This is a genomic window from Pseudorhizobium marinum (assembly GCF_000705355.1).
GTDB lineage: Bacteria > Pseudomonadota > Alphaproteobacteria > Rhizobiales > Rhizobiaceae > Neorhizobium > Neorhizobium pelagicum.
Window position 1 is genome coordinate 57,672 of the sequence record NZ_JMQK01000004.1, and the last position, 57,671, is coordinate 115,342.

Genomic DNA, 57,671 nt, shown 5'->3' on the forward strand with positions numbered 1-57,671 from the left:
GAGATTTGGGGGACGGAGGGGGACGATCGCCTGCTCGGGACGCCCTTCGAAGACGTCGTGAGCGGTGGCGGCGGCGACGACTTCATCTACGGGCGCGAGAGTGACGACATCGTTTACGGCGGCGAGGGGAACGACACCCTGCTCGGCGGCGATGGCGACGACGTTCTCTACGGAGACGCAGGTCGCGATATTCTCTTTGGCGGCGCGGGCGACGACATCCTGTTCGGTGGTGCCGGTCATGACGATCTCTACGGGGAGGATGGAAACGACAGCCTCATGGGCGGCGCCGGCGAGGATCTGTTGGCTGGCGGAGCGGGGGATGACCGCCTGTTCGGCGAAGAAGGCGACGACCTGCTGCTTGGTGAAGCGGGCAACGACCTGCTCGAAGGCGGCGCCGGCAATGACGATCTCTCCGGCGGCGGCGGCAATGACGCAGTGATCGGCGGCGCCGGCAACGATATCGCCCGCATGGGAATCGCCGGCGAGGAAGAGCGTCATGACGATCAGCCGGAGACGGATGGCAATGACAACTATTCCGGTGGCGACGGTGTGGACACCCTCGACGCTAGCGCGGTCGGTTCCGGGGTCGTGATCGACCTTAAGGCCGGGACGGCAACGGGGGAGGACATCGGCACCGATCAGATGGAGGGCTTCGAAAACATCATCGGAAGCGAGTGCGCTGACCTGCTCACAGGCGACAGCCACGCGAACGAGCTTCACGGTGGGGCCGGCAACGACGAGCTTGTCGGCGGTGACGGCAACGACCTGGTCTGCGCCGGCGAGGGCGACGACGTGGTGATTGTCTTTGCCCGAACGGCGGCGGCTTCCGACGGGAATGACGATCACAACGATTCCGATCTCACCGACGGTGGTGAAGGCAATGATGGGGACGATGTCTATGACGGCGGACACGGCACGGACACGCTGGATCTCAGTGCCCTGATCGAAGCCGTGGTCGCCGACCTCAAGGAGGAATATGTCGAGGGAGCCGAAATCGGCCATGACACCATTCACAGCTTCGAGATCATCCGCGGTGGCGCCGGCAACGACCAGTTGCGGGGCAGTGAAGATGGCGACATCCTGCATGGCGGTGCCGGCAACGACCGCCTGAGGGGACGGGACGGCGACGACATTCTCGTCGGGGGCGACGGCCAGGACGACGTTGAGGGGGAAGATGGCGACGACACGTTCCTCGTCATCGCCCGCCTGTCGGGCAGGAATTCCTCCGACGGCGACGATTCCTTCGACGGAAATGACGGCCTTGATCTTTATGACGCCTCCGCGACCACGCTCGGCGTCTCAATCAACCTCCAGACCGGCGTTGCCACCGGCAGCGAGATCGGCGTCGATCATCTGACCAGCGTCGAGGCCGCGATGGGCGGCAGCGGCGACGACCGGCTGACGGATGGGGTGAGCGTCACCATCATGACCGGGGGCGAAGGCAACGACATCTTCGTGTTCGGGCTTCAGTCGGTTGCAGGAAATTCTCCCGACGAGATCCGCGACTTCGCCACCGGCGATCGCATCGACCTCTCCGCTTTCGGACACCAGATGCTGTTCGGTGGCATGGGCCTTGGGGAGAACCTGCAAGCGGGGCAGGTGACCTTCTATTATCAGCAGTTCGAGGACGTCGAAAAGACCATCGTCAGGGCGATCGTCGACCTCGAGCATGACGATGACATCGAGATCCTTCTGCATGGCCGCTACCAGCTGACGGATCAGGACTTCATCTTCGCCGCTCTGGAACTGGCCGCCCAGGAGGGTGCGCAGACATGAGCCGGCTCGAGACGCCAAACAGGGGGATCTGCCATGGGTAAGGTTGACGGCGCAGCTGAGGCCAGCGCCAAGGGAACTGACAAGCAGTTCGGGATATCGTCGCGGGTGGTCGTCTCGGCAGCACTTGCCGGGCTGCTGGTCGTCGGCGTCGGAGGCTGGGCCGCCCAGGCGAAGCTTGCCGGAGCCGTCATAGCCTCCGGCAATGTGGTGGTTCCGGATCAGGTGAAGATCATCCAGCATCGCGACGGCGGCATCGTTTCGGAGATACCCGTCACCAATGGTGATGAGGTGAAGAAGGGGGATGTCCTGCTGCGGCTGGATGACACCCAGACAAGAGTAGAGCTTGCGATCATCCAGACACAGCTGCAGCAACTCTCGGCCATGCAGGCACGGCTGATCGCGGAGCGGGACGACAGTCCGTCGATCGTGTTTCCCGAGCTGGATCTGGCCGCGGCCGTGACGGCCGGGGAAACGAAGCTCTTTGAGGAAAACCGACGCATGCTGGCCAGCCAGAAGGAGCAGCTGCGCCTCCAGGCGGCGCAATTCGACGAACAGATGCGTGGCTTTGCAGCCCAGAGCGAGTCCAACGAGCGGGAGGGGGCCATTATCGATCAGGAGATCGAAAAGATGGACCGTCTCCTCTCCAAGGGGCTGGTACCGATCGCGCAAAAACGCGACCTGCTGCGCCAGAAGGCGCGGATCGAAGGGGCGCGCGGCGAACTTGCGGCCAAGAGTGCGGAGGCGATGGGGCGGATCAGCGAGGTGAACGTGAAGCTGCTGTCCATCGATCAGGCCGCGCGCAAGGAGGCCCAGAGCGCCATCCTGGAGCTTGACGCCAAGCTTGCCGAACTGCGGGAGCGAGCCGTTGCGGCGAGCGACCGCCTGAAGAGGATGGACGTGCGGGCGCCCGTCGATGGCCTCGTGTACGACCAGCAGATACATACGCTCGGAGGCATCATCGCGCCCGGTGCAACAGTCATGTCGATTGTTCCCGACAGCGACGAGATGAAGGTGGAAGTGCGCATTCCACCGATCGATATCGACCGGGTCGCTGTCGGTCAGCCGGCGCGCCTGCGCTTTACCGCCTTCAACCAGCGGACCACTCCGGAACTCAGCGGCGAGGTTGAAGTCGTCGCAGCCGCCACGATCACAGATCGTACGACCGGACAGCCGTATTATCTCGCCTCGATCTCGCTCGTCGATGTGAAGCAGCTCGGTGACAACAAGCTCATGCCGGGAATGCCCGTCGAGGTCTTCGTGCAGACGGACGAGCGTACCGCACTCTCCTATCTCACCAAGCCCTTTACCGACCAGATGATGAAAGCGTTCCGGGAAGACTAGAAACAGCAAGATGTGGAGGAAGTCGCATGAAGAAGATCAGGATCGTCATGGCGGTCGTTCTGGGTTGCGGTGTCGCAACAGCAGTTCTCGCGCAGCAGGAACCGCAGGCCGTACGGCAGAACCTCATGAAGGGGATCGGCCAGTCGGTCGGAACACTGGGCGGCATCGCAAAGGGTGAAAAGCCCTATGACGCAGAGGCCGTACGGACCGCGTTGACGACCATCAACACCAATATCCAGGCATTCCCGGATCACTTCCCCGAAGGATCGGAAAGCGGGATGGAAACGGAGGCCAAGCCGGAGATCTGGAGCAACAAGGATGATTTTCACGCAAAGGCGCAAAAGCTGGAAGATGTTTCATCGTCGCTGTTGGCCGAGCTGCCTGCAGATCAGCAAGGTGTTCAGCAAGCTGTCCAGGCCATTGGACCAGTCTGCGGTGACTGCCATGAAAGCTATCGCGTGAAGAAGTAGGCGGCTGGTTCAGTAGGCGGCTTCAAGCCTGCCTGCCGTCCACAGAGGGCTGCGCAGTTCTGGATCCGACGTCCGGGACAAAGCTGCGCCACCGACTTTGAGCAGAACGGGTACGATGTCATGACCACGGCGTCCTTTGGGAGCGATGAGGGAACCCATGCAGCGGATCGAAGCGGTAGATGCGAGCAACGCGCAATGGCAGGTGGTGGCGGCTTACGTTCTGGCGCTTGCGCAGAAAGAGGGCCGCTCCCCCACCTATAGCTATCTCAAGGTACCAGAGGACCTCCTTCAGCCGACCAGAAAGCTGATCGCCGACATGAACTGCGATGACTGCTTCTCCGTCATTCCGTCAACGGAAGATTTCCCAGGATCGGCCCCGCCGCCGCAGACGCTGTCAGCGAAACGAGGCCCACGTTCTGTCCGGATGGCAACACGCGCCATCCTTGCCGTACTGGGGCTGCGAAGACTGCCGCCCAGGAATGGATAGCCCACCACGTTCGATGGATATCAAAGTTCCTGATGCCTTGCGCCGCAAGTGAAGCATGCTGAGCAGCGAACGAGATTGCCTCCACGAGATCTTGTCCCGGGAGGTGGCGTGGCTTCGGCGTACGCCGTGCCTTCCCGACAGAGCCGGGGTGCACGGGGACGCAGGTTAACCGGATCGCGCCGACGCCGTGGCCATACGCTGGCCCGCCTGCTCGGCGCTGTAGTCACGCGCGATCTCGATCAGCGCCGCCATCTCGGGCCGGATGAGGGTGCGTTTGCGAAAGACGAGGTGCTCGTGGACGACGATCATCAGCCCGGGCTCGTGGATAGGGACGTAGGCGAGGCGGGGATCGGGCGGGCACTCCGATGCGGTAAAGACGGTGACCCCGATCTCCAACGCCACCGCTTCACGCAAGACTTCGCGGCTGCCTATCTCGATCGCTTCGCGGGGCGTCACATCGCGCTGGTTCATGGCTTGCTGCAACAGGTTGCGGGTGCGCGAACCGGGCTCACGCAGGAGGAGCACCTCTGGCGCGAGGTCCATGAGTTCGACGCGCCGCTTGCGGGCGAGCGGATGGCCCCGCCACACGCACAGGGACAGCCCGTCGCTGCGCAGCGGGATGGCCGTGTAGTCGACGCCGACCGTCGGGTCCACCGTGATCCCGAAGTCGGCCTCGCCATCGGCGATCTCGGCCATGATCTGCGCCTTGGAGGCGAGCGCGGTGGAGATCGTCACAGCCTGGTGACGGTCGCGAAAGCGCTTCAGGAGCTGGACGACGACCGGCGGCGAGTCCGACACGATCCGCAGGCGCCCGCGTTCGAGCTCGCCGGGGGTGGCGAGCGAATCCTCCACCGCGGCAACGGCGCGCATCAGGTGCTCGGCTGCCGCAAAGAGCCTTGCGCCCTCCGGGGTGAGAGCGAGGCCGCGGCCCCGCCGCTCGAACAGTGGCACGGCGGCCGTCTCCTCCAGCGCCCGTAGATGCTGCGAAACCGTCGGCTGCGAGACGTTGAGGAACTTGGCCGCGGGGCCCACCCCGCCCTCTCGCACCACCGAATAGAACGCTCTGATCTGCGCGTAATTCATAGGGACTACCTATATTATGACGGATTCTAATCAATTTGACCTAATAATTAATTTTGCGTCAATAGCGCTCGACGACAAGTCCAGCGAGAGGCAAACTCATGACACAGGTATTCGATGGCGTGGTGCTAGGCACGACGACCGAACTGTCGGTCCCGGCGATCAACGGGGTCAACGGCAACATCCTTCTCACCGATGGTCTCACCTCCGACCAGTCGCTGCGGATCCGGCTCGCAGGGCAGACCGGCCCCATCACCACGTGGGCGCTCGCGTTCGACATCTATGTCCCGTCGCCGGCAAACAGCTATGTCGGCCTTGCCCAGCTCGGCAAGGACACCGGCGACGGCGACCTGTTCCTGCACGAGAACGGCGACGGCACCATGGGCCTCGGGATCTCGGGCCAATATGACGGCAAGGTCGCCTATGACAGCTGGGTGCGCATCGTCGTCACCGTCACCGAGGACGGCAATGGCAACATGACCCTGACAAAATACGCCGACGGCACGCTCATCGGCACGCAGAACGCCGGCAATACCGACCGGTTCGACATCCAGCCCGAGCTCGGCCTGACCCTCTTCACCGACGACGACGGCGAAACCTCGCCGGTCGCGGTGTCCAGCGTGTTCTTCTCGACAGAGATCGCCGACGTCGCCCCGCTCCTCGTGACGGGCGCGAAAGCCGATGCCGGCGGCTTCTTTGCCGCCGCCCCGTCCGCTGCAGCCGTCGAGATCGACTTCGCGAATGCAGATGTGACGCCGCGCTACGGCGATGCAGCCGTCGATCTGGAAGGCCTGACGCCGGAAGGCGAGCCGGCTGCGCGCGGAGACAGCGCCTTCGGCCTTGCCTCGCAGTTCGGCATCGAGCTTCCCGGCGGCCAGGACATTTCGATCCTCTCCTTCAACGGATACGAGGCGGGCGAGGGTCTCGCGGTGACCTTCCCGGTCGAAGCAAAGACGCTGACGAGCTACACTGCGGTGTGGGACATCTACCTCAACGCGTCAGACGAAGGTTCGACGGCGCTGCTGCGCGCCCAGGGCAGCTACACGGGCGCTGCGGATTTCCTGGTCGGCGCCGACCATGGCCTGGGCACCGACGGCCAGTATGACGGCAAGGTCCCGACCGACGCGTGGACGCGTATCGCGCTCACCGTCGAGGACCTGGGGAACGGCACCTCGCTGCTGTCGAAATATATCGACGGCACGCTGGTCGGCACCCAGACGGTGGACACCGAGCGCTTCTCCATCGATACAAACAAGCCGCTGATGCTGCTGGCGGACGAATTCGGCAATACCGGCAGCGGCTACATCGCACATTTCGGTCTCGACCCGTCCGCGCTCTCGGCTGCCGACATCGCCGCTTTGGGCACCGTCGATGCCGACGGTCCGTTCGACGCGCCGGTGCCCGGCAGTGAGCCGGTGATCAAGCCGGTCCAACTGGTTGCGGAAGAGAGCGATCGCAAGGGTGGCTTCTTCACGGTCGACACGGTCGACACCCAAGGGCTGACCTTCGATGCGGCCTTCTCGTTCCGGATCACCAACCAGAAGAACAGTCCGGCCGACGGCTTCGCGTTCCGTATCGACAGCGCCGATCTCGAGCAGCATCTCGGCAATGGTGGTGGTGACATGGGTGTTCCGGGCGCTGCGGGCCAGGTTGTTCCCATCGTATCGGTCGTGTTCGATATCTGGCAGAACGATAGCGAGCAGTCCGCGAATTCGGTCCGTCTCGTCGTCGGTGGTGGCCCACAGGCCCCAGCGGTCGTGGCCCAATGGAACCTGCCGTTCAAACTCGTGGGCGGCGAGAACCTCTATTCCTGGGTGGAGTATGAGGGAGGCCGGCTGAAAGTCTACCTCTCCGACACCGACCAGAAGCCGTCCGAGCCGCTGATCAGCCAGGCCGTCGACATTGCTGCCGTGGTCGGCAGTTCAGCCAAGTTCGGCTTCTCCGGCGCCACCGGCGGCGAAAATGCCGAGATGAAGATCCTCAACTTCGACATCTCCACCAATGACCCGGACGGCCCCTCCGGTGAACTGCTGCTGGAAGGCCGCAACGACATCGACTTTGTCGGCGATGCCGTGCAAACCGCCCCGGACAGCTTCGACCCCAAGGCGCCGCTGCAGGTCGGCTTCGACGACAACAAGCCGACCCCGGACTTCGGTTTCACCGACGGCAAGGTGATCGACGACGTGAATGTCGCCAAGCCCATCAAGGACATGTTGGTCAAGGCGCATGACGATCCGATTTCCTACAACCTCGCCGACGTATTCGGCCACGGTGCGCACGACTTCGCCGTGAAGAACTCCAACGGCGACGTGGTTCAGGCGACCATCAAGGACGGCGTTCTCACCCTCGCCTTCGGCGACACCCTGGACTACTCCGACCTCGTCATCACCGCCGTGAGCGACCGCGGCGAGACGCTGACCGACAACGTGCGCATCCGCGTCGCTGGCGAGAACGCCTACACCTTCGCGATCATCCCCGACACGCAGGATTACCCGTCGGGCCGCAATACCGATTCGCAAGTCATGATCGACATGATGAAGTGGATCGCAGACAACGCCGACGGCAAAAACATCGGCTTCGTCTCGAACGTCGGCGACATCACCAACAACAACACGGAAGCCGAATGGAAGGTTGCCAACGCGGCCTACGACATCCTGCGCAAGGCAGGTATCCCGTTCTCCGTTGCCGCGGGCAACCATGACGTCGGCGACAACGGGCAGTCCAACGTCCGCGACACTGCGCTGTTCAACAAGTACTTCTCGACCACCTATATGGCGCAGGACCCGACCTATGGCGGCGCATACGATCAGGAACCCGGCCGGATCGACAACAGCTATCACCTCTACGACGCGCCTGATGGCACCGGCTGGCTCATCTTGAGCCTCGAGTTCGGCCAGCGTGACGACGTCATGCGCTGGGCAGACGACGTCCTGACGAAATATGCCGACCGCAAGGTGATGATCCTCGAGCACACCGTGAACAATTTCGACGGTCGCCTCGACTCGATCGGCGACAAGCTTGTGGGAGAGCCGTCCGGCTACGACTATGGCCTCAAGAACAGCGACGAAGGTGCCTGGGACGGCGAGATGCTGTGGCGCCAGGTGGTGGAGCGCCATTCCAACGTGGTGTTCACCGTCGGCGGCCACGTCTTCGGCGATGGCGCCGAGACGACGATCGACCAGAACGCGTTCGGCTACAACGTCTACCAGTTCGTGGTGAACTACCAGGGTGGCGTTTCGAACGAGATCCTCGGCGCCGGCAACGAAGCGCTCGGGCCGAACGGCGGCAACGGCGCGATCCGTCTGGTGACGATCGACCCAGATAACGGCAAGATCTACACCGAGACCTACTTCAGCGCTCTTGACCTGTATTTCAACGGCTCGCGCGAAACGCCAGAGAAGAGCCGCGACGGCCTGACCGGCGAATATGTCGGACATGAGGAGACACTCGACGACGCCAACCTCGGCCACCGTGCACCCGAAACTGTGGCAGAGGCCGGCGACGACCAGCTTGTCGACGCCAAGCCGGGTGCGGACAAGGCCACGGTAACGCTGTCGGCGGCCGATACGGTCGACCAGCGGAAGGATGTCACCGCCTATATCTGGCGCGACGCCGACGGCCACGTGATCGCCGAAGGGCGCGAGGCGACGGTCGAGCTTGGCGCCGGCCGGCACGACATCACGCTCACGGTGGAGACGGCGCATGGCGTCAGCAGCACCGATGAGGTGAAGGTGATCGTCGAGACGGACAAGACCTACTTCAGCGACAACTTCAATGACGGCAATGCCGACGGTTGGTATCAGGTCGGCGAGATCGACCCCGCCACCACCGTCGAACTCGGCACCGATATCGGGTTCAACCTGCCGCCTATCGCCGAAGGCGTCGCAACCGGCGTGCTGCACGTCGACGCGCTGCCGGGCGACCGTGCGGTGAAGGTGATGCCGACAGGCCTGCACGGCGACGTCAAGGAGTTCACGCTGATCTACGATCTGTTCGTCGAGGAGGGCCACAACGCCTTCACTTCGCTGTTCCAGACCGACAGCACCAACAAGAGCGACGCCGAACTCTTCGTCCGCGATCTGGGTAACGGCAAAGCCGGCATCGGCATCGCCGGTGCCTACGAGGGTGCGCTCGACTACGGCACCTGGAACCGCCTTGCCTTCACCTTCAAGATCGAAGGCAAGCAGCAGATCCTCAACAAGTACATCAATGGTGAACTGGTCGGCACGCAGGTGGTCGATACCGACGTGACGGACGGCACGCGCTGGGGTTTCAACAGCGCACACGGCTTCTACATCATGAGTGACGACGACAAGGAGACATCAGGCGCTTCGCTGTCGGCCTTCACCTTCGTGAAGGGTGCCATGTCCGGCGAGGCGATCGCGGCCCTCGGCGGGGTCGACGCAAACGGTCCGCTTGCATCGGGTGCTGCCGGTGACGTCCAGTTGAACTTCAACGGCAGCCTCAACTCGACCGATTTCGGCGGCGCCAAGGTCTCCGTCGTGGTTCCAGGCGCACCGGACCAGTCCTTCGTGGTCAAGGGATCGGCCAACAGCCGCGATGCCGACGACGCCCTCGGCGGTGTCGGAGGCACGCTTTACGATCTCTCCGGCGGGACCGACAACACCTTCGTCAAGAAGGGCGCGATGATCGGCGACATGCTTCTTGAGACGAGCATGCTGTCGCTCGAAGAGGGGACCATGGGGGTCGTCATTCGTTACGACGAGGCAACCGGCGACTGCTACCGCTTCGAGGTCTCCAATGCCGACAATGTGCGCCGGCTTGTCCGCATCGAGAACGGGGTCAAGACAGTGCTGGCCGAGGAGGCCGGTGGCTACACCTTCTATCATGATGTCGACGTGAAGGTGGTCGTGCGTGGCAGCACCATTGGCGTCTCGCTCGACGGTGTCCTCCTGTTCGGCGGCCTCGTGACCGACACCGCGCCGCTCGGCGCCGGCACCGTCGGCTTCTATTCGAGCAAGAACCAGGGCTCGCTGTTCGACGATATTACCGTACGCGCGCCAACCAATGAGGCCGATGCCGGAGCCGATCTGCGCATCATCGACTTCGACGGCGACGGGAAGGCCACCGCCACGATCAATGCCAGCCTGTCGACCGGCGCCAATCCGGTGATCACGGCAGGTGGCGAGACCGTCAACGGCAATACCTTGACCAAGGAGTTCGGCCCCGGCCGCACAACGGTCGTGGTCACCGTCGGCGATGACACCGACGCCATGGTGGTCGACGTCGTCACCGGCGATCGCATCATCACTGCAGAGACCTTCAATGACGGCTCGATGGACGGCTGGACCATCATCGACACCACCGAGTTCAACGGGGCAGGCGTCCGCGTCGATGGCTCCGCAAACTGGGCGGTGGTCGATGGCGCGCTGGTGGAGCGCGAAGGAGCCTACAGCCGTGAGCTGACCTGGACCCCATCCGGCGCCAGCGTTCCCGATCTGTGGCAGCGCGGCTGGTCGCCGCTCGGCGACGGCTCATACGCCCTCCACAAGGGGACCTACGCACTGTACGCCGGCAACAAGGCACTGAAGAACTACGCGATCGAGGCTGATATCACCGTCCCGACCGCCGCCGGCGGTGTCGGCTTCATGCTGAACTACGTCGATGCCGACAATTACACCAAGCTTGAGATCGACGCCCACGCCCGCCTCGCGACGGTCGTTCAGGTGGTCAAGGGCTACGAGGAGATTATCGGCCGCGTGCGCACCACGTTCACGCCCGGCGACACCTTCCACCTTGCAGCCGACGTGCTCAACGGCAAGCTGCAGGTGACCGTCGACGGACACAGCCTGTTCTCCTACCCGGTTGTCCTCGACGACGTCAGGGTAGGGTCTGCCGGCGTCTACAGCTGGAAGGCTGCCGGGGTGAAGTTCGACAACGTGGCGATCATCGAACTCTCCAACACCCAGCCGCCGGCCAGCGACCTTGTTCTGGTCGGTAACGACAAGGATGATGTGCTCCTGGGCGATATCGGAAACGACGTGATCCAGGGGCTTGGCGGCGACGACAAGCTCTATGGCGACGGCGGCGACGACACGCTGATCGGCGCTGAGGGCAATGACTATGTGAGCGGTGGAGCCGGCAGTGATGCGCTGATCGGCAACGAGGGCGCCGATTACCTGATCGGCGGGGCCGGCGACGACGTGCTGGACGGCGGTGAAGGAGACGACCAGCTGCAGGGTGGTACGGGGTCGGACACTTACGTCTATCGTTCCGGCGATGGCTCCGACGTGATCTTCGAGACGGCGGCGTCCGACGACCAGGATCGGCTGTTCCTCGACGATGCGACGCGGGCCGATGTCGTCATCCACCGCCATGGCCGTGATGTCGAGATCGAGATCGCCGGCAAGACGATCACGCTGAAGGACCAGCTCGCCGGCAATGGCGCCGGTGTCGAGGTGGTGGCCTTTGCCGATGGCTCCGTACTTTCGGCGGACGAGCTCGCCGCCGCCATCGTCAACCGCGGCCCTGTCGTCGACCAGCCGGCCGCGGCCACGGGTGATGAGGAGGCCGCCATAACCGGGCAGATCGTCGCCAGGGATGCCGACGGCGACACCCTTGTCTATGGCATCAAGGACGGCTTCGGTCCGAAGAACGGCACGGTGTCGGTCAACCCCTCGACCGGTGCCTGGAGCTATCATCCCGCCGCCGATTACAACGGCGCCGACAGCTTCACCGTCACCGTGACCGATGGCCATGGCGGCAAGGTGGAGACGGTGGTGACGCTGGCGGTCAGGCCGGTCAACGATGCGCCGGTGGCGGTCGCAGATACCGGCAGCGTGAAGGAAAGCGAGACCAAGACCTTCGATCTCATCGCCAACGACCTTGATGTCGACGGCGATATCCTGAGCCTTTCGGGCTTTGCGGTGGTGGGCGTCGAGGGCATTGCGCTCGACAAGGATGCAGCCAAGGCGGCATTCTCGATCGACGCAAGCGGCAAGCTTGCCTTTGACGGCAAGGGGCTGTTCGACGGGCTCAACGAAGGCGAGACGGCGAAGCTCACGCTGTCCTATACGGTCTCGGACGGCCATGGCGGCACGGCAACCGGTCAGTTCACGCTGACGGTGGATGGTGAAGGCAAGGCGCTCGAGGTGGTCAGCGGCACGGCGGGATCCGACACGCTGTTTGCCGGGGTCACGGGTTCGGCAATCGATGCGGGCGCTGGCCACGACTATGTGTTCGGTGGCAAGGCCGGCGATGTGGTCGAGGCGGGCGAAGGCAACGACTACGTGTTCGGCAATGGCGGCAAAGACGTGCTTCATGGCGGCTACGGCCATGACACGCTGTTCGGCGGCGACGGCGACGACATCCTGGCGGGCGGTGCCGGCAACGACCGGATGAACGGCGGCGCGGGCAAGGACAGCTTCGTGTTCCGCGCCGGCTTCGGCCACGACACGGTGATGGACTTCGAAGCCGGTGACGTCATCGATCTGGCCTCGAGCGAGATCCACGACTTCGCGGGCCTTGCCGAACACCTGAGCGAAACCGCGCTCGGGACCGTCATCACGCTGGACGACGGCGCCACGCTGACGATTGCCAATATCACGAAGGACCAGCTGACCGCCGATCAGTTCTACTTCGCGGCGTAAGCAGGCGAAAAAGGACGGAGCGTGCAGACGCAGACGACAGGGCCGGGATCTTGACGATCCCGGCCCTGTCGTATTCGCGAGGCGGGGACCAAACGCGCTTTCTGGCAATTATTTCCGCCTGGTCCGGACGTCATGGTGCCACCTGCAATCAGCGACCGCTTTCCGGTTTCAAGAGTTGGTGCGCGAAGCGCCGCTGTAACGTCGGGTCTCCCCCCTGCGTAACAGACTCGTGGTTTGACAGTTCTTTGCGTGACTGCCCAATGGGCCACGTATATCCAAGGAGCCCGCATGGCATCGACCGATCAGAGGCCCGCACCCGCCGATCGGCGCTGGATGCGGCCGAGGCGGTTCGACCGCAATCTCATCGTGATCGGTGCGGGCTCGGCAGGGCTCGTGTCTGCCTATATCGCAGCGAGTGCCAAGGCGAAGGTGACGCTGGTCGAGGCGCACAAGATGGGTGGCGACTGTCTGAACTTCGGCTGCGTGCCTTCCAAGGCGCTCATCAAGAGCGCCAGCGTGGCGCAGCAGATGCGGCATGCCGATCGTTACGGCCTGCAATCCGTCGAGCCGAGGATTTCCTTCTCCGCGGTGATGGAGCGGATACACAAGGTCATCGCCGAGATCGAACCGCACGACAGCGTCGAGCGCTATACGTCGCTGGGTGTCGAGGTGCTGCAGGGCTATGCCAGATTTATCGATCCCTGGACGGTCGAAATCGCCGGGAATGACGGCGAAACCCTGCGGCTGACGAGCCGCGCGATCATCATTGCCACCGGCGCCCAACCCGTCGTGCCGCCGATTCCCGGCATGGAAGAGGTCGGTTATCTTACCTCGGACACGCTGTGGGACCGCCTGCGCCATCGGCCCGAGGCACCGAAACGGCTGGTGGTGCTGGGCGGCGGTCCGATCGGCTGCGAACTGGCGCAGAGTTTCGCACGGCTCGGCTCCGAGGTCACGCAGATCGAAATGGCACCGCGCCTGATGATGCGCGAGGACGAGGATGCTTCGTCGCTGGTTGAGGCATCGCTGACGGCGGACGGTGTTGCGGTGCGGACCGATCACAAGGCCATCGCCTGCGGGGTTGGGGCAGACGGGAGGTGGATCGAGATCGAGAGTGCGGGCCAGAAGCGCCGGATTTCGTTCGACGAGATCATTGCTGCGGTTGGCCGAACGCCGCGCCTGAAGGGTTTCGGTCTGGAGGAACTCGGCATCGAGGTCGATCGCACCGTCCAGACCAACGCCTATCTGCAGACGCTGCATCCCCACATCCTCGCCGCCGGCGACGTTGCAGGACCCTACCAGCTCACGCATGTGGCCGGGCATCAGGCCTGGTTCGCCGCGATCAATGCGCTTTTCGGCGACCTCAAGCGGTTCAAGGTAGATTACACCATCATTCCCTGGGCGACCTTCACGGATCCGGAAGTCGCGCGCGTCGGGCTGTCGGAGACGGAGGCGAGGGAGAGGAACATCCCCTACGAGGTTACCCGTTTCGGAATCGACGATCTCGACCGCGCTATCGCGGATGGCTCCGCGCGGGGCTTCGTCAAGGTACTGACCGTACCGGGGAAGGACAAGATCCTCGGTGCGACCATTGTCGGCGCGCATGCCGGCGACCTGCTTGCCGAATTCGTCTTCGCCATGAAGCACAAGCACGGCCTCGGCAAGATCCTCGGCACGATCCATATCTATCCGACGCTGGCGGAAGCCAACAAGATGGTGGCAGGCCAGTGGCGCCGCAACCACATCAACGGCTTCCTTCTCTCGCTGCTTGAGCGTTTCCAGACCTGGAGGCGCGGATGATCGATGCCCGCATCCTGCCCCTGCAGCGCGCCGCCCTTCAGCCGGGCGCGGAGTTCCTTGCGCGTTATGGAGTGCGTGCGGACGTCATTAGCATGGTGGGCTTTCTCGCCGGTCTCGGCGCCTTTGCCGCCTTGTGCTTTGGCATCTGGCTGCTGGCGCTGGCGCTGATCCTCGCCAACCGCCTTCTCGACGGATTGGATGGAGCCGTGGCGCGCATCCAGGGGCCGACGGCCCGCGGCGCCTTCCTCGACATCGCGCTCGACATGGTGTTTTACGCGCTCATCCCGCTCGGCTTTGCCGTATCGGCTCCCGACGCGAATGCGCTGCCAGCTGCCGTCCTGATCGTTTCCTTCGTCGGGACGGGCTCCTCCTTCCTCGCCTTCTCCGCCGTCGCGGCAAAGCTCGGCAGAAACGCCCCGGAGTTTCCCACGAAGGGGATCTACTATGCCGGAGGACTGGCGGAGGGAGTCGAGACCATCGCCGTCTTCATCGCGATGTGCCTTTTTCCGGGCGCCTTCCCGATCATCGCCTATGGGTTTGCGGCAATTTGCGCTCTGACCACGCTTGTCCGCTGGCGGCAGGCTTGGCTCGCCTTTTCCGGGAATGATCTCAAACATGATTGACGAGCAAACCGAACCGCATGGCCAAGGCACGGGCGGCTCCGTCAGGAAGCAAATGACGCGGTTTGTACCCGTCGGCGTCGTGCTGCTGGGCCTTGCGCTCGGCTATGCGTTCGGCCTGCAGGACTATCTGAGCCTCGGTTTCCTGGCCGAACAGCGTCAGGCGCTCAGGAGCTATGTCGACGCCCATTCGCTCTGGTCGGCTGTCCTGTTCGTCTGCGTCTACATCGTCGCCGTCGCCTTCTCTTTTCCGGCAGCGTCGATCCTGACGATCTTCGGTGGCTTCCTGTTCGGCTGGCTGCTCGGAGGCGCGCTCGTCGCCGTCGCCGCCACGATCGGCGCGTCGATCCTCTTCCTCGCGACGCGCTCGGCCTTCGGCAGCTTCCTGCGACACCGGGTGGATGGCGTGGTGAAGACGCTCGCCGAGGGGTTCCGCGAGAATGCCTTCGGCTATCTCTTCGTCATCCGGCTGGCGCCGGTCTTCCCCTTCTTCGTGGTGAACATCGCAGCCGCTCTCTTCGATATCAGCCTCGGGCGCTTCGTCGCAGCGACCTTTCTCGGCATCCTGCCCGGCACCTTCGCCTATGCCTATCTGGGCCAGGGCGTCGACAGCGTGCTCGTCGCGGCGCAGCAAGCCGGTCGCGAGGCTGAGATCTCCGATCTCGTGACGGGCGAGATCACTCTGGCTTTCCTGGCGCTGGCCGCGATCGCGCTCACCCCGACGATCGTCCGACAGTTGCGTCGGCGCGGGAGCGGCTGATGATGTCTGCCGCTAGCCGGACATGATCCATGGGGCTCTCGGCAGAGTAAATCATGGAAAGGCGGGGCTTCAGGCGAAGCACCGACAGCAAGACAAGGGAGAACGGCACGCGATGCGCATCATCACCAGACTTTTGATAGCTTCTGTGATTGCCGGGATCGGCAGCTTGAACGTCCTGGCGGCCGAAGCCGACGTGAAGGACTGGCCGGCGATCGAGAAGGCCGCGGTCGGCCAGACGGTCTATTTCAATGCCTGGGGTGGCTCCGAAAACATCAACGCCTATCTGGAATGGGTGGCAGCGGAGATGCGGGAGCGGCACGACGTCACGGTAACCCAGGTTAAGCTGGATGACACCGGAAGCGCCGTTGCCAAGGTGGTGGCGGAGAAGGCCGCAGGCAGGAACGAAGGCGGGTCGGTCGACCTGATCTGGATCAACGGCGAGAACTTCGTCTCCATGAAGCAGCAGGGCCTGCTTCTCTCGCCCGGATGGGCGACATCGCTTCCCAACTGGCAATATGTGGATGTCGAGAACCAGCCGACCATCCTCGCCGATTTCACCGAGCCTACCGAGGGTCTGGAAAGCCCCTGGGGCGGCGCGAAAATGGTTTTCTTCTACGATAGCGCCCGGACCGACCAAAACGACCTGCCGGACGATACGGCACAACTGCTAGACTGGGCGAAGCGCAATCCCGGTCGCTTCTCCTATCCCGCGCCGCCGGACTTCATCGGCTCCTCCTTCCTGAAGCAGGTGTTGCACGAGGTGACCGCTGATCCAGCCAAACTTGCCGGGCCGGTGGACGAGTCGACTTTCGACGCCGACGTCGAGCCGCTCTTCGCCTACCTCGACGAACTGCATGAGGTCTCATGGCGTTCGGGCAAGGCCTTTCCGCAGAACTATCCCGACATGAAGCAGAAGCTGGCGGACGGCGAACTGGACATCATCTTCGCCTTCAATCCGGCAGAGGCCTCGGGGAGCGTGCGCGCCGGTGAATTACCCGAGACCATCCGCTCCTTCACCTTTCCCGGCGGAACACTGGGGAATACCCATTTCGTTGCCATTCCCTACAATGCCAATGCCAAGGCAGGGGCATTGCTCACCGCCAACTTCCTGATCTCTCCGGAGGCGCAATTGCGCAAGCAGGACCCGACGTACTGGGGCGATCCGACGGTCCTTTCCATGGAGAAGCTGCCGGAGGCCGATCGCGCCGCTTTCCAGTCGCTTGTCCTCGGCGTTGCGACGCTCCCACCCGGCGAGCTCGGTCCGGTCATCGCCGAACCGCATGCCAGCTGGATGGATCGCATCGAGACCGAATGGCGCCGGCGCTATGCCAGCGGCAACTGATCCGTGTCTGACCGCAGCCCGGCCCAGAAACGGACGACAGGCAGTGGCACCGCGCTCTTTGCCCGGAGCGCGGTTCTCACCACTGTCGCGCTGCTGGTGCTGCCGATAACTTTCGGCCTCCTCGGAACCCTGCTTCCTGCCTTCGGCTATCTGCCGGTGCTTGGCGGGAATGCCTTGGGTCTCGAAACCTTCCGAAGCCTGTTTGCCACACCGGGCCTCGCTCACGCGGCCGTGCTCAGTTTTGCGACGGGCCTGGCTGCGACGGCAATCTCGCTCGTCGTCACGATGCTCTTCATGGCAAGCTTTGCCGGAACGCCCGTCATGACCCGGCTGCAGCATCTGATCTCCCCACTCCTTGCCGTTCCGCATGCGGCGGCGGCCTTTGGGCTGGCCTTTCTGATCGCGCCGTCGGGCTATCTGATCCGTCTCGTCGCGCCCCTGGCCGGCATCGACCGGCCGCCCGACATCCTGATCCCGCACGATCCTCTTGGCCTTGCGATGATCGCCGGACTGGTCGCCAAGGAAACGCCGTTCCTGTTTCTGGTGACGCTTGCGGCGCTTCCGCAGGTCGACCTGATCGCCTCCCGGCGGCTGACCGCGTCCTTTGGCTATGGGCGTATCGCGGGTTTCCTCTACCTCCTCTGGCCGGCGCTCTACCGGCAGATCCGTTTTGCCGTCTATGCCGTCATAGCCTACTCGAGTTCCGTCGTGGACGTGGCGGTGATCCTCGGGCCGAACCTGCCGGGCACGCTCGCCACCCGCCTGGTGCAATGGATGAACGACCCCGATCTCTCCGCCCGCTTCCTGGCCTCTGCAGGCGCGCTGGTGCAGCTAACGGTGACGGTTGGGGCGATCCTTGTCTGGTATGGCCTCGAGCATCTCGGCAGCAAACTGCTGCGCTTCGCACGAGATCACGGATACCGTTTGGCGACAGATGCCTTGCTGCGGCGACTTTCGGCCCTCATGATCGGCATTATCGGTGTCACTGTCTTTGCGGGCCTCGGCATCCTGGCGATTTGGTCCGTTGCCGGCCTCTGGCAATTTCCCGATCTCCTTCCTGAAAGCCTCACGCTGCGAAGCTGGCAGAATGCCCTGCCGCGGGTCCTGGATCCGCTGAAGACCACGCTTGTCACCGGTCTCGGATCCACGCTTGCGGCGATCGTCTTGACGATCGGCTGCCTGGAACGGGAAACGCAGACGGGGCGAGCGGGCGGCGAGAGAGGACTGCTCATTCTGTACATGCCGCTGATCGTGCCGCAGATCACCTTCGTCTTCGGCCTGCAACTGTTCTTCATCGGCAGCGGCAGCCCGTATCGGTACGCCGCTCTGATCCTCGTTCATCTCGTCTTTGTTCTGCCCTACGTATTTCTGTCGCTGGCCGACCCTTGGCGCGCGCTTGACCGGCGTTACGAGATTGTCGCAACGGCGCTCGGGCGTTCTCGACTTTCCGTGCTTCTTTCCATCCGGTTGCCGATGCTGATCCGGCCGATCCTGACGGCCTGCGCCGTTGGTTTCGCAGTCTCGGTCGGGCAATATCTGCCGACACTGCTGATCGGCGAGGGACGGTTGCAGACAGTCACCACCGAAGCGGTGGCGCTTGCCTCGGGCAACAATCGACGCGTCATTGGAGTCTACGCCCTGCTGCAGACCTTGTTGCCGTTCATTGCCTTTTCGTTGGCAGCCTTTCTGCCCGCAATGCTTCACCGCAAGCGCCGAGAGATGAGGGTCTGACGGATGATGAAAGCCAACGATAGACCCGGCCTCTCGCTATCGAGCATCGTCATCCGGCTCGACGGAAAGCGGTTGATCGATCTGTCTGCGACTGTTTTGCCAGGCGAGGTGCTGACGGTGATGGGGCCGTCAGGATCGGGAAAATCCACGCTGCTCTCCTTCATCGGCGGTTTTCTCGACCCTGCATTCCAGGCGGAGGGCGAGGTCTCCATCGACGGGACGAACCTTCTAGACCTGCCGCCGGAAGCGAGACGGGCAGGCATCCTGTTCCAGGATCCGCTTCTCTTCCCGCATATGTCGGTGGGGGCGAATGTGGCCTTTGCCATCCCTCCCGATGTGTCGGGGCGGAAGCAGCGGCGCCGGATCGGTTCCGCCATCCTGGCGGAAATGGATCTTCAGGGCTTCGAGGCCCGTGATCCCGCAACGCTTTCGGGCGGCCAGAAAGTGCGCGTCGCCCTGGCGCGTGTGCTGATCTCGCGTCCGAGGCTGCTTCTGCTGGACGAGCCCTTTTCCAAACTCGACACGGACCTGCGCGCGCAAATGCGCGATCTCGTCTTTGCCAAGGCGCGCGATGCCGGACTGCCGATCATCCTGGTGACGCATGACGAGGCCGATGCAGAGGCCGCCGGTGGTCTCGTGCACCGCATCAGTGCTGAAGGGAAAAGCCATGCGTGAGACCGGCACGAAAAATCCCGTTGTTCTGCTCGGCGGCGGTCACGCCCATGTGGAGGTGGTACGACAACTGGGGCGCCTGAACCTTGGTCGAGAGATCATTCTCGTCTCGCCATCGCGCCATGCACCGTATTCCGGAATGTTGCCGGGCTACATCGCAGGACGATATCAGTTCGAGGATTTTCATATCGATCTGGCAGCGCTTTGCAGGCGTAGCGGCGTCTCGTTTGTCGAGGGGGCTGCCGTGGGAATTGACGCCAAGCGACGGCATGTCCTGCTTTCTGACGGAAGGGTTCTAACGTACCGCCTTCTGTCGCTCGATATCGGTTCCACGCCAAGCCTGCCCCAGGGCGTCTCGGGCGGCGTCTCGGTGAAACCGATCGCGAGCTTCACCGAACGGCTGGCGCGGCTGGATGCCCTGGCTGCCGGGCATCAGGGGCCGCTCCATCTTGCCGTTGTCGGCCAAGGAGTGGCAGGCGTCGAAGTCGCCTTCGCCTTAAAGAAGCGTCTGCTTGGCAAACGGGTGCAGATCGCACTCGTGGGCCGCGCAGGCCGTCCAGTTCCGGCGCGCAGCAATCGGGCGCAGCGAATGGTGGAGGACGAGTTGCAGCAGGCCGGAATCGCGCACCATCCCGGCTTCGATGTCGTGGCTTTCGACAACGGCACGCTGATTGCGCGCGACGGCCGGCGGATCGATACAGACGATGCCGTCTGGACGACATCAAGCGGCGCGCCAGACTGGCTGCGAGAAACGGCCTTGGACCTCGACGGGGCCGGTTTCATCTGCGTGGACGAGACGCTGCGCGCCCTTTCACATCCCGACATCTTCGCCGCCGGCGATGTCGCGTCCCTTCCCGATCCTCGACCCAAGGCCGGTGTCTTTGCCGTCCGGCAGGGGCCGGTGCTGGCGCAGAACATCTGCCGTTCTCTGTCTCGCGAGCCTTTGCTGCCCTTCAGGCCGCAGCGTGCCTGGCTGGCACTGATCTCGCTTTCCGACGGTCGCACGATTGCCGACAAATGGGGTGTGGCATTCAGCGGACGCTGGGTGTCCGAATGGAAGCACCGCAACGACACCCGATTTGTCCGGCGCTATTCGTGAACAATCGCCACCGTATCGCCCGTGTTTCGTCCAGCGCAGGGCTTGCTTCTTGCAGCCCGGAGACTACCGCTGAAGAAGCCATTGACGATACTGCGTTGCGATCAGATTAGGCGACTGTGGCGGCCCGCGTGTCCGCGACCCTGGCCGCGATATCGACGACGAGCTCCACTGCCAGCGTGTCGGGGGACTCGAGCCAGCTTGCGCAGAACGACAGCTGCGGCATCCTCGCCTCCGATTGAATGAGCACCAGCCGCCCGGCCTGCAACTCGTCCTGCACCAGTTGATAGGGGATGACGGCGATGCCGATGCCCTCGAGCGCAAGATGGACCACCGTTGCCATCGACGCGCTGGCGTGCAGCTTGATGGCGGGCAGATCCGGCCTGTTGAACAGGGACTTCACCAATTCATAGGGCTGTGTCTTGCGCGCAAACGTGATGATCGGAAATTCTGCAAGCTGATGAACGTTCGCCGGGTTCGGAACCTCCAGGGCAGGGCTCGCCACGAAGCCCACCGCATATTCGCAGAGCAGGCGGTTGCGCAGGAGTGGCGCCGTCAGCGGGCCGAGCAGGAAGGCGATGTCGATTTCCTGCGCGAGCAGGCGTGTGCGCAGCGACGGAGAGATATCGACCTCGATCTCGATGGACAGATGCGGGTAGCAGCGGTTCACTTCCTTGATGAAGTCGGGCAGCCAGGTGTGAACGATCGTCTCGGCCACGCCCAGCCGGATGATGCCGCGGATCGCCGAGACATCGCGCAGCGCCGCCAGCATCTCGGCGCGCATGCCGATCATCTTCTCGGCGTAGGCCAGCACCTGGCGGCCGCGCGCCGTGGGGGTGATGTTGCGGGTCTCCCGCGTCAGCAGCTTGAAGCCGAGCTCGATCTCGAGCTGGGCGATGCGGTGCGAGATGGCCGGCTGGGTGGTGTTGAGTTTCTGTGCTGCGCCTTTGAAGCTGCCGAGGGAAACCACCCAGAGGAAGGTTTCCAGCCCCTTGAAATCAACCATCTCGCCATGCCCCGTCACGATGCCAGTACCGCACAATGCTCATCGGCAGCCCTTCAAAGCAAGCGGCTCTCTGTACGGCCGCTTTGCGCCCTCGCGGTCAAGATAGCGGTTACGGCGACGGAGGCGAGAAGCGCGGCACCAAAGGCCGGCCATGGGGCGATGAGCCGGCTGGCGACGGCCAGGACAAGGCAGAAGCCTGCAAGACCGATGACGCCGACAAGACCCGCATGGGCGGTCTGGCTGGCCATCTCTGGCCCCTGGTCGAGCCGAAGCGACAGGAGGATGACACAGAAGCCGATCGGGAATGCCAGAAGGGTGCCCGAAAGCGAGGCACCGAGACGGGACGCCGCAAAGGTCACGCATCCCACCAGCACCCCCGCCGCAAGGCCGCGCAGGATCAGCAGGCTCCAGCGCGTCGGTGAGGGTGGCAGTTTGCTGGTATGGACAAAGCGGCGGCCGATCATGCGCGCTAATACCGTGGCCAGAGCAAACAGGCCGGCTCCGACCAGTGGATCGTGGGGCAGGAAGGCGAAAGGGAAAGCCAGTGCGCTCCACGCCAGAATGGCACAGCCCATGGCCGTAATGGCACCCATGCGTGTGGACGCCACGACGAAGGCTGCGAGGAAGATCTGTGTCGCGGCGAGAGAATAGATCGCGCCCGACGCACTGGAGCCAACGAAATCCAGGGGGTGATCGCGCAGCATGAAGAAGAAGCCGGGCGCCAGCACGATCGGCAGGCCGATCAGGACCCCGCCGATTTTCGGACCGAGCCGCGCTGCAACCCAGGTGATCAAGACGACGACGATGGCCGTGGACGACATTCGCACCAGAAAGTCCGTCCACGGGCCGACATCACTCATGCCTCCAGTATGGCCTGTGCCCGCCCGGCGAGTTCCAGCACGTGCCAATCCGCACCACCCGGTCCAAACAGCATCAGCCCCGTCGAAAGCGGCTGCTTGCCATGCATGGGAAGCGTCGCCGCACAGCCGTCAAGGAAGTTGACGGTGGAGGGATTGCGCAGCATCAAGGCATTGAGCCTGTCGAAGTCGGCCTCGACGTCGGCAATCAGAGGCGCAACGGTCGGAACAGTCGGCGTGACGAAAGCATCGAAGTCACGGCTCATCGCCCCGAACGCTTCGATGGCGCTTTTGCGTTGAACAACGGCATCGGAAACCTCGGATGGGCCAAATCCTTCGGCCGCACGAATGCGCTTCAGGACGCGCGGATCGCCGACGGTTTCCAAGGCATCGAGCCGGGCCTCGTGGATCGCATGCGCTTCGGTCGCGACGAGAATGCGATTGACGTTGCCAAAGCCTTCCAGCATCGGCAGATCCACATCGACGAGATCGAACCCGCCGGCCGAAAGGCGTTGCAGTGCGGCTTCGAAGTCGCGGGCGACCTGCTCATCAAGCCCATCGGTCAGAAAGCCGCGCACGACGCCGATCCGCGGCTTGTCGCCAGCAACGGAGGAAGGACGCTCGGTTTGCGACAGCACGGCGTAGACGGCCGCGCATTGCGCGATCCTGCGCGCCAGCGGCCCGATGCTGTCAAAGCTCTGGGAGAGCGGGAAGGCGCCGTCCAGAGGCACCGATGCCTGGGTGGGCTTGAAGCCGGACAGGCCATTCAGGGCGGCGGGAATGCGGACCGAGCCGCCGGTATCGGAACCGAGCGCCACGTCGGCTAGCCCGAGCGCCACCGTCACGGCGCCACCCGAGGTCGATCCGCCGGTGATGCGAAGGGGACCGAGACCATTCTGCGGATTGCCGAAATGCGGGTTCAGCCCGACGCCCGAATAGGCAAATTCAGACATGGTCGTGCGTCCGAAGGCGATGGCGCCGGCAGCCTTCAGCCGTCGGACAGCCTCTGCGTCCTGACGCGCGACCGGCGCGCCGGAAAGGATCGCCGATCCCGCGGTCGTCGTGAGGCCGGCCTCGTCGAACAGATCCTTGATCGAGACGAGAAGCCCGGCGAGAGGCTGCTTCCAGAGCGCTGCATCGGCATCGAGCGCGGCGGCTTCGTCCATGATCCGCGCGGCGTCGAAGCGGGTGAAGATCGAGGCCAGCACCTGGGGCGGAAGTGCCATCACGCGATCGACGGCATGGCGCGTGCGATCCTCTGCGCGAAAGCTGATGCGTCCGGAAGCGGCGCGAAGCGGCGAAATATCTGTCATGATTGGCCTCAGGAAATGACGGGCAGGGCGCTCATCTCGTAGCAGTGATTGATCGTCCGGCCCAGTCTGTCGTCGACCATTTCCATCCGAAAATAACGGGACGGGCGCACGCCGCCCGACAGGACGGCGAACGTGCCGCACATCATGGCCGTCCCGGCGTTCAGGCGCAGCGCACCGGATGCCGCCGGCGAGGAGGCGACCAGTTCGCCCAGCGGGCGGATCGAGGCGAGCTTGCCGTCTTGGTAGGGTACCCATTCGGCGCTTGCGTCGTCCCGGATGAAGGAGCGGATGTGGATCTCGTCGAGATGGCCCGCCACCTCGTCGAACGGCCACAGGACGGGCGCCACCGGCTTGGCGCAGATCTGCTTGGACAGGGCGACGGAATGCGTTTCCAGGGAGCGGTCCGTGTGGTCGGAGCCGAGCCCCAGATAAAGCCGTGTCCCATCATCGACCAGAACCGGCTCGGCTTCACCCGATGACGTCGCGTCCACGGTCTCGATCATCTCGTCGGTGGTGAACAGGCTTGCGGAGACGCGGTAGAAGAGGGGCACAGTGCTTGGCGGCGGGACGCCGATCTCCTGCAGTTCTGCGATGTGGTGGTTGACGGCGTCAGCATTGCGCCCCGTCCAGCCCGCAATGATGCCGCGGTGGATGTCGATCGATGCCTTGCCGTGGCCCGCGATGTCGAATTCGATTTCATGTGTCATGTGGGATTCCGTGAGATTGAGAAAACGCGGTCAGGCCGGGGCAAAGAACAGGGCGATGCGCGGGAAGGCGACGAGCAGCGCCACCATCAGCAGCATGACGAACACGAAGGGGATGACGCCGATCATCACCTCGCTCAGCCTGCCGTTCTTGCGCGCGCCCTGCACGACGTAGAGGTTCAGGCCGACCGGCGGGGTGATCAGCGCCATCTCGATCAGGACGATCATCAGGATGCCGAACCAGACCTTGTCGAAGCCGAGGTCGGTGATGATCGGAACGACGATGGGGATGGTCGCGATCATCAGCGCCAGCGTCTCGATGAAGAAGCCGAGGGCGATGTACATCAGAATGATCACGAGTAGCATTCCGTAAGGTCCGAGCCCGAGATCGTTGAGGAAGGCCGTCAGCTGGCGTCCGAGACCGGTGGCGCCGAGCGCATAGTTGAGGAAATAGGCCCCCACGATAACGAACATCACCATGGATGTGGTGCGGATGGTGCCGAGCAGGGCCGCGCGCATGTTGGCGACGGTGACCGCACCATGGAAGGCAGCAATCACCAGGGCCATGGCAACGCCGATAGCGGCCGCTTCGGTCGGCGTGGCCCAGCCGCGGTAAATCGATCCGATGATCACGGCAAAGACGAGGAAGACCGGCAGGAGATGCGGCAGGCCGGCGAGCCGTTCACGCCATGTGAAGGAACGGCTCGGTCCCCCCAGGCTCGGCTTGATTTTGCAGATGATGGCGGTGATCAGCATGAACCCGACGGCCATCATCAGGCCGGGGATGATGCCCGCCATGAACAGCTGCGGCACCGACGTTTGCGTCAGGAAGCCGTAGACGATCAGATTGATCGACGGTGGCAGCATGATCCCGAGCGTGCCACCGGCGGCGATGGCGCCGGCAAACAGCTTGTGATCATAGCCCTGCCGTTCGGCCTGCGGCATGGCGACCGTTGCCACCGTGGCTGCGGTGGCGACGGATGAGCCGGAGGTGGCCGAAAACATGGTGGCCGTGCCGATGTTGGCGTGGACCAGCCCGCCCGGAAGCCACGAGAACCAGGTGTCGAGCGTGGCGTAGGTCCGCTCGGCGATGCCGGCCCGCACCAGGATCTCGCCCAGGAGAACGAAGAGGGGAATGGCGATCAGCAGAAAGCTGTCGGAGGACGAATAGACCATCTGGCCGAGGCCCCGCATCAGCGGCAGCGGCGAGAAGAATATGTCGAGGCCAAAGCCGAGAATGAAGAGCGCGGCGCCGACGGGAATGGAGAGCGCCAGGAGCACGGCAAGGCCGATTGCGACATAGGTGATCATGCCGTCTCTCCTGTTTCGGAGGGAATGCCGGTCAGGTCGGTGACGAGGTTCCACTGCCGGGCCAGGGCCAGAGTGACCGAGCAACCGAGCATGACGGCTGACGTCAGCGCCATCCACGCCCATCCGCCGAACCAGATCACCTGCGGGATCCAGAGCTGGATCGACATCGGTGTGTTCGAACGAGAGCCGCGGGCAACCGACTTTGCCAGGACGTCGTAGGCGTAGTAGCTGACGAGCAGGGCGACGCAGAGCACGCTTGCCAGCGCGATCACGTCGAACAGGGCGCGACCCGGTGCCGGCAGCTTGGCATGCACGAGGTCGATGCGCACATGCGCGCGTTCGACCAGGGCATAGGAGAAACCCCAGGTGGCGATGCCGGCCATTACGTATCCGGCAATCTCGTCGGCGCCGCCGATCCGGAAGAAGGAAATGCGGCGACCGAGCACTTCGGAGAGGATGAGGGCGACGGTGATCATCAGGACCACGCCGCAGATGAGTGCGACCCATCGGTTGAGTGTTTTCACGAGGGCGGCGAGTTGCATCGCCGACCCCGCCAGTGACCTTGGTTCAGACATCACGTCGCCCTCGATTTCCGGGTTACTGCGCGATGGTGACGTCGAAAGCCGCGCCGATGCTCTCGTTCCAGCGCTTGGCCCAGTCGCCGCCGGCACGCTTGGCCCAATCGGGAAGGATGGTCTCTTCCAGAACGGTGACGGCACGCGCCTTGTCCTCGTCGGACAGCTCGACCAGGGTCATGGATGCGGCCGCACCGGCTGCGCATTCGCCGCCCGTCAGGCAGGCAATGTCACGTTCCAGCGCGCCGCCCGCATCCGCCCATGCCTTGGCTTCAAACTCCGTCGCCACCTGTTCCGTGAGGAAGGTCTGGACGGCAGGGTCGAGGCCTTCCCAGACGTCGAGGTTGACGGCGGTGATGACCGGATCCCAGCCGCCCAGCGGCAGGTTCACGAGATGCGTCGAGGATTCAAACCAGCCCGAGGCATAGCCCGAGCCGGCGCCCGTGACGGCGCAATCGATGACGCCGCGCTCGAGTGCGCCCGGCACTTCGGAAAACGCCATCGTCACGCCTTCGGCGCCGAGAGCTTCAAGAAAAAGAGATGTCATGCGACCCGAGCCACGGATCTTCTTGCCCTCGAGATCGGCAAGGCTGCTGACCTCGGCGTTGCAGAAGACGATCTGCGGCGGATAGGGGGCAATGGCGAGCGCATGGGCGTTGAAGCGGTCGCGCATGATGTCGCGGACCATCGGCTTGGCGGCTTCCGTCATCCGCTGGGCAGATGCGGCGTCGGTGGCGATCAGCGGCACGTCGAGGCCTTCGAGTTCCGGCGCATCGCCGACGGTGTAATCGGCCACGGTCATGCCGATGTCGAACACGCCGTCACCGAGCATCCGGAAGACGTCGCCGCCGGTGACGCCCATCTGGTCGAAGGTGGTCATGTTAACGGTGATCTTGCCGTTGGAGGCGGCCGGAATCGTCTCCTCCCAGAAGCTGCGCTCGAACTTCTGGTAGAGGGGCAGGTTGCTCCAGCTGCCCACCACGTTGAGGGTTGTCTCCGGCAGTTCCTGAGCGGAGGCGGCAAAGGCGAGCGGAACCATGGCGGCGCCTGCGAGAAGTGTGCGTAGGATGGTTTTCATTTTAGATCCCCTTGTTCTTGTTGATAGTGATCATCGACCGGCGCGTTGCGCCGGCATGCGGTCATGCAATTTCCGTACGGAGGTCCGTGACCAGCATATGGCCTGGAGCATGCGTGATCGCGATTTCCGGCCTGGCGTGCCGGATGGCGGTTTGCGGTGTGACACCGCAGGCCCAGAAGACGGTAACATCGCCTGGGTGAATGACGGGCGCATCTCCGAAATCCGGCTTTGCCAGATCGGAAATGCCGATCTGCGAAGGATCGCCGATATGGACCGGCGCACCATGCGCCTGAGGCAGATGCGACGACAGGATGATAGCACGGATCGCGTCCTGCGGCGTGAAGGAGCGCATCGAGACGACCATGGGACCGGAAAACGGTCCCGATGGCGCCGTCTGGATATTGGTCTCGTACATCGCGACATTGCGGCCGGCCTCGATGTGGCGCACCGGAATGTCGGCGCGCAGCAATGCCGTCTCGAACGAGAACGAGCAGCCGAGGACGAAGGTGACGAAGTCGTCGCGCCAAAGTTCACCGATGTCGGTGACGGTGTCGACGGCTTCGCCGTTTCGGAAGACCCGGTAACGCGGCGCGTCGAAGCGGATGTCGAGGTCGGCGCCCAGCGACGGCAGTCGCGGATCGCCGACTTCCGAGATGCCCAGGATGGGCGCCGGCTTCGGATTGCGAACGCAGTAGCGCAGGAAGTCGTCGGCAAGGGCAGACGGAAGAATGACGATATTGCCCTGCTGGTATCCTTCGGCAAGGCCGCTGGTCGGTGCGCTGAACTGCCCCCGGCGGCAGGCGAGCCGCAGCTGTTCGGCCGTCTCGAAGTGCAGGGTGTCCATCGTGCCTGGATGTCGCATCTGGCCTCACCATTCCTCTGCCCGTGCCGCAAGAAACACTGCGACCGCTACCCTTTCTCAATTAAGGCGAGAGAATGGAGATAAGTCGAATTTTTAGTTTTCATCGACTCTGATCAATTTCATTCATGGCTTTAGCGCGAGCCTCTCTGCGCCCGCAGAGCTTACGCCCGTGCATGTCGATTGGCGGATGGAGGTGGAAATGCGCTTTGCAGGCGGGGAAAACACGGACTTTGGGTCGCCGGCCTCGGTTGCCTATCGCCGCGCGCTGACGTCCCATAGCGCCACGAGCCTGTCAGCCCGGACACAGTGATAGTGACCATAGAGTGCGACGGTGGGATCGTTGTGGGAGACGATGCATTCGATGACGTCGGCGATCACCGGACGAACAGCATCATTCTTCAAGTGCAGCCGCCCGTGTTCGTCGCCGGCGTAGCTGTAGGTGGCAGTCTCCAACCCGGCGCTGATCACGCGCGGTGGCGGGCCGTTCAGCGCGAAGGCCTTTGTCCCGGCATCGGTGGTCACGAAGCCGGCGACATTCGTGCTGATCACCGCCGTCTGGACGAACAGCGCGTTTTCGAACGGCCAGGCCTTGCCTCTTTCACAGATCACCGTCTCATATTCGGCATCCATGAAGGCATACGAGCCGGCCTGGATCTCGGTGAAGGGACCTTCCCTTGCGTCGATCGCGTGACTTCCGGTACCTCCGCCGGTGACGATGCCAGGCTTCATGTCGATGGCCGACAGTGCCAGGATCACCGCATCGATCTTGAGGTGCGCCTGCCGGCACAGCGCCAAGCGCTCGTCCGGGTCGATGGTGTGCTGGATGTGTCCGCCATAGGCCTGGAGGCCTCGATAGGCCAGGGACGGCAGGGATTTGATGGTTTGACCCAGCGCGACGGCGGCCTCCGGCGAGGTTACGCCCGTCCGTCCGAAGCCGAGCTCGACATCGATGATCACATTCAGCCTGACGCCGGCGGCAGCGGCCCTTGCCGCAAGCGCCTCGGCATTGGCCGGATTGTCCACGACGATCATCGTGTCTGGGGCTTTGCCGGCCAGCGCGATCAGGCGGTCGAGCTTGAGAGCGGTCGTCACCGGCGAGGTGATGAGAATGCCCGCTATTCCGGCTGCCGCCATGACCTCGGCTTCGTCCAGCGTCGCGCAGCAGCAGCCGACCGCACCGGCCGCGATCTGGGCCTTGGCGATCGTCGGCGACTTGTGGGACTTCGCATGTGGCCGCAGGTTCTTGCCGTGGGCATGCATGATGTCGGCCATCCTCGCGACGTTCCGCTCGAAGGCGTCAAGGTCGAGGACAAGTGCGGGCGTGTTCAGCGCATACCGGGAGCCGGGTGCATCCAGGTCATACTGCACGAAGGATTGGACAGTCATGGCACGGCGTTTCCCTTAGCAGGTGAAGACGAGCGGCACGCAGGTCACCCTGCATGCCGCAGCAGGCCTCAGCGACCGGCGCGTCGCATGAGCTTGCGGTCCAGATGGCGGTACCATGCCATGACGCCCGGCATGAACCAGGGCTTGCCGGTGTAGAAGGGCACGGCCGAGGGTGGGCGGAAGTCGAAGGCCGACGGCTCCACGTCCTTGTCGCCCATCAGCTTTCTTGCGGCCTGCGTCCCGATCCAGGGGGCCCAGACGACGCCGGAGCCACAGAAGCCCGTTGCGTAGACGACGCCGTCCCGTTCGAAGATGCGCGGGATCATGTCGCGGTGCATGGCCACGTGTCCGAACCAGCTGTGGGTAAGGGTGACGTCCTTCAGCTCGGGAAAAATCTCGATCAGGTTGCGCTTGAGATGCAAGGTGGGCTCGATCGGCTCGCCGGACGTGGAGCCGTCGCGACCGCCGAACAGGATGCGCTTGTTGTCCGGTGACGGACGGTAGTAGAATCCGAGGTTGCGGGTCTCGCTGCACATCATCAGCTTCGGCATCAAGGTCGCCATCAGGCCTTCCGGCAGTTCCTCCGTTGCAATGATACGGCTGCGGATCGGCACCATGCGCCGGCGCAGCCAGCGGTCGGAATTGTCGGTGTAACCATTGGTGCAGGCGAGGACCTGACGCGCTGAGATCCGGCCGGCCTCGGTGGTGACCTGGAAACCGCTGCCAGTGTTCTCGACCGCCGTCACGGCGGCGCCCGAACGGACCTCCACGCCGGCTTCGAGCGCGACACGCAGCAGTTCCGCATGGAATTTGGCAGGCTGCAGGCCGCCGATATCCATGCGCACGGATCCGCCCCGATAGAAGTCTGTGCCGAGATAGTTGCGTTGCTCCGACTGCGGCACCGCATAGGCTTCGATGCCGAGCGTCTTCTGGAGCTTTTCCGCCGTGCGGGCGAGGCTCTCGTAATCGTCGGGTCCAAGTGCGCCGCTGAACCGGCCGGAGAGGCTGAAGTCGCAGGCGATGTTTTCCGTTGCCAGGAGGTGGTAGAGGAATTCTCGGGCCTTCTTGCCCTCCGCCTCGATCGCCATGGTGCGGGGCTCTCCGAAGCGGCGAACCAGCGTTGCATGGTCGAGACGGATATTGCCGCTCGTGATGCCGCCGTTGCGCGAGGATGCGCCTTCTCCTGGGTTCATCTTGTCGAGGCAGACGACCGAGCGGCCCGCGCGCGCAAGGTGCAATCCGGCGCTCAGGCCGGCGTAGCCCGCGCCGATGATCGCGACATCGACGGTGGCCGGAAGGGGTTTTTCCGGCAGCGGCCGAAGGGGCGCTGCCTCCCACCAGAAGGGTGTGGTCTTGTGTGCCGGCGCTGGATTGGTCTCGGGCATGTCGGTCTCGATGCTCCCCTTGTTGTGTTGAGCTTGTTAGAGATGACGGTCGAACTGCACCGCGCCGATGATCCAGAGGATCTCCGCAGTGGATTGCGAAACGTTCTTGAAACTGTGTGGCAGCGAGCTGTCGAAGACGAAACTGTCGCCAGTGCGCAGAGTGCTTGCCTGCTCGCCGACCGTCAGCGTGAGCTCGCCGGAAAGAACCAGGCCGCCCTTTTCCGCCGGATAGCTCAAGGCCGTGTTGCCGGAGACGCCGCCGGGCTCGACCCGCAAGATCATGATCTGCAGGTGATGGTGGCCGCTGGCGGTCAACAGTTCCTTCTTGAGCAGGCCGAGATCGATCTGGGGCCGATCCTTCAGGCGGCGCACGAAGGGCGGATCGCCCTGTTCCGGCGCCTCGTCCGGCTGCTCGCCGAACATTTCCTGGATGGACACGTTCAGTGCCCGCCGGATCGCGGTCAGCACGCGCATCGACGGATTGGCAAGATCCCGCTCGATCTGGCTGATCATGCCGACCGACACGCCGGAGATGTCCGCCAGCTGCTGAAGGGACATGCCCTTGGCGTTGCGCAACTGCCTGACGGTAGCCCCGATCAAAGATTGCGTTCCCTTGGACATTCCTAACTCACCCCTCTGGCCACCCTGCAAGAAAGTGAAATATCTCGCGCGGATTTTCAATATGTTTGTTCAGTAGTATGCGATGAAAATGCGACGAGAAAATAATAACAGAAATTACATTGTTAAAATCAGATATTTATCTTCTCTTTCGCCCGTGCGGCGATTTCCTGGTGCAATTGCCCTTTGATCGGCCCTTGTCAAAATTTTCATTATAAGCCTATCATCCATGAAAATGAGAACAAGAGGGGTTGGAGTTCGGCCATGGCCAATCATGATCCTATAGCTGCGCCTGTCAGCGCGCTCACGGTCCGCAATCTGACGATCGACTTGCCGAAGGGCATGGAGCGAAAGCACGCGGTCAGCGACATTTCCTTTGATCTGAAGACCGGTCAAATCCTCTGCATCATCGGTGAATCCGGTTCCGGCAAATCGGTCACCGCCAATGCCGTCATGGGCCTGCTTCCGAGCGCGATCAGCATTTCGGGCGGCAGCATCCGATGCGGTGACGTCGACCTCACGGATGCATCACCCGAGGTGCTCCGCGATCTCCGCGGGCGTGTCGTCTCGATGATCTTCCAGGATCCGCTCTCGGCGCTCAATCCGCTGATGACGGTCGGAGACCAGATCGACGAGGTGATGTTTGCGCATGGCGAGGGCACGCGGGAAGACCGGCGCGCAAGGTCGCTCGCGCTGCTGACGGAGGTCGGCCTGCCGGATCCGGAACTGATGTACCACCAGTATCCCTTCCGCCTCTCGGGCGGCCAGCGTCAGCGGGTGATGATCGCCATGGCGCTTGCCCTCGAGCCGGCCATTCTCATCGCCGACGAACCGACGACTGCTCTGGACGTCACCACCCAGGCGCAGATCCTCGACCTCATCCGCGATATCCAGCGCCGCAAGGGTATGAGCGTGATGTTCATCACCCATGACTTCGGCGTCGTGGCCGAGATTGCCGACAGCGTCATCGTCATGGAGCAGGGGGTCATCGTGGAGCAGGGGAGTGCCGAGCAGGTGCTCCGCAACGCCCAGCATCCCTACACGAAACGCCTGATCGCTGCCGTTCCGCATCTTTCCGACAATGATCGCACCCATGAAGAGGTGGCTGGCAGCGCGCCGGTCATCGAGGTCGACGATCTTCGCAAGGAATACCGCAGCGGCAGCATCTTCTTCGGCAAGGAGCGGGTGGTGAAGGCCGTGCAGGGAGCCTCCTTCGCGCTCCAGCCCGGGCGGACTCTCGGGATCGTCGGGGAAAGCGGCTCCGGCAAGTCCTCCCTCGGACGGCTTCTGGTGAAGCTCATGGACAGCGATGGCGGACGGATCCTGTTCGACGGGCAGGATATTGCGCCGATGAAGGAAGCCCAGTTCCGCTCGATCCGCCCGAAGATCCAGATGATCTTCCAGGACCCTTTCGCCTCGCTCAATCCGAGGTCGACGATCGGCCGCATCCTGACTGCCGGACCGGTCGCGCATGGCATGGCGCCGGCGAAGGCGAGCCAGCAGGCGAGGGCGCTGCTCGAGCATGTCGGCCTCGACGGCGGTGCCTTCGACCGGTATCCGCACGAGTTCTCCGGCGGCCAGCGCCAGCGCATCGGCATTGCGCGCGCCCTGATGTTCAAGCCGAAGCTTCTCGTGGCCGACGAGGCCGTCTCTGCGCTCGACGTCTCGATCCAGGCGCAGATCCTGGAACTGCTCAACGACATCCAGCGCGAGACGGGCGTGGCGATGATCTTCATCACCCATGACCTGCGGGTCGCGAGCCAGATCTGCGACGAGATCCTCGTCATGCAGCGCGGGGTGATCGTGGAACATGGCCCGCCATCGCAGATCTTCCGCAATCCGCAGTCCGACTACACACGCGAGCTGGTTGCCGCGATTCCGGGAGAGAGAATCGCGGCCTAGCACCACCTCGACAATCGACGGTTCATAACTTCAACAAGCAGGGGAACATGCGCATGACCGATCAGAAACAGAAATTCGCCGCGACACGTCGCCAAGCCCTAAAGATGCTGGGCATCACCACCGCCGCAGGCGTGTTCCTGCCGAACCTTCTCGGCAGGCCGGCCTTCGGCGCAACGCCTCCCGAAACGCCGACCGGCCGCATCGTGGTCGGCTTCTCGCAGGAGCCGACGGTCTTCAACCCGCTGATGCCGCGCATCGAGGTAGACGACGGCGTCCACTTCTCGCTCTTCGACACGCTGTTCCGCATTGCTCCGGACGGCTCGTTCACGCCCGGTCTCGCAACGGAAGTTCCCTCCATCGAGAATGGCGGGATTTCCGAGGATGGCCTCGAATGGCGCGTCAAGCTGCGCGACGACGTGAAGTGGCATGACGGCGAAGCCTTCACGGCCGAGGACGTGAAGTACACGCTGGAGCTTATCGTCAATCCCAATTTCCGCAGCTGGCGGACCACGGGTCACACGCTCGTTCGCGACATCACGGTTGTCTCTCCCACGGAGATCACCTGGAAAATGGAGAGCGCGTTTGCACCCTACCTCTCGTTCCTGGCCGACACCTTCATCGTGCCGGAGCATATCCTGGGGGCCGCCGAGGATCCCAATACCGCACCGTTCAACAACGCGCCGATCGGCACCGGTCCGTTCAAGTGGGGCAGCCGCACCGCGGGGGACCATCTGGAGCTCGTCGCCAATCCGGACTATTTCGGTGAAGGCCCCTATATCGAGCGCCTGATCTACAAGTATATTCCCGATCTCACCGTGCTCTACACGCAGTTCAAGAGCGGCGACATCGACATCATCGGCTCGCAGTACATCACGCCGGACAACTACGAAGAGGCCAAGACGCTTCCCGGCAAGGTGGTTACCACCGTGTCCACTGCGACCGTCGAATCCATCTACCTCAACATGGAGCGCCCGCAGTTCAAGGACCTCGCGGTTCGTCAGGCGATCTATGCCGCGATCGACAAGCAGACCATCATCGACGCGCTCTACTACGGCCTGCCGACGCCGACCGAGACCTACATGCCGCAGGAGTCCGCCTACTTCAATCCGGACCTGCCGAAGCAGAGCTACGATGTCGAGAAGGCCAACCAGCTGCTGGACGAGGCCGGCTGGGTTGCTGGCGCCGGCGGCATTCGCGAAAAGGATGGTGTGCGGCTGTCCTTCACCAACTCCACGACCTCAGGCAACCATCTTCGTGAGCAGGCCCAGCAGTTCATTCAGCAGTCGCTTGCCGAGGTCGGGATCGAGATGAAGATCTCGAACCTGCCACCCGCCGTCATGTGGGGCGAGTTCTGGACGCAGTCGCAGTTCGACACCGCCATGGTTGGCGTGATCTTCATGATCGGCGCGGATCCGGACGTCACCTATCGCTTCTACTCCCAGGCCATCCCGGCGCAGGGCGGACGCGGTGCCAACACCGGGCAGTACAAGAATCCGGAGGTGGATGCGCTTCTGGAAGAAGGCGGAAAAACCTTCGACCAGGAGAAACGCAAGGCGATCTACCGCGAGGTGCAGGAGAAGATCCGTGCCGACCTTCCGTTCCTGCCGCTGTTCCAGAACATGACGGTGCGCGGGCGTGATGAAGGTATCGAAGGCGTGCAACCCAACATCAACACGCGCATCGATACCTGGAATGCCGGCTCCTACTACTGGGCGAGCTAAACCCGGCGATCGGTGGCGGCGGGTGCAAAACACTGCCGCCACCTGGAATGTCTCAACACAAGCAGGAAGCAGACCATGGCGGGATATCTTCTCAATCGCCTGTGGCAGAGCGTCGTCCTTCTGGTGATCGTCTCGATCATCGGTTTTGCCGTGCTCAACCTCACCCCGGGTGGCCCATTGTCCCAGTTCGCCCTGACGCCCGGCATGACGCAGGAAGCAATGGACCGCATCGCCGAGCAGATGGGCCTGAACCGGCCCCTGCCGGTGCAGTATCTCGACTGGGGCTGGCGCCTCCTGCAGGGTGATTGGGGGACGTCTTACCGGGACGGTCAGCCGGTGCTGGACGTCATCGGCCGTCACATCACCGCGACGCTTCTGCTGATGGGCACATCGACGGCCTTTTCCATCGCGATCGGAACCTGGATCGGCATCCACGGCGCGACGCGGCCCTATTCGATCTTCGACTATTCGGTAACGATCGGCGCCATGGTGGCGCTTTCGATCCCGACCTTCTGGTTCGGACTCGTCGGCATCTACATCTTCACCCTGGAGCTCGGATGGCTGCCGGCGGGCAATATGTACACCATCGGCGACGGGTCGTTCCTGAACTACCTGCACCACCTCATCATGCCGAGCCTGGTGCTGTCTCTGGTCAACGTCGCCGTCTGGAGCCGCTACATGCGCACGGCCACGCTCGACGTGATCAACCAGGAATTCGTCAAGACGGCACGCGCCAAGGGGCTGACGGAACGGCGTGTGCTGATGAAGCATGTTGTCGGCAACGCCATGGTGCCGATGATCACGCTCGCCGGCATGCAGTTGCCAAGCATTCTGGGCGGAGCGCTCGTCACCGAAACCGTCTTCACCTGGCCGGGAATGGGCCGCCTCTTCCTCGACAGTCTCGGGTACAGCGACTATCCGGTGGTGATGGGACTGCTCATGGTCTCGGCCATTCTCGTGCTGCTCGGCAGCCTCATTGCCGATCTTCTGGTGGCCATCGTCGATCCGCGCATCCGGGTCGGCTGATGTCGATCGATTTGCCCGAAGCAGGAACAATACCCATGAGCGCTCTCGCTATCCCCGTCCATACGCCCTGGTGGCGCAGCCGTGGCGTCCGTCGATTTGCACGCCATCGCCTGGCTATCATCGGCCTGGTGATGATCACCTTGCTGACCTTTGCCTGCATCGTGGGGCCGTATCTTCTGCCGTACGACTCGCTCTACATCGATCTGCGGGCTCGCTTTGCGCCGCCGCTGACCGGGTACCATTTTCTCGGGACCGATCCGCTGGGGCGTGACGTTGCCGCGCGTCTCCTGGAAGCGGGGCGGATATCGCTGCTCGTCGGCTTTTTCGCTATGCTGCTGTCGACGATGATCGGGACGCTCATCGGCGTCGTCGCGGGGTACTATCGCGGCGCAGTCGGCGCAGGCCTCATGCGCGTCGTCGACGCCTTCCTGTCCTTCCCGTCGATCTTCCTGCTGTTGGCGCTGGCCGCCCTCTTGCAGCCCACCCCGATCATGATCACCATCATCATCGCGCTCACGAGCTGGATGGAGGTTGCGCGTATCGTCGAGGCGGAAGTGCGCTCGTTGCGCGAGCGCGATTTCGTGCAGGCAAGCCGGATGATGGGCCTGAGCAGCGCGCACATCATGTTCCGGGAAATCCTGCCCAATGCCATCGGGCCGATCATCGTGGCCGCAACCTTGACGGTGGCGCGTGCGATCCTGCTGGAGGCCTACGTCAGCTTCCTCGGCTACGGCATCCAGCCGCCGCTGCCGAGCTGGGGCAACATGCTGAACGGCGCGCAGCAATATCTATCGACCGCGCCGTGGCTCGCGATCATCCCCGGCATCACGATCACCATCGCCGTGACGAGTTTCAACTTCATCGGCGACGGCCTGCGCGATGCGCTCGATGTCCGCAGCGATCACATGTGAGACGGCCATGGTTCTCCTTGCCAATATCGACGCCGAACGCGGTCAGAGACTGAAGCAGCGCTTCCGCGAGGTGGCTCCGGACCAGGTCCTCGTCCTGCCGGACGACAGTTTCGAGAAGCAGGATGTCCGCCATCTCCTCACCTGGAAGATCCCCGAAAACCTGGCCGAGTTTGTCAACCTCGAGATCATCTTCTCGGTGGGTGCGGGCGTCGATCAGTTCGTGGCCACCGGCGTTCCGCAGGGCGTGACGCTGGTGCGGCTGATCGATCCGGGCCTCACGGCGATGATGCAGGAATATGTGGCCATGGCGGTCTTGAGCCTTCATCGCGATCTGCCGGCCTATGTTACCCAGCAGGAACAGGCCGTCTGGAAGCAGGTCTCCCTTCCGCCGCCGGCAGCCGAGCGCCGGGTCGGCGTGATGGGACTGGGCGAACTCGGCAAGGGAGCGCTCGCTGCCCTCGGAAACTTCGGTTTCCAGCTTTCCGGTTGGGCCCGCAGTCCACACCAGATCTCAGGCGTCGACTGCTTCCACGGCGAGGACGGGTTGCAGCGCTTCCTGCCGTCGGTGGATATCCTGGTCTGCCTCCTGCCGCTCACCAACGAGACCCGCGGCATTCTGAACAAGGACCTGTTCGACCGCCTGCCCACCGGAGCGTCGCTGGTCCACACCGGGCGCGGCCAGCATCTGCAGCACGATGATCTCCTGTCGGCCCTCGAGACCGGGCAGCTCCGCTCTGCTTTCCTCGATGTTGTCGATCCGGAACCTCTGCCCGATATGCATCCCTTCTGGCGGCATCCCCAGATCATCCTCACCCCGCACGTTGCCTGCATGACGCGCGTCGAGATGCTAGCAACGGCGATCGCCGGCAATCTGGTCCGTCACCGGGCGGGAAAACCGATGGCAGGCGTCGTGGCCGTGGAGCGCGGCTACTGACGGCACTCTGCCGCTACGGCCAGGCCGCATAGCTGGTCTCGCCGGGTATCCGCGCGATGGCTGCATCCTCGCGGTGAGACTTGGGAGAAACCCCGGCCTGCCGTTTGAAGAAGCGGCTGAAGTAGGCGGCATCCTTGAAGCCGAGCGCTTCGGCGATCTCTCCGATCTGCATCGTCGTGCCTCCCAGCAGCATTGCCGCCTGCGAAAGGATGCGGGCGTGGATGAGTTCGGTCGGCGTCTGCCCCGTTGCGCGCCGGACAGCCGTGTTGAGACGGTCGGGCGTGATGCCAAGTGCGGCAGCGTATCGAGGGATCGTCCAGTGCTCCGTGGCATGCAGTTCAACAAGATGAACGAAGCTGCGGACGATCACCCGCGGTGAAGGCTGGACGTGTCGTGCCGCCGGCTCGGAAAGCCGCCAGATCGCCAGCAGCAGAAGTGCCAGGTGATGACGAACCGCCTCTTCGGCCCCTGGGAGATCCGCCCGGAGTTCCTGTTCGATGGTGGCGACAGTCGCCAGATGGCGCTTTGCATCGCCAAGTGGAAGGCGTGCGCCGACGATCGGTCTCGTGACGGCCTCGCGCACCTGAGAAAAGACGGCTCCAGAGGGCATGGCCGAACCGAGAAAAACGTCCGGTATGGCCAGCCATCCACCCTCGCTCCCGGCGTCGAATCCGATCGAACCGGCTTCTCCGGCCGGGACCCATACCAGCAGCGGCCCCAGAAGCGGTGCCTCCCGATCCCGGAGGCGGAGAAGGCCGCTGCCCGAGCCGAGCAGAAAGATGCGGTTGCGGCGGCCGCTAAAGGTCCACTCGACCCGCTGCAGGCCGCCCTGCAAGATACGGGCTTCCATCGTTGTCCCCGGCCATCGGCATAACGAGGCAGCAGCGGCCTCCTGCATCGCTGCCTGCGATACCCGTGAAAAGTACAAGCTTCTCCTCGGAAAGTCTATTTTGTTCGATGGGGGGGCTGCTAATGTAATCTCCTCGGATCCGAAGAAAGCGATGGGAGCGTGTTTCGGTGACGATCAGAACGGCCTGTGGGAGCAGGCCCAAAGGGAGGATCATCCATGAACATGATGTCACGCAGGCGTGTCCTGCGAACGATGGCGTTTGCGGCGTCGACGCTTGCCGTTGGTTGCGTCGGACACGCAGCTGCGCAGGACACGTTCCTCCTCGGCAGAATCGGTGCAAGCCTGCAGGGCGCCGCCGGCAACAGCTGAACACCATGTCGGGTGGCGAATAGCAGATGGCGGCAGTTGACCGTGCGCTGATGTCGAACCCGATCTCATGAACGACAACGCTGTGCAGCGTGCCTTTCCGGGCGGTGCAGCATGACGATTCCCTCAAACCAATGACAATGGAGAACCGCATGAAAATCCTGGGCCTGAAGATCAACAACGTCGAAATGGAAGCCGCCGACGGACGGACGTTCGAACGCATGAACCCCATTACCGGGGAAGTGGCGTCGAAGGTTGCCGCCGCCTCGGTGGAGGAAGCGCGCCAGGCAGCCAATGCGGCGGCCAAGGCATTTCCGGCCTGGGCTGCCATGGGGCCGGGGCAACGCCGCAAACTGCTGATGGCGGCTGCCGATCGCCTGCAGGAGAAGGCACAGGATTTCGTCGCCGCCATGGCGGAGGAAACCGGCGCGACGGCAGGCTGGGCCATGTTCAACGTCGGCCTGGCTGCCGACATGCTGCGCGAGGCGGCGGCGATGACGACGCAGATCGCCGGCGAGGTGATCCCCTCCAACCGTCCCGGGAGTCTTGCCATGGCGGTGCGCCAGCCAGCGGGCGTCGTTCTTTCCATCGCCCCTTGGAATGCACCGGTCATCCTCGGTGTCCGATCGATCGCCATGCCGCTTGCCTGCGGCAATACCGTGGTCATGAAGACGTCCGAAATCTGCCCGCGCACCCACCGGCTGATCGTGGACGCCCTGCATGAGGCAGGCCTGCCGGAAGGGGTCCTCAACGCCATCTCGAATGCTCCGGACGATGCCGGGGTAATTGTGGCAGAACTGATCGCCCATCCGGCCGTGCGTCGCATCAACTTCACCGGATCGACGCGCGTCGGGCGCGTGATCGCGGAAACGGCCGCTCGCCATCTGAAGCCGGTTCTGCTTGAGCTCGGCGGCAAGGCGCCCCTGATCGTGCTCGATGACGCAGACATCGACGAGGCCGTCGCAGCCGCCGCGTTCGGCGCCTACATGAACCAGGGGCAGATCTGCATGTCCACAGAACGCCTGGTGGTGGACGAGCGCATCGCGGACGATTTCGTCGACGCCATGAGTGCCAAGGTGCGGACGCTGAAGGCGGGCGATCCTCGCCGCAGCGACTCGCCGCTCGGTTCCCTCGTGGATCTGAAGGCGGCCCAGCGGGTGGAGGGCCTGATCAAGGACGCAGTCTCCAAGGGAGCCGTGCTGGCAGCCGGCGGCGGCGTCGAGGGTACGCTGATGGATGCGACACTTCTGGACAAGGTCACGCCCGCCATGCGCATCTACGGTGAAGAAAGCTTCGGCCCGGTCGCTTCCATCGTGCGCGTGGGTTCGATCGACGAGGCGGTGCGCGTCGCCAACGACACGGAATACGGCTTGTCGGCTGCCGTCTTCGGCCGCGACGTCAACCGCGCGATGAGCGTCGCGCGCAGAATCGAATCCGGTATCTGCCATGTCAACGGGCCAACAGTGCACGATGAGGCGCAGATGCCGTTCGGAGGGGTCAAAGACTCCGGATACGGCCGCTTTGGTGGCAAGGCCGCTATTGCCGAATTCACGGAACTGCGTTGGATCACAGTCCAGGACGGGCATATCCACTACCCGATCTAAAACCCTCGCGGCTTCTTCTCCTTCTCTCGAGGAGCGGCCTGCATGCCACAACGCTGTCTCGGCTCCTATGCATCAGTCCGATGCGTAGGAGCTCAGATCGCCGCCTCCCTGTCGATCCCGCCCGACTCCATCCTCTCCGTCAGCTCGTTCGAGCCGCTTCTCATGCGCGTCTGCCTGCTCGGACGGGTGCGAGAGTACCGGTGGAAGCAGCTTGTTCAGCCGCGTTCCGTATTGTCGAGCTCGGTTTTCTGAAACACCTGCGATCACGCGGTTTTCCCGATTGGCCAGCATCGTGGTGTCGAAGACGGTCCAGGTCCCGTCTTCTTCCTGTCGCATCTGATATCGCTCGATTGTCTCGGTCTCCATTGTTCCTCCACTTTCAGTCTCTGCCATCAAGATCGGGATTTCCGTCTGCCTGGCGGCGGGCTCCAACGTCGTTGTGTCGCCTTAGTTCGTCGCTGCCGCTGCATTGGGCTTCAACGCTGCGCTTCGGGTGCTTTTGAACCCCTGTTTCGACGAAAAGTTCCTCCGGTTCCGACCTGTCTTCGGTAGGTGCTCAGCCGGATGATGGTGCTGATGTGGCTCGCGCCGCGCGCAGCGGGACTGCAATAGAACCGAGAGCGCGGGAACTATTCCCGGCACCTGAGGTTCTTCTGCCGCACCGCTATCTTCCGGCTCCCAGGAAAGGCCTCACGTGAGCGAACTTCAAAATGAGCTTCTCCCACCCAATGCACGGGGTCAACTTTGGACACGGGAGCGTTGGAAGGGCTGGAAAGAGCCTCAAGCAGCGTCCGTGCAGATGTCATCCAGACGTGCAGTCAGAGACCGGGAGCAACGACCGCTGGTTGTCGACCTTGACGGGACACTCATCCGGTCCGACCTCCTGATAGAATGCGCGTTTTCCGAGCTGAGCCGACGCCCGCATTCGATCGTGGACATGTTCTCTGCGCTGGGGCAGGGCAAGGCAAGCCTCAAGCACCGGCTCTCGGAGCCTGAAGATTTCGATCCCGCGGTGCTCCCCTATGATGCGGAGGTGCTGAAGATCATTCATCAGGCGCGTGAGCAGGGCCGTCCTGTCTATCTGGCCTCGGCGAGCCACGAGCGGCTGGTTTCGGCCGTCGCAGACCATCTTGGCCTGTTCTCGGGCTGGTTTGCGACAGATGCGAGCAGAAATTGTGCAGGCGAGATCAAGGCTGGTCTCCTGGTGGCCGCCTTCGGCGAAGGCGAGTTCGACTACATCGGCAATGATGCGGCCGATCTGCCTGTATGGCGTCACGCTGCAAAGGCTTACGCCATTCGAACGCCCGCCAAGGTGGCGCGGCAGCTGTCAGCCCAGTGCGACGACGTCGAACATCTTTCGCATGAAGGACCGACCTGGCGCACCTGGGCGCGGCTCCTGCGCGTCCACCAGTACGCCAAGAACGGGCTTGTCTTCGTGCCCCTGCTGGCCAACCACCTGTTCGACTGGACGAGTGTGGTCCTGGCGCTGCTGGCGGTCGTCGCCTTCTCCCTCTGCGCGTCGAGCGTCTATCTGTTGAACGACCTTGTCGACCTTCAGGACGACCGCACCCATCGCACGAAATGCCGCCGACCGCTGGCCTGTGGCGATATCCCTCTGTCTCACGCGCTGCTGGCGATCCCGGTCCTGCTGCTTCTTTCGTTTGCGGTGGCAACCCAGATATCGTGGCCATTCCTGGGAGTTCTGGCCGGATATTTCGCCCTGACCACCGCCTATTCCTTCCTGCTGAAGCGCAAGATGATCCTGGATGTGGTGGCACTGGCCGGTCTCTATACCACCCGCGTGATCGGCGGCGCCGTCGCACTGTCGGTGGCCGTGTCGCCTTGGCTGCTTGCCTTCATGATGAGCTGGTTCCTGTCTCTGGCGCTTGTGAAACGATATGTGGAACTGCTGGCACGACGCGAGGCGAACCTCCCGGATTCCAGGAGCCGGGGCTATCGCAACACGGATGTCGGCATGGTCGGCGCCTTGGCCGCGGCCGCAGGCGTCAATGCACTGACCTTGTTCTCTCTCTACATCGCCGATGCCGACGTTCAGTCCCTCTACACGCGGCCGGAAATCCTCTGGCTGGTCGCCCCGATCCTGACCTACTGGATCGCGAGAGTGCTGATGCTGGCGCACCGGGGACAGGTCCACGACGACCCGGTCGTCTTTGCGCTGAAAGACAGGGTCAGCCTGGCGACCCTCGGCGCAGTCGGTCTCTTCGTCATCGGCGCCCTGTGAGGCACCGATGACGAGATCCACCCATGCGACTTCACCATCGAGGCGGCACCGGATGAACCTTGTCGTTCGCTACGCTGCCTTTGCCGTCATTTCGACCCTGATCAACTTTTCCGCCCAGGAAGCCACGGTGCAGATCCTGCCGGGTCACCCGTTGATGCTGTCGATCTTCGTCGGCACCATCGCCGGCTTCGTCGTCAAATACGTGCTCGACAAGAAGTGGATTTTCTTCGACGACTACACCTCGCACCGGAGCGAGGCGAGAAAGGTGTCGCTCTACGGCCTGTTCAGCGTGCTGACGACGGTGATCTTCTGGAGCTTCGAGGTGGCCTTCTGGACCCTCTGGGGCACGACTTTCGCAAAATACGCCGGCGGTGCACTTGGCTTAGCCATTGGATATGTGTCCAAATACGCCCTCGACCGCAGGTTCGTGTTCCGCTCGGAAAGGGCATGAAATGATATTGGAAGGTTGGGGCCGATATCCCCGGCTTGTGAGCGAGGTGCATGACTGCGCAACGCCTGCGGCGGTGACCGAGGCGACGCGCCACCTGTCCGGTGTGATCGCACGCGGAAACGGTCGGTCCTACGGCGACGCCGCCCTGGGTGATGCTGCGACCCTCATGTGCCGCGGGCTGGGCCGGATGAAGAGCTTCGATCCCGAGACGCGGCTGCTGACGGTCGAGGGCGGCGCGATGCTCTCCGACATCCTCGATGCCTTCGTTCCCCGCGGCTATTTCCCGCCGGTGGTGCCGGGCACCAAGTTTGTCACGGTCGGCGGGATGATCGCGTCCGACGTGCATGGCAAGAACCATCATCGGGACGGCGGGTTCGGCGCGCATGTCGCCAATTTCAAGCTTGTCCTGCCGGATGGGGGCGTGCTCACCTGCAGCCGCGACGAAAACTCCGAGCTTTTCTTCGCCACGATCGGCGGGATGGGCCTGACCGGTGTCATCATCGAGGCGTCCTTTCACCTGAACCGGATTGAGACGGGTTGGATCAGCCAGGAAACGGTCGTGGCGCGCGATCTCGGCGAAGCGCTGCTCGCATTGCAGGCCATGAACGACACCTCCTATTCCGTCGCCTGGATCGACTGCCTCTCCCGTGGCGCGTCCCTCGGACGCTCGCTGATCTTTGCCGGCGAACATGCGACCCGCGAGCAGCTGACTGCACGCCTGCCAGCTGCAGATGCCTTCCCGCCGCAGAAAAAGGCGAAGCTCGCGCTTCCGCTCGACTTCCCCGCCTGGGCGCTCAACCGCGCCAGCGTTTCTCTCTTCAACGAAGCCTATTTCCGGGCCGGAGCGCGCAAGTCGGCGGCACCGTCGCTGGTGCACTGGAACCCCTACTTCTTCCCGCTGGATGGCATCGGGCAATGGAACCGCCTCTACGGCAAGAGCGGTTTCCTTCAGCACCAGTGCGTGGTGCCCGACAACAACGCGCTGTCGGTGCTCGGAGAAATCCTTCAGCGGTTTGCCGCCTCCGGCAAGGGATCGTTTCTTGCGGTGTTGAAAAAGCTGGGCTCCGGGACCGGTCTCCTCTCCTTTCCCACCCCCGGCTACACGCTTGCGCTCGATCTTCCGGTCACCGACGGTGTGTTTCCTCTGCTGGAAGAAATCGACCGGACCGTTGTCGACGCGGGGGGACGGCTCTATCTGGCTAAGGATGCGCGACAGTCGCGCCAGACATTCGAGGCCGGCTACCCGCAATTACCCGAATTCAGAGACCTTCGGCGTGCGATCGGTGCAGACCACCGCTTCGGATCCCGTCTCGCAACAAGGCTTGGCATATGACCAGAACTGGCAAGAGCGTTCTATTGTTGGGTGCGACCTCCGACATCGGTCGGGCCACCGCTCTCACCTATGCGCAGGCAGGCTGGGACGTGCAGCTCGCCGGGCGCAACCTGGAAGCTGTGCAGCGGGAGGCCGACGACATCGGCACGCAGAGTGGCGCGACCGTCAGCGTCCATCGTCTCGACATCCTCGACAGCGAGCAGTTCGAGGGATTTCTTGCAGGATTGCCGGCCCTGCCTGACACGGTGGTCTGCGCAGTCGGCGAACTTGGCGAGCAGCCGCGCGCGGAGAAGGACGTCGAGCACGCCAGGATCGTGATGCGAACCAACTTCGAAGGTCCCGCCTTGCTTCTCGGCCTGCTCGCCGAACGTTTCGCTGCGCGCGGATCGGGGGCCATCGTCGGCATCAGCTCGGTGGCGGGAGATCGTGGCAGGGCCTCGAACTACGTCTATGGCGCGGCAAAGGCCGGCTTCACCGCCTTCCTCTCCGGTCTGAGGAACAGGCTTGCCAGCGCAGGCGTGCGGGTCGTCACGATCAAGCCCGGCTTTGTCCGCACCCGCATGACAGCCGGAATGAAGCTTCCCGGACCACTGACGGCGGAGCCGAAGGAAGTCTCTGCCGCGATCTTCGCCGCAGCCGAAGCGAAGACGAGGCGCGACGTGATCTATGTGCGCGGCATCTGGTGGCCGCTGATGACGGTTATCCGGTCCATCCCGGAACCGCTGTTCAAGAAGTTGCGGCTGTAATGATGGGGTCCGCCCAAAGCATGGCGACGGAGGGACGCAGGCGCCTTTCGCTGTCTCCGGCGGCGGTCGTCCTGCTGATCGGTGTCATCTGTGCTCTGGTTCTGGCTCTGCCGGGCGTGACCGTCACGACCAAATCCCTCGACGAACTGTTTCTGCTCCTCGACGGTATCCATCGCATTGTGACGGGACAGGTCCCCAGCCGCGACTTCAGCACGGCGCTCGGTCCTCTTGCCTTTTACGGTCCCGCTGCCGGTTTCGGTCTGACCGGCAGCCTGGGCGCCGCCATGCCCGTTGCGATGGCCCTTTTCACGGCGATCCTGGCGCTGATCGCCAGCCATGTGTTGGTCTCGCGCCTGCACCCGTTTCTGGCGATCGCCTTCGCGGCGTTTCTGCTGCTCATTCTCGCCGCGCCGATGAACCTCGGCGACGCCGTCACCACCCTGTCGTTTGCCATGTTCTACAACAGGATCGGCTGGGTGGCACTTGCCCTCCTGCTCGTTCTCTATCTTTCTCCCCATCGCATCGCTCATGGCTCCACCCTGAAGGATGCGGTCGCCGCCGCGGCACTCACCCTCCTCATGGTCTATCTGCGCGTCTCCTACGGGCTCGTCGCGCTGGGTTTTCTCCTGTTCATGACAACCGACCGCGGGCAGCGGCGCTGGGCCGCTCTCGCCATTGTTCTGACCGCGCTGGTGCTGCTGTTCGTCGAACTCCTTTGGGGGGGCACCTCGACCTATCTGCGGGATTCGTGGCAGGCGATGCGTGAGACGAACGCGGACTATCTGCAGCTGGGTGTCGCCCATCTGGCCGATTTCCTGCTGCTTTCGCTTCTCGCCGGCTTGGGCTTGTGGCGTCGCTGGAGCGTCAGGGATTTCGTCTTCTTCATCTTCTGCGGTGCCGCCGGGCTCTGGCTCCTGAGCCAGAACGTCCAGGGTTGGGGGATCATCTCCATTCACGCCGCCGCTGCCGTGGCCGCCCAGCGGCTCTTGCAGCAGATGGACGAAGGGTCCGAAGCCTACGAAGGGGCCTTCGTCAACCGGAGTGGCGTCAAGCTCTTCTTCCTTGCCTTCGTGCTGCCGACGGCGCTTCATTGCGCAATGGCGCTTGCCCTGCATGCCGGCGCCGCGACGGTTCGGGCGGGGCAGGCACTGGAGCTTCCCCGTCTGTCCGGTATCCGTCTCGCCGATCTCTGGACGGGCGGCGACTTCGGCGGCGGCCGGTGGTATCTTTCGACCGTGGACGACGGGCTGTCCCTTCTTGCCCGGCAGGACATGCCGATCGGGCGCCTGGCGGTGGTGGGAGCCGTTGATGCCTTCAGCCCCGTGCTGGACCTGCCTCCTGGTGATGGCGGTGTCGTGGACTTGCGCTGGAGCGGCATGGAGGCCGGTTCTCCGCAGCGGGCCTTGGCCGGGGCCGATACCATCCTGTTCCGAAATCCCGGAGACACGCCCGTCGGTGCCGCTGCCCAATACCTCGATTTCGCGGGCCGGAATTTTTCCAGGGTCGGCGAGAGCCAACACTGGATCCTGTTCCGGCGAAACCAGCCGACCGCCGTTCTGCAATGAGCGCGGCCGCTCCCAGTTGGGCCCGACGCCATGCACCAGGCCTCTGCATTGCGGCGATGACGATCGTCTGCGCCGCCATGCTGGCATTGCCCGGTCGCACGGTCACCGCAGCCTTCACCAACGATGTCCTGATCTTCCTCGACGGCGCCCACCGGATCGCCTCCGGTCAGCTTCCCAACCGCGACTTTCACACCGCTCTCGGCCCGCTGGTATTCTTCATTCCTGCGGCGGGGTACTGGCTGACCGGCAATCTCGGGGCTGCCATGCCGGTTGGAATGGCCGTTCTTCTACTTGCCGTCATGCCGGCATTGATCGGGATCCTGACCTCCCGCCTGCACCCGCCGATCGCTCTCGCGCTGGGCGGCTTCCTGATCCTGATCCTCGCCGCGCCGATCAACCTCGGAGGCCCCGTCTCGCTTCTCTCCTTTGCCATGTTCTACAACCGCATCGGCTGGGTGGCCCTGAGTCTGCTCCTCGTGATGTACCTGCGTCCGCGTGAGCGTGGCGTGACGGGCGAGGTTGCGGATGCCATGGCCGCTGCCCTGCTGTTGCTGCTGCAGTTCTATACCAAAGCCACCTATGGGCTCGTCAGCCTGGGGTTCATCCTGTTCATGCTGACCGACGCGCGGCAGCGCCGCTGGGCTGCGGCGAGCCTGCTGCTCACGCTGGTCGCGGCAGCTCTCATTGAAATTGGCTGGGGCGGCACCCGGCAGCATGTCGAGGATCTGATGGCTGCGGCGCAGGTCAGCGGCGGTCGCGATCTGGCCAGCCTCGTCCGGTCCGGCTTGAACAATCTCGCGGATCTTGCCGTCTTCGCCATCGCCGCCGGCGTCGCCCTGTGGCGAACAGGCAGTCTTCGCGACCTTCTCTTCTACGGCTTCTGCGTAACGGCCGGCCTGCTCATCCTGAACCAGAACGCTCATGGCTGGGGCATCATCACGCTCTATTCGGGTACGGCGGTTGCAACGGAATTGCTCGTCCGCCTCCAGTACCGAAGAGACCGAGGTGCCGCCGCAGGACGCCCTTCGCTGGCCGACGGGCTGCCCCTGCTTCTCGCCTTTCTTCTGCTGCCGCCGATCGTGCATCATGGGGCGGTCCTCGCACGGCATGCCGTGCTTGCCGCCGCAGACGCCGGCACCTCCCTTGGTCTGCCGAAGCTGCGGGATCTGCGGATCCCCGATCCGGCTGACTCTCCCGATTTCATGACCCGCTACCACGAGAGCATCGAGAGCGGCGGCAAGCTGCTGCTGTCGCTGTCGCCGACCCCGGAGCGGGTGGTGGTGCTGGATTTCGTCAATCCCTTCTCCGCCGGGCTCGGGCTGCGCCCCCCCGCCGGTGACAGTTCCTGGCTGCACTGGGGGAGGAACATCGATGCCAACACCCATCCCGCGCCTGAGGTCATGTTCGCCGATGCCAAGTTCGTCATGATCCCCAAGGTCGGCATCAACAGCCTGCCCTTGCAGCAGCTCTACGGTCCGTTCATATCCAGAACCTTCCAACTCGTGCAGGAGACCGACGCTTGGATCGTCTACGAGAAACGGCAGCCGCGGGAGACGATGCGGTGACGGTGACGGCGGCAGCGGACGCCCGACGACCTGCCTCCGCACCTCGTCTGCCTACGTGGCTGCGGGCGATCGGCCTGCGTGGTGCGATCCTGTGGCTCGGCCTCGTCCTCGCGGCGCTTCTGGCCGTACCCGGCAGGACGGTGACGACGAAATATGTCAACGACCTGTTCATTTTCCTCGATGGAGCGCATCGGATCTGGTCGGGGCAGGTGCCGAACATCGACTTCCACACCTCGCTCGGCCCTCTGGCCTTCTACATCCCGGCTGCCGGCTACGGTCTCTCCGGCGCCATGAGCGCCGCCATGCCGGTGGGGATGGCGCTGGTCGTCCTCGTGCTCGCGCTCATCGCCTCGGAGGTGATCGCAAGCCGGATGCGCGTGCTGATCGGCCTGCCGCTGGCGGTTTTCCTGCTCCTGATCGCCGCCGTTCCCGCCAATCCTGGCGAGTGGATCGGCGAGCTCACCTTTGCCATGTTCTACAATCGCATCGGCTGGGCCTGCCTCGGCCTGCTTCTGGTCATGTATCTGCCCCGCCAGCCGCACCAGCCCAGGCGCGACGTGCTGGACGCCCTGTGCGCGACAGGCCTCACGCTGCTGATGCTGTATACCAAGATCACCTATGGCCTGATGGCCGTGGCGTTCCTCAGCTTCATGCTCCTCGACCGCCGGCAGCGTGCCTGGGCCGCCATCGCGCTGGGGGCGATCGTCGCCTCCGTCGCCGTCATCGGCCTCGTCTGGCAGGGCAGCCTCAACCATATCGCCGACCTTCGGCTGGCGAGCAGCGTCAGCGGCGAGCTGCCGGGTCTGCGGGTGATGGTCGACATCGTCCTCAAGAACCTTGCAGACATCGCTGTCTACGCGATCTTCGCGGTGGCGCTGCTGCTTCTGCATAGGCGCCTTCGCGATTTCCTGTTCGTCGGCTTCTGTGCCGCCAGCGGGCTGATGATCATCGAGCAGAACTTTCAGATCGTCGGTATCCTGACGCTTGGCGCCAGCGCTGCGGTCATCACCGAACTGCTGCTGCGGGCGGAGCTTCCGTCACGGCGGCGAACCTGGACCAAGGGGCTTCCGCTGCTGCTGCCGATGCTGCTGGTGCCCGCCTCCGCCAGTCATGCCGTCAGCCTGGCGATGCACGCTGTCTACGCGGTCTCCGGCAAGGGTGAGCAAATGGCGCTTCCCGGCTTCGAGGGGATCAGGCTCGTCCCGATGTGGAGCCAGGGGCAGTACGACTTCTTCCGCCGCTACAACACATCGATCGCCGATGGCTCTGCTGCGCTCGCTAGGCTGGACGGGCCAGTGGAACGCGTGGCGGTGCTGGATTTCGTCAATCCCTTCTCGGCCGGGATGGCGCTCCTGCCGCCGGTCGGCGACAGCCCCTGGTATCACTGGGGTCGAACCCTAGACCGGGAGCATTACCCGCTGCCGGAAGATATCTTCGCGGACGTCGCGTTGATCATGGACCCGAAGTCACCCATCGAAGTCTGGACCGCCAACGGCATGCGAGAGATCTACGCGGATTACATGGCCTCGCGGTACCGACTGGTCGCGGAAACGAGCGACTGGCGGATCTATCGCAGAACGCCCTGACGAGGCGGATATGACGTCTGTCGATCATTGGCGATGAGGCCCAGGAGAAGCAGGACGAGCGACCAGCCGTAGACCGAGCCGACCGTCAGCTGCAGCCAGGCAGAGGCGCCGAACTGCGCCAGGACGAGCGGCACCGGGATGGTCAGCGCCACCGCGACCGGCCAGGTCCAGGGTCTTTGCCAGTGATGCAGGAGGACCGGCAGCAGAAACAGGGTATAGTGGATCCAGCCGAGCGGCGAGGCCAGAAGCGCCGCCACCAGCGCAAAGCTGCTGACGTCCATGGTCCCGGGCCGTCGCCAGACGGCCCATGCGGCGAGCGACAGGAGCAGGAGGGCGCTGAGGACGGTCCCGAGCAAGGGCAGCCCCGCCCGTGCCGCAAGACCGGCGAAGGAGGCGTTGGTGAGGAAGACGGCGCGGTCGCCGTCAGCGGCCACCAGGCTCAGCCAGTCGAGATAGATCTGGGGCCCGAAGACGGCCAGCGGAATTGCGGCGATGGCGGCAGCCGTGGCGGCAGCGACAAGAGGCGGTCGCCAGCAACCGGCCAGGAACAGGAGCACCGGCCAGACGAGGAAGTTCGGCTTCATCGACACCAGCAGGCCAATGAGGATGCCGGCCTGAACCAGTTTTCCCCGCTCCAGCAACAGCCAGGCGACGACTGTCGCCAGCACCAGCGGCGTATAGATTTGCCCCAGAAACAGCGTGTCCCAAAAACCCGCCAAGGCAAAGGCCCATATCCCGAGGAGGATAGCCTCGGCGCCTTCGCTGTAGCGGCGCAGCAGCAGCACGACGGCGGCCAGATAGCAGACGAGCGAGATCACCCACCAGACCCGCAGCGATGTCGCCAGATCCGTGATGTCGAAGAGCTGGAAGAGGAGCGCGGAGATGGGTGGATTCAGGTTCGGGTTCCACGCCTCGAAGCCCGGAAAGACGACGTGTGGTGTGAGTGGAGGGTAGATGCCGTAGGGATCCAGGCCAGCCGCGGCGGCACGCCCGGAGGCGACGAAGGCGCCGAAATCCCACCAGCCGTGATCCGACACGACGCGCGGAAACTCGAAATTGATAACCCAGAGCGAGAGCACCGCGAGCCCGATGGGAAACAGCAGCCGAAAACCATGCTGCTGCGGGCGCGACGCGGAAAATTGTCTCGCATCCATCTGTCTCTGTCTCCTGCGTCCACTATCGGCAACTGTGTGCTCCGCAGCAGCGAACGTGTGACGCCTGCGAAAGTTGCAGGGAAGGATCAGGCGCCCGGATGTCGCTCTCGCTGCCCATTCCGGTTTGCCATCAGCTTCTTGAGCTATTGAAGGTCTTCCTGCCGAGAAGCCTTCTCTCGAACGCCGAGGTCATGGCGCAGCGATATGACTTCGGCCCGCAGGGCTCGCATTTCGGCCAGCACCGCTGCCGAATCGTCGTGCAGCGTCTGTCGGTCGGCCGTGGCGGAGGCCTCGGAATCCTGCTGCATTGCAGATACGATCACACCGATGAACAGGTTCAGAACCGCGTAGGTGGACAGCAGGATGAAGGGCACGAAGAAGGCCCAGGCCTGGGGATGGACCTCCATGACGGGCCGCACGATGCCCATGGACCAGCTTTCGAGCGTCATGACCTGGAAGAGTGTGTAGAGCGAGGCCGTCAAGGTGCCGAACCAATCAGGAAAGTTCTGGCCGAAGAGATTGGTGGCCATGACCGCGGCGACGTAGAAGAGCATGGCCATCAGCACCAGGATGGACGTCATGCCCGGCAAGGCCGAGATGAGGCCGCCCACCACACGGCGCAGCGCCGGCATTGTCGAGATTAGCCGCAACACCCGCAGGATCCGCAAGGCACGCAGCACCTGGAACGGACCCGTGGCCGGAATGACGGCGATGGCGACGACCGAGAAGTCGAACAGGTTCCAGGGATCGCGAAAGAAGCGGGGGGCGAAGGCGTAGATGCGGGTCACGAGCTCGGCCACGAAGATCGCCAGGATGGCCTTGTCCAGCACATGGAGGAGCGGTCCGTAGGCGGCCATCAGCTCCGGATAGGTCATGAGACCCAGCACGATGGAATTGACGACGATGATCGCGATGATCACCTGCTCCCAAAGCCGGGAGGTAAGCAGCTTCACGAGCCTGTGACGCATGGCAATGATTTCCCCTCAAATGGCGAGGAGGAAGAGCGCAACCCGCGGCATTCGTCAAGTGGCGCCGACCGGCCGGGCCAAGCTGCTAGTGCAGGGATGGCTCGTCTTCGCCGAGGAAGGACGCCAGACCGTCGCGCTCCGCGGTGGCCAGGAATTCCTCCCATGCATCCTTGTCCGTCGCAAAGGGCTCCTCCCAGGTGGTCACGTCCTCCGCCTGCGAAATGACCTCCAGCTGCCAGTCTCCTTGCGTGCCGGCAGGTCGGTAGATGTCGACGAGGACGGTGATCCCGTCGTCTTCAAACTCCCCGGAAAATTCGGAGTGCTCGAGCTTCGGCTCCTTGGCCATCACGTGTGCTCCTGAGAATTGCCAGCAATGGGCCATCGATACCGCAGGGACAGGCGTCAGGGCAAGCCGGCGAGATGAAGTGAGCCACGGGCGCGTGGATGTGGTTCGTGGAACCGGCCGCTGAGCAAGGACCGTTTCTGCTCCTAAACCAGCGATCTGCGGAAGCTGCGCAGCGAGAAGACGAAGAATATCAGGGCGATCGCCGCCAGCCACACGAACTGCGGCCACACCACGGACAGTCCGGCGCCGCGGTAGAGGATCGCCTGTGCGAGCAGGATGAAATGGGTGTTCGGCGCCGCGAGCATGATCGTCTGGATGATCTCCGGCATGCTTTCGCGCGGTGTGGTCGCACCGGAGAGGATCTGAAGGGGAAGGAGGACGAGCATCAGGAGCAGGCCGAACTGCGGCATCGTACCGGCGATGGTGGCCAGGGCAATGCCCATGGCGCTGGTGGCCAGAAGGTGAACCGCCGCGCCCGCCATGAACAGCGCAAGCGACCCCTCGATCGGCACCTGCAGCAATCCCTGCACCACGACGATGAGCGACAGGAAGGTGGTGACGAGGACTACCAGTCCCATCGACCAGACCTTTGCCGCCATGATCTCGAAGGGCGTCAGCGGCATCACCAGAAGATGCTCCACCGTCCCGTGCTCCCGCTCCCGGATGAGAGCGGTTCCGGTCAGGATGATCGACAGCATGGTGACGTTGGTGATGACATTCATCACCGACGCGAACCACATCTGGTTGAGCTCGGGATTGAACCTCGCACGAAGCGTCAGGCCCACGCCCGAGCCGGCACCAGCCGCATCCGTCGCGCCGAACTCCGCAACTTCGGTGGCGACGATGTTCTGAATGTAGCCGGAGCCGGAAAATGCCTGCGTCATGCGGGTGGCGTCGACATTGAGCTGGATGACCGGAGCCTTGCCCGCAATCAGGTCGCTCTGGAAGTTCGGCGGGATGTCGAGCGCGAAGGTGTCGGTGCCGGCATCCATGCGGGCGTCCATCTCCGCCGTCGAGATCATTATCGGTGGCTTGAAGTAGGGAGGCAGAAAGGAGTCGGCGATCCGCCGTGAGAGCGGAGAATTGTCCTCGTCGACGATGGCGATGGGGGCATTGTTCAATGTCTCCGGAACAGCCTTCGATTCCGTGTACACCGCGATGGTGAAGGCATAGAGGATGAAGGCGATGAGCGCCGGCTCGCGCAGCAGGCCTCGCAATTCCTTCACGCCGAGATGGAAGATGGTCCCGAACCGCATGATCAGCGTGCCTGCTTCTTGAGGAGACGTGCGGCGATCGCAATCAGCAGCGGACCGGCGATCAGGAGGGGCAGCAGTGCGCCACCGACATCGTCGAAGGTCAGCGCCTTTGAGAAGGTGCCGCGGGAAATGATGTTGAAATAGGTCGTCGGATAGATCGCGCCGATCCAGGCCCCGAAGCCCTGCAGCGACGACACGGGGTCCATCATTCCCGAAAACTGTGTTGCGGGAATGATGGTCATCATCGTGGTCCCGAAGATGGCCGCGATCTGGCTCGACAGGAAACTCGAGACGAGCAGACCGAAGGCGGTCGAAAAGGCAACATACAGGACCGCAGCCAGTGCGAATGTCGGCAGGCTCCCGGTGAAGGGCACCTGGAAGACGAAGACCGCAAAGAGCCAGAGCAGCACCGCATTGGCGACCCCGAGCGCCAGATAGGGCGCCTGCTTGCCCAGCAGGAACTCGAGCCGCGTGACAGGGGTCACGTAGAAGTTGATGATCGAACCGAGTTCCTTTTCCCGAACCACCGACAGGGCGGCGAGAATGGCCGGGATCAGCAGAAGAAGCAGCGGGATCACGGCCGGCACCATGGCGATGAGGCTCTCTATCCCCGGGTTGTAGCGAAAGCGCGTTTCGATGGCGAAGGGGGCCGCTGCGGCGTCGCCGTGAAGGGCGCGGGCCTGGCGGGCCGTCCAGCTGGCATGCATCCCCTGCACATAGCCGCGGATCGTTTCCGCCCTCTGCGGCATCGCCCCGTCGATCCAGGCTCCCACCTCGACATTGCTGCCGCGGGCGATGCGTTCGGCAAAGCCCGGCGGGATCTCGACCGCCAGCGAAAGAGTTCCTTCGCGCATGCGTCGATCAAGATCGGCGTAGTCCTGGATCGGCGGCTGCTCGATGAAATACCGGGAGCCGGAAATGTCGGCGACATAGTCACGGCTCGTCGACGTATTGTCGCGGTCGAGAACCGCAAACGTCAACGCCTCGACATCCATGTTGATGCCGTAGCCGATGACGAACATCAGGATGACGCTGCCGACCAGAGCCAGCGTTGCCCGGATCGGATCTCGCCGCAGTTCCAGCGTTTCCCGGCGGCTAAAGCTCCAGACGCGGCGCGGGTCGAAAAGGCGGCGACACCGCGCGTCTGCGGGGGAAAGCTGCTGCGCAGGCGCTTCCAACGTAACTTCGGCCTCGTCCTGCGCCTGCGCGCCGATCTCGTCCTCCAGATAACCGATGAAGGCGTCTTCGAGCGTGGCGGCATTGCGGCTTTCGCGGATGGCGGCCGGCGTGTCGGTCACCAGCACATGGCCGGCATGCATCAGCGAGATGCGGTCGCAGCGCTCCGCCTCGTTCATGAAATGCGTGGAGATGAAGATCGTCACCTTTTCCTGGCGGGAGAGCTCGATCAGCAGCTCCCAGAGCTGGTCTCTCGCGATCGGATCCACCCCGGAGGTGGGTTCGTCGAGGATGAGGATCTCGGGCGAATGGACGAGCGCGACCGCCAGCGACAGGCGTTGCCGGATGCCGAGCGGCAGCGCGTCCGGCAACGCCTCCATGACGTCGAGCAGCTGAAAGCGCCGGGCAAGCTCCAGGATCCGCGCCGGTATCGCGCTTGGCGCCAGCCGGAACAGGCGGGCGTGCAGCTCGAGGTTCTGCCGGACCGTCAGCTCCGTGTAGAGCGAGAAGGCCTGGCTCATGTAACCGACCCGCCTGCGGATCTCCATGTCGCGCGGGTCGACCGGCTTGCCGAACAGCCGGGCGGTGCCGCTGCTGGCCGGCAGGAGGCCCGTCAGCATCTTCATGGTCGTGGTCTTGCCGCAGCCGTTCGAGCCGAGAAAGCCGAAGATCTCGCCTCGGTGAATCCGGAAGCTGGCATTGTCGACCGCCGTGAAATTGCCGAAGCGCATGGTGAGCCCGTCCGCCTCGATGGCAAAGTCGGTGTCGTCGAATGAAAGAGCGGGCGATGGCGGGGGGCGGTGCTTCTGGTGATCCTGGTCCGGCATCAGCGCGATGAAGGCTTCGTCCAGCGTCGAGGCCCCGGTCTTTGCCAGCAGATCCGCAGGCGTGCCGGTGGCGAGGACCTTGCCGCTGTCCAGCGCGACCAGCCATTCGAAACGGGCGGCTTCCTCCATGTAAGCCGTGGCGACCATGACGCTGATGTTGGGCCGTTCGCGGCGTATGCTGTCGATAAGATGCCAGAACTGCCGCCGTGACAGAGGGTCGACCCCCGTCGTCGGCTCGTCGAGGATCAGGAGGTCCGGATCGTGAAGGAGGGCACAGCAGAGGCCGAGCTTCTGCTTCATGCCGCCCGAAAGCTTGCCGGCCGGCCGGTCTTCGAAGCCTGCAAGGCCTGTGAGCTTCAGGAGCGAATGAATGCGGCGCTTCCGTTCCTCACGCCCCTGTCCGAACAGGCTGCCGAAGAAGTCGGCATTCTCGAAGACGGAAAGCGTCGGGTACAGGTTTTTGCCAAGCCCCTGCGGCATATAGGCGATGGCTGGACAGACGTGGCTGCGGTGGCTGCTGCTGCGCATGTCGCCGCCGAGGACCTCAACATCGCCCGTCTGGATGACGCGTGCGCCCGCGATCAGGGATAGCAGTGTCGATTTGCCTACCCCGTCCGGCCCGATGAAGCCGATCATCCGGCCGGCGGGAATGTCCAGCGTCACATCGTTCAGCGCGACCCGCTTGCCATAGGCGTGGCTTACGGTCTTCAACCGTGCGGCATGGACCGGCTGCGCAGGGTCGAGCATGGCATTCGCTCCCGGTCTATGGCGTGATGGGGTTGGCAAGCAGAGCCGGCCATTCGGCCGCCGGGTCGAGCTTGACGTAGGCCTGGCCGGGCAGGCCGGTCTTCACCTGCGCCACATATTTCTGCAGCAGTTCCTCCGGCACCTGCGCGCGCAGGCGGAACATCAGTTTCTGGCGCTCTTCCTCGGTTTCCACCGTCTTGGGCGTGAACTGCGCGACATCGGACACGAAGGAGATCCGGGCGGGGATGACATATTGCGGGGCCGCGTCGAGGATGATGCGGGCATCGCTGCCGATGGCGATGCGGCCGGCATCCGCGGTCGGCAGGAAGAAGGTCATGTAGACGTCGCCGACATCCAGCATGTTGAGGACGCGGCCTCCGGCCGCGACCACTTCGCCGGGGCGCGCCACCAGATACTGGATCCGGCCGCTGCGGGGAGCCTTGAGCTCTGCATCCCGCAAATCCGCATCGAAGCGTTCGATCGTGGCCTGTGCGGCATCCACCGAAGCTTCCGCA

46 protein-coding genes (2 of these 46 cut by a window edge) are annotated in these 57,671 nt (G+C 63.7%); 26 read left to right on the top strand and 20 right to left on the bottom strand.

Annotation, left to right across the window (positions count from 1 at the left end; genetic code table 11):
• The 4 genes from EO99_RS26220 to EO99_RS0105975 all read left to right on the top strand — a co-directional run.
• Positions 1-1,776: the 3' portion of a calcium-binding protein gene (locus EO99_RS26220; RefSeq protein ID WP_051679717.1), read on the top strand. The gene continues 975 nt to the left of window position 1, outside the view; only the last 1,776 of its 2,751 coding nucleotides appear in the window; the start codon falls outside the window, past its left edge; its stop codon occupies positions 1,774-1,776.
• Between the two features lie 33 nt (positions 1,777-1,809).
• Positions 1,810-3,117: an HlyD family type I secretion periplasmic adaptor subunit gene (locus EO99_RS0105965; protein ID WP_029617728.1), complete on the top strand. Its 1,308-nt coding sequence runs from the start codon at positions 1,810-1,812 to the stop codon at positions 3,115-3,117.
• A 47-nt stretch (positions 3,118-3,164) separates the two neighbouring features.
• The gene (locus tag EO99_RS0105970; RefSeq protein ID WP_235776769.1) at positions 3,165-3,587 is read left to right on the top strand and encodes a c-type cytochrome; all 423 of its coding nucleotides are present in this window, start codon (positions 3,165-3,167) and stop codon (positions 3,585-3,587) included.
• A gap of 157 nt (positions 3,588-3,744) precedes the next feature.
• Complete coding sequence (locus EO99_RS0105975) at positions 3,745-4,074, top strand: hypothetical protein (RefSeq protein ID WP_029617730.1); 330 nt, start codon at positions 3,745-3,747, stop codon at positions 4,072-4,074.
• A gap of 165 nt (positions 4,075-4,239) precedes the next feature.
• Here the strand turns inward: EO99_RS0105975 and EO99_RS26225 are convergent, their stop codons facing one another.
• Positions 4,240-5,157 (bottom strand): LysR substrate-binding domain-containing protein, encoded by a 918-nt coding sequence (locus tag EO99_RS26225; protein ID WP_051679718.1) that lies wholly within the window; start codon positions 5,155-5,157, stop codon positions 4,240-4,242.
• Between the two features lie 98 nt (positions 5,158-5,255).
• Here EO99_RS26225 and EO99_RS26230 point away from each other — a divergent pair, with 98 nt between their 5' ends.
• The 8 genes from EO99_RS26230 (at position 5,256) to EO99_RS0106020 (ending at position 20,788) form a co-directional block, all read left to right on the top strand.
• Complete coding sequence (locus EO99_RS26230) at positions 5,256-12,764, top strand: Ig-like domain-containing protein (protein ID WP_051679719.1); 7,509 nt, start codon at positions 5,256-5,258, stop codon at positions 12,762-12,764.
• A 288-nt stretch (positions 12,765-13,052) separates the two neighbouring features.
• A complete protein-coding gene (locus tag EO99_RS0105990; RefSeq protein WP_029617733.1) occupies positions 13,053-14,564 on the top strand; it encodes a dihydrolipoyl dehydrogenase family protein in 1,512 nt (503 codons plus the stop codon).
• Positions 14,561-15,187, top strand: a complete 627-nt coding sequence (locus EO99_RS0105995; RefSeq protein ID WP_029617734.1) for a CDP-alcohol phosphatidyltransferase family protein — start codon at positions 14,561-14,563, stop codon at positions 15,185-15,187. The genes EO99_RS0105990 and EO99_RS0105995 overlap by 4 nt, the downstream gene beginning before the upstream one ends.
• 52 nt (positions 15,188-15,239) lie before the next feature.
• Positions 15,240-15,944 carry a TVP38/TMEM64 family protein gene (locus EO99_RS0106000; RefSeq protein WP_235776770.1) on the top strand — a complete coding sequence of 235 codons (705 nt, stop codon included), beginning with the start codon at positions 15,240-15,242 and terminating at the stop codon, positions 15,942-15,944.
• 112 nt (positions 15,945-16,056) lie between these two features.
• Positions 16,057-17,286: an ABC transporter substrate-binding protein gene (locus EO99_RS0106005; RefSeq protein ID WP_029617736.1), complete on the top strand. Its 1,230-nt coding sequence runs from the start codon at positions 16,057-16,059 to the stop codon at positions 17,284-17,286.
• A 90-nt stretch (positions 17,287-17,376) separates the two neighbouring features.
• Positions 17,377-19,017, top strand: coding sequence for an ABC transporter permease (locus EO99_RS0106010; RefSeq protein ID WP_037111288.1), 1,641 nt, complete (start codon positions 17,377-17,379; stop codon positions 19,015-19,017).
• A 3-nt stretch (positions 19,018-19,020) separates the two neighbouring features.
• Positions 19,021-19,692: an ATP-binding cassette domain-containing protein gene (locus tag EO99_RS0106015; RefSeq protein WP_029617738.1), complete on the top strand. Its 672-nt coding sequence runs from the start codon at positions 19,021-19,023 to the stop codon at positions 19,690-19,692.
• Positions 19,685-20,788 carry an FAD-dependent oxidoreductase gene (locus EO99_RS0106020; RefSeq protein WP_029617739.1) on the top strand — a complete coding sequence of 368 codons (1,104 nt, stop codon included), beginning with the start codon at positions 19,685-19,687 and terminating at the stop codon, positions 20,786-20,788. The genes EO99_RS0106015 and EO99_RS0106020 overlap by 8 nt, the downstream gene beginning before the upstream one ends.
• Before the next feature lie 106 nt (positions 20,789-20,894).
• Here EO99_RS0106020 and EO99_RS0106025 read toward each other — a convergent pair whose 3' ends face one another.
• The 11 genes from EO99_RS0106025 to EO99_RS0106075 all read right to left on the bottom strand — a co-directional run bounded on the left by EO99_RS0106025 (position 20,895) and on the right by EO99_RS0106075 (position 31,883).
• Positions 20,895-21,791 carry a LysR family transcriptional regulator gene (locus EO99_RS0106025; RefSeq protein WP_029617740.1) on the bottom strand — a complete coding sequence of 299 codons (897 nt, stop codon included), beginning with the start codon at positions 21,789-21,791 and terminating at the stop codon, positions 20,895-20,897.
• A 53-nt stretch (positions 21,792-21,844) separates the two neighbouring features.
• On the bottom strand, positions 21,845-22,651 hold the full coding sequence (locus EO99_RS0106030; RefSeq protein ID WP_029617741.1) for a hypothetical protein: 807 nt from the start codon (positions 22,649-22,651) through the stop codon (positions 21,845-21,847).
• Positions 22,648-23,961: an amidase family protein gene (locus EO99_RS0106035; RefSeq protein ID WP_077067040.1), complete on the bottom strand. Its 1,314-nt coding sequence runs from the start codon at positions 23,959-23,961 to the stop codon at positions 22,648-22,650. The genes EO99_RS0106030 and EO99_RS0106035 overlap by 4 nt, the downstream gene beginning before the upstream one ends.
• Before the next feature lie 8 nt (positions 23,962-23,969).
• The gene (locus tag EO99_RS0106040) at positions 23,970-24,668 is read right to left on the bottom strand and encodes a DUF2848 domain-containing protein (RefSeq protein WP_029617743.1); all 699 of its coding nucleotides are present in this window, start codon (positions 24,666-24,668) and stop codon (positions 23,970-23,972) included.
• 30 nt (positions 24,669-24,698) lie between these two features.
• Positions 24,699-25,976, bottom strand: a complete 1,278-nt coding sequence (locus EO99_RS0106045; RefSeq protein ID WP_029617744.1) for a TRAP transporter large permease — start codon at positions 25,974-25,976, stop codon at positions 24,699-24,701.
• Positions 25,973-26,551, bottom strand: coding sequence for a TRAP transporter small permease subunit (locus EO99_RS0106050; protein WP_081851991.1), 579 nt, complete (start codon positions 26,549-26,551; stop codon positions 25,973-25,975). The genes EO99_RS0106045 and EO99_RS0106050 overlap by 4 nt, the downstream gene beginning before the upstream one ends.
• Positions 26,552-26,573: 22 nt before the next feature.
• Positions 26,574-27,629: a TRAP transporter substrate-binding protein gene (locus EO99_RS0106055; protein ID WP_029617746.1), complete on the bottom strand. Its 1,056-nt coding sequence runs from the start codon at positions 27,627-27,629 to the stop codon at positions 26,574-26,576.
• Positions 27,630-27,690: 61 nt separating this feature from the next.
• Entirely contained in the window at positions 27,691-28,491 is an 801-nt protein-coding gene (locus EO99_RS0106060) for a putative hydro-lyase (RefSeq protein ID WP_235776771.1), read from the bottom strand.
• A gap of 252 nt (positions 28,492-28,743) precedes the next feature.
• The gene (locus EO99_RS0106065; RefSeq protein ID WP_029617748.1) at positions 28,744-29,877 is read right to left on the bottom strand and encodes a DSD1 family PLP-dependent enzyme; all 1,134 of its coding nucleotides are present in this window, start codon (positions 29,875-29,877) and stop codon (positions 28,744-28,746) included.
• A 68-nt stretch (positions 29,878-29,945) separates the two neighbouring features.
• A complete protein-coding gene (locus tag EO99_RS0106070) occupies positions 29,946-31,262 on the bottom strand; it encodes an NAD(P)/FAD-dependent oxidoreductase (protein ID WP_029617749.1) in 1,317 nt (438 codons plus the stop codon).
• A gap of 36 nt (positions 31,263-31,298) precedes the next feature.
• Positions 31,299-31,883 carry a helix-turn-helix domain-containing protein gene (locus EO99_RS0106075; protein WP_029617750.1) on the bottom strand — a complete coding sequence of 195 codons (585 nt, stop codon included), beginning with the start codon at positions 31,881-31,883 and terminating at the stop codon, positions 31,299-31,301.
• 261 nt (positions 31,884-32,144) lie between these two features.
• On the opposite strand from EO99_RS0106075, the gene EO99_RS0106080 reads away from it, so the two are divergent.
• From EO99_RS0106080 to EO99_RS0106100, 5 genes are all read left to right on the top strand, one after another.
• Positions 32,145-33,782, top strand: coding sequence for an ABC transporter ATP-binding protein (locus tag EO99_RS0106080; protein WP_029617751.1), 1,638 nt, complete (start codon positions 32,145-32,147; stop codon positions 33,780-33,782).
• Positions 33,783-33,835: 53 nt separating this feature from the next.
• Positions 33,836-35,503, top strand: coding sequence for a peptide ABC transporter substrate-binding protein (locus EO99_RS0106085; protein ID WP_029617752.1), 1,668 nt, complete (start codon positions 33,836-33,838; stop codon positions 35,501-35,503).
• Between the two features lie 75 nt (positions 35,504-35,578).
• Positions 35,579-36,529: an ABC transporter permease gene (locus tag EO99_RS0106090; RefSeq protein ID WP_029617753.1), complete on the top strand. Its 951-nt coding sequence runs from the start codon at positions 35,579-35,581 to the stop codon at positions 36,527-36,529.
• 35 nt (positions 36,530-36,564) lie between these two features.
• Complete coding sequence (locus EO99_RS0106095; protein ID WP_029617754.1) at positions 36,565-37,440, top strand: ABC transporter permease; 876 nt, start codon at positions 36,565-36,567, stop codon at positions 37,438-37,440.
• Between the two features lie 7 nt (positions 37,441-37,447).
• On the top strand, positions 37,448-38,374 hold the full coding sequence (locus EO99_RS0106100) for a 2-hydroxyacid dehydrogenase (RefSeq protein ID WP_029617755.1): 927 nt from the start codon (positions 37,448-37,450) through the stop codon (positions 38,372-38,374).
• A gap of 13 nt (positions 38,375-38,387) precedes the next feature.
• On the opposite strand, the gene EO99_RS0106105 is transcribed toward EO99_RS0106100, so the two are convergent.
• On the bottom strand, positions 38,388-39,224 hold the full coding sequence (locus EO99_RS0106105; protein WP_029617756.1) for a helix-turn-helix domain-containing protein: 837 nt from the start codon (positions 39,222-39,224) through the stop codon (positions 38,388-38,390).
• Between the two features lie 216 nt (positions 39,225-39,440).
• Between EO99_RS0106105 and EO99_RS27330 the strand changes: the two genes are divergently transcribed.
• The gene (locus EO99_RS27330; protein WP_156034655.1) at positions 39,441-39,593 is read left to right on the top strand and encodes a hypothetical protein; all 153 of its coding nucleotides are present in this window, start codon (positions 39,441-39,443) and stop codon (positions 39,591-39,593) included.
• A gap of 149 nt (positions 39,594-39,742) precedes the next feature.
• Positions 39,743-41,194 carry an aldehyde dehydrogenase gene (locus tag EO99_RS0106115; RefSeq protein ID WP_029617757.1) on the top strand — a complete coding sequence of 484 codons (1,452 nt, stop codon included), beginning with the start codon at positions 39,743-39,745 and terminating at the stop codon, positions 41,192-41,194.
• A gap of 72 nt (positions 41,195-41,266) precedes the next feature.
• On the opposite strand, the gene EO99_RS0106120 is transcribed toward EO99_RS0106115, so the two are convergent.
• Positions 41,267-41,587, bottom strand: a complete 321-nt coding sequence (locus tag EO99_RS0106120) for a hypothetical protein (RefSeq protein ID WP_162179297.1) — start codon at positions 41,585-41,587, stop codon at positions 41,267-41,269.
• Between the two features lie 406 nt (positions 41,588-41,993).
• Between EO99_RS0106120 and EO99_RS0106125 the strand changes: the two genes are divergently transcribed.
• From EO99_RS0106125 to EO99_RS0106155, 7 genes are read left to right on the top strand one after another with little or no spacing between them, the layout of a single operon-like run.
• A complete protein-coding gene (locus EO99_RS0106125; RefSeq protein WP_029617759.1) occupies positions 41,994-43,436 on the top strand; it encodes a UbiA family prenyltransferase in 1,443 nt (480 codons plus the stop codon).
• 52 nt (positions 43,437-43,488) lie between these two features.
• A complete protein-coding gene (locus EO99_RS0106130) occupies positions 43,489-43,887 on the top strand; it encodes a GtrA family protein (RefSeq protein WP_029617760.1) in 399 nt (132 codons plus the stop codon).
• A 7-nt stretch (positions 43,888-43,894) separates the two neighbouring features.
• Positions 43,895-45,220, top strand: coding sequence for an FAD-binding oxidoreductase (locus EO99_RS0106135; protein ID WP_029617761.1), 1,326 nt, complete (start codon positions 43,895-43,897; stop codon positions 45,218-45,220).
• Positions 45,217-45,966, top strand: coding sequence for an SDR family oxidoreductase (locus EO99_RS0106140; protein WP_029617762.1), 750 nt, complete (start codon positions 45,217-45,219; stop codon positions 45,964-45,966). Before EO99_RS0106135 ends, EO99_RS0106140 begins: the two co-directional genes overlap by 4 nt.
• Positions 45,967-45,968: 2 nt before the next feature.
• Positions 45,969-47,531: a hypothetical protein gene (locus EO99_RS0106145; RefSeq protein ID WP_051679720.1), complete on the top strand. Its 1,563-nt coding sequence runs from the start codon at positions 45,969-45,971 to the stop codon at positions 47,529-47,531.
• A 56-nt stretch (positions 47,532-47,587) separates the two neighbouring features.
• Positions 47,588-49,096 carry a hypothetical protein gene (locus EO99_RS0106150; protein WP_051679721.1) on the top strand — a complete coding sequence of 503 codons (1,509 nt, stop codon included), beginning with the start codon at positions 47,588-47,590 and terminating at the stop codon, positions 49,094-49,096.
• Positions 49,051-50,682 carry a hypothetical protein gene (locus EO99_RS0106155; RefSeq protein ID WP_235776772.1) on the top strand — a complete coding sequence of 544 codons (1,632 nt, stop codon included), beginning with the start codon at positions 49,051-49,053 and terminating at the stop codon, positions 50,680-50,682. The genes EO99_RS0106150 and EO99_RS0106155 overlap by 46 nt, the downstream gene beginning before the upstream one ends.
• Here EO99_RS0106155 and EO99_RS0106160 read toward each other — a convergent pair.
• The 6 genes from EO99_RS0106160 to EO99_RS0106185 all read right to left on the bottom strand — a co-directional run.
• A complete protein-coding gene (locus tag EO99_RS0106160) occupies positions 50,664-51,836 on the bottom strand; it encodes a glycosyltransferase family 87 protein (RefSeq protein WP_029617766.1) in 1,173 nt (390 codons plus the stop codon). The genes EO99_RS0106155 and EO99_RS0106160 overlap by 19 nt on opposite strands.
• Before the next feature lie 143 nt (positions 51,837-51,979).
• Positions 51,980-52,804, bottom strand: a complete 825-nt coding sequence (locus EO99_RS0106165) for an ion transporter (RefSeq protein ID WP_051679722.1) — start codon at positions 52,802-52,804, stop codon at positions 51,980-51,982.
• An 85-nt stretch (positions 52,805-52,889) separates the two neighbouring features.
• On the bottom strand, positions 52,890-53,150 hold the full coding sequence (locus EO99_RS0106170; RefSeq protein WP_029617768.1) for a hypothetical protein: 261 nt from the start codon (positions 53,148-53,150) through the stop codon (positions 52,890-52,892).
• Between the two features lie 143 nt (positions 53,151-53,293).
• Entirely contained in the window at positions 53,294-54,406 is a 1,113-nt protein-coding gene (locus EO99_RS0106175) for an ABC transporter permease (protein ID WP_029617769.1), read from the bottom strand.
• A gap of 2 nt (positions 54,407-54,408) precedes the next feature.
• Entirely contained in the window at positions 54,409-57,156 is a 2,748-nt protein-coding gene (rbbA, locus tag EO99_RS0106180) for a ribosome-associated ATPase/putative transporter RbbA (RefSeq protein ID WP_029617770.1), read from the bottom strand.
• 16 nt (positions 57,157-57,172) lie between these two features.
• On the bottom strand, positions 57,173-57,671 hold the end of the coding sequence (locus EO99_RS0106185; RefSeq protein ID WP_077067042.1) for an HlyD family secretion protein. It continues 605 nt past the right edge of the window; 499 of the gene's 1,104 nt are visible here — the last part of the coding sequence; its start codon lies off the right edge, out of view; it ends in the stop codon at positions 57,173-57,175.

Coding starts and splice junctions, on each gene's coding strand:
- EO99_RS0105965 (WP_029617728.1), top strand. CDS start 1,810: ATGGGTAAGGTTGACGGCGCAGCTGAGGCCAGCGCCAAGGGAACTGAC.
- EO99_RS0105970 (WP_235776769.1), top strand. CDS start 3,165: ATGGCGGTCGTTCTGGGTTGCGGTGTCGCAACAGCAGTTCTCGCGCAG.
- EO99_RS0105975 (WP_029617730.1), top strand. CDS start 3,745: ATGCAGCGGATCGAAGCGGTAGATGCGAGCAACGCGCAATGGCAGGTG.
- EO99_RS26225 (WP_051679718.1), bottom strand. CDS start 5,157: ATGAATTACGCGCAGATCAGAGCGTTCTATTCGGTGGTGCGAGAGGGC.
- EO99_RS26230 (WP_051679719.1), top strand. CDS start 5,256: ATGACACAGGTATTCGATGGCGTGGTGCTAGGCACGACGACCGAACTG.
- EO99_RS0105990 (WP_029617733.1), top strand. CDS start 13,053: ATGGCATCGACCGATCAGAGGCCCGCACCCGCCGATCGGCGCTGGATG.
- EO99_RS0105995 (WP_029617734.1), top strand. CDS start 14,561: ATGATCGATGCCCGCATCCTGCCCCTGCAGCGCGCCGCCCTTCAGCCG.
- EO99_RS0106000 (WP_235776770.1), top strand. CDS start 15,240: ATGACGCGGTTTGTACCCGTCGGCGTCGTGCTGCTGGGCCTTGCGCTC.
- EO99_RS0106005 (WP_029617736.1), top strand. CDS start 16,057: ATGCGCATCATCACCAGACTTTTGATAGCTTCTGTGATTGCCGGGATC.
- EO99_RS0106015 (WP_029617738.1), top strand. CDS start 19,021: ATGATGAAAGCCAACGATAGACCCGGCCTCTCGCTATCGAGCATCGTC.
- EO99_RS0106020 (WP_029617739.1), top strand. CDS start 19,685: ATGCGTGAGACCGGCACGAAAAATCCCGTTGTTCTGCTCGGCGGCGGT.
- EO99_RS0106025 (WP_029617740.1), bottom strand. CDS start 21,791: ATGGTTGATTTCAAGGGGCTGGAAACCTTCCTCTGGGTGGTTTCCCTC.
- EO99_RS0106030 (WP_029617741.1), bottom strand. CDS start 22,651: ATGAGTGATGTCGGCCCGTGGACGGACTTTCTGGTGCGAATGTCGTCC.
- EO99_RS0106035 (WP_077067040.1), bottom strand. CDS start 23,961: ATGACAGATATTTCGCCGCTTCGCGCCGCTTCCGGACGCATCAGCTTT.
- EO99_RS0106040 (WP_029617743.1), bottom strand. CDS start 24,668: ATGACACATGAAATCGAATTCGACATCGCGGGCCACGGCAAGGCATCG.
- EO99_RS0106045 (WP_029617744.1), bottom strand. CDS start 25,976: ATGATCACCTATGTCGCAATCGGCCTTGCCGTGCTCCTGGCGCTCTCC.
- EO99_RS0106050 (WP_081851991.1), bottom strand. CDS start 26,551: ATGTCTGAACCAAGGTCACTGGCGGGGTCGGCGATGCAACTCGCCGCC.
- EO99_RS0106055 (WP_029617746.1), bottom strand. CDS start 27,629: ATGAAAACCATCCTACGCACACTTCTCGCAGGCGCCGCCATGGTTCCG.
- EO99_RS0106060 (WP_235776771.1), bottom strand. CDS start 28,491: ATGCGACATCCAGGCACGATGGACACCCTGCACTTCGAGACGGCCGAA.
- EO99_RS0106065 (WP_029617748.1), bottom strand. CDS start 29,877: ATGACTGTCCAATCCTTCGTGCAGTATGACCTGGATGCACCCGGCTCC.
- EO99_RS0106070 (WP_029617749.1), bottom strand. CDS start 31,262: ATGCCCGAGACCAATCCAGCGCCGGCACACAAGACCACACCCTTCTGG.
- EO99_RS0106075 (WP_029617750.1), bottom strand. CDS start 31,883: ATGTCCAAGGGAACGCAATCTTTGATCGGGGCTACCGTCAGGCAGTTG.
- EO99_RS0106080 (WP_029617751.1), top strand. CDS start 32,145: ATGGCCAATCATGATCCTATAGCTGCGCCTGTCAGCGCGCTCACGGTC.
- EO99_RS0106085 (WP_029617752.1), top strand. CDS start 33,836: ATGACCGATCAGAAACAGAAATTCGCCGCGACACGTCGCCAAGCCCTA.
- EO99_RS0106090 (WP_029617753.1), top strand. CDS start 35,579: ATGGCGGGATATCTTCTCAATCGCCTGTGGCAGAGCGTCGTCCTTCTG.
- EO99_RS0106095 (WP_029617754.1), top strand. CDS start 36,565: ATGAGCGCTCTCGCTATCCCCGTCCATACGCCCTGGTGGCGCAGCCGT.
- EO99_RS0106100 (WP_029617755.1), top strand. CDS start 37,448: ATGGTTCTCCTTGCCAATATCGACGCCGAACGCGGTCAGAGACTGAAG.
- EO99_RS0106105 (WP_029617756.1), bottom strand. CDS start 39,224: ATGGAAGCCCGTATCTTGCAGGGCGGCCTGCAGCGGGTCGAGTGGACC.
- EO99_RS27330 (WP_156034655.1), top strand. CDS start 39,441: ATGAACATGATGTCACGCAGGCGTGTCCTGCGAACGATGGCGTTTGCG.
- EO99_RS0106115 (WP_029617757.1), top strand. CDS start 39,743: ATGAAAATCCTGGGCCTGAAGATCAACAACGTCGAAATGGAAGCCGCC.
- EO99_RS0106120 (WP_162179297.1), bottom strand. CDS start 41,587: ATGGCAGAGACTGAAAGTGGAGGAACAATGGAGACCGAGACAATCGAG.
- EO99_RS0106125 (WP_029617759.1), top strand. CDS start 41,994: ATGTCATCCAGACGTGCAGTCAGAGACCGGGAGCAACGACCGCTGGTT.
- EO99_RS0106130 (WP_029617760.1), top strand. CDS start 43,489: ATGAACCTTGTCGTTCGCTACGCTGCCTTTGCCGTCATTTCGACCCTG.
- EO99_RS0106140 (WP_029617762.1), top strand. CDS start 45,217: ATGACCAGAACTGGCAAGAGCGTTCTATTGTTGGGTGCGACCTCCGAC.
- EO99_RS0106145 (WP_051679720.1), top strand. CDS start 45,969: ATGGGGTCCGCCCAAAGCATGGCGACGGAGGGACGCAGGCGCCTTTCG.
- EO99_RS0106150 (WP_051679721.1), top strand. CDS start 47,588: ATGACGATCGTCTGCGCCGCCATGCTGGCATTGCCCGGTCGCACGGTC.
- EO99_RS0106160 (WP_029617766.1), bottom strand. CDS start 51,836: ATGGATGCGAGACAATTTTCCGCGTCGCGCCCGCAGCAGCATGGTTTT.
- EO99_RS0106165 (WP_051679722.1), bottom strand. CDS start 52,804: ATGCGTCACAGGCTCGTGAAGCTGCTTACCTCCCGGCTTTGGGAGCAG.
- EO99_RS0106170 (WP_029617768.1), bottom strand. CDS start 53,150: ATGGCCAAGGAGCCGAAGCTCGAGCACTCCGAATTTTCCGGGGAGTTT.
- EO99_RS0106175 (WP_029617769.1), bottom strand. CDS start 54,406: ATGCGGTTCGGGACCATCTTCCATCTCGGCGTGAAGGAATTGCGAGGC.
- rbbA (WP_029617770.1), bottom strand. CDS start 57,156: ATGCTCGACCCTGCGCAGCCGGTCCATGCCGCACGGTTGAAGACCGTA.